General features: G+C 53.0%; 56 protein-coding genes, 6 tRNA genes and 3 pseudogenes (1 of these 65 only partly in view). 49 read left to right on the forward strand and 16 right to left on the reverse strand.

Translation table 11 applies throughout. The annotated features are described in order from the left end of the window. Positions 1–259 precede the first annotated feature (259 nt). Both ACLJZ5_RS20295 and ACLJZ5_RS20300 read left to right on the forward strand, forming a co-directional pair. Positions 260–336, forward strand: a tRNA-Asp gene (locus ACLJZ5_RS20295). 8 nt (positions 337–344) lie between these two features. Beyond that, positions 345–420, forward strand: a tRNA-Trp gene (locus tag ACLJZ5_RS20300). 101 nt (positions 421–521) lie between these two features. Here the strand turns inward: ACLJZ5_RS20300 and hdfR are convergent. Continuing rightward, the gene (hdfR, locus tag ACLJZ5_RS20305; RefSeq protein WP_001541181.1) at positions 522–1,370 is read right to left on the reverse strand and encodes an HTH-type transcriptional regulator HdfR; all 849 of its coding nucleotides are present in this window, start codon (positions 1,368–1,370) and stop codon (positions 522–524) included. A gap of 106 nt (positions 1,371–1,476) precedes the next feature. On the opposite strand from hdfR, the gene maoP reads away from it, so the two are divergent. Further along, positions 1,477–1,815: a macrodomain Ori organization protein MaoP gene (gene maoP, locus ACLJZ5_RS20310; protein WP_000840996.1), complete on the forward strand. Its 339-nt coding sequence runs from the start codon at positions 1,477–1,479 to the stop codon at positions 1,813–1,815. Positions 1,816–1,839: 24 nt separating this feature from the next. On the opposite strand, the gene ACLJZ5_RS20315 is transcribed toward maoP, so the two are convergent. Continuing rightward, entirely contained in the window at positions 1,840–3,360 is a 1,521-nt protein-coding gene (locus ACLJZ5_RS20315) for a YifB family Mg chelatase-like AAA ATPase (protein ID WP_000050210.1), read from the reverse strand. Positions 3,361–3,711: 351 nt separating this feature from the next. Between ACLJZ5_RS20315 and ilvL the strand changes: the two genes are divergently transcribed. From ilvL to ACLJZ5_RS20360, 9 genes are all read left to right on the forward strand, one after another. Beyond that, the gene (gene ilvL, locus ACLJZ5_RS20320) at positions 3,712–3,810 is read left to right on the forward strand and encodes an ilv operon leader peptide (protein ID WP_001311244.1); all 99 of its coding nucleotides are present in this window, start codon (positions 3,712–3,714) and stop codon (positions 3,808–3,810) included. Positions 3,811–3,896: 86 nt separating this feature from the next. After that, positions 3,897–3,947 (forward strand): peptide IlvX, encoded by a 51-nt coding sequence (ilvX, locus tag ACLJZ5_RS20325; RefSeq protein ID WP_192930503.1) that lies wholly within the window; start codon positions 3,897–3,899, stop codon positions 3,945–3,947. A 2-nt stretch (positions 3,948–3,949) separates the two neighbouring features. Further along, positions 3,950–5,596 carry an acetolactate synthase 2 catalytic subunit gene (gene ilvG, locus ACLJZ5_RS20330; protein WP_023206357.1) on the forward strand — a complete coding sequence of 549 codons (1,647 nt, stop codon included), beginning with the start codon at positions 3,950–3,952 and terminating at the stop codon, positions 5,594–5,596. Beyond that, complete coding sequence (ilvM, locus tag ACLJZ5_RS20335; RefSeq protein WP_000983260.1) at positions 5,593–5,856, forward strand: acetolactate synthase 2 small subunit; 264 nt, start codon at positions 5,593–5,595, stop codon at positions 5,854–5,856. The genes ilvG and ilvM overlap by 4 nt, the downstream gene beginning before the upstream one ends. 17 nt (positions 5,857–5,873) lie before the next feature. Further along, positions 5,874–6,803, forward strand: coding sequence for a branched-chain-amino-acid transaminase (gene ilvE, locus ACLJZ5_RS20340; RefSeq protein ID WP_000208528.1), 930 nt, complete (start codon positions 5,874–5,876; stop codon positions 6,801–6,803). Between the two features lie 159 nt (positions 6,804–6,962). After that, positions 6,963–8,813, forward strand: a complete 1,851-nt coding sequence (gene ilvD, locus ACLJZ5_RS20345) for a dihydroxy-acid dehydratase (protein WP_024797612.1) — start codon at positions 6,963–6,965, stop codon at positions 8,811–8,813. Positions 8,814–8,815: 2 nt separating this feature from the next. Then, a complete protein-coding gene (gene ilvA / locus ACLJZ5_RS20350) occupies positions 8,816–10,360 on the forward strand; it encodes a threonine ammonia-lyase, biosynthetic (protein WP_023232432.1) in 1,545 nt (514 codons plus the stop codon). A gap of 282 nt (positions 10,361–10,642) precedes the next feature. After that, positions 10,643–10,960, forward strand: coding sequence for a type II toxin-antitoxin system RelE/ParE family toxin (locus tag ACLJZ5_RS20355; RefSeq protein ID WP_023218504.1), 318 nt, complete (start codon positions 10,643–10,645; stop codon positions 10,958–10,960). Further along, positions 10,957–11,298, forward strand: coding sequence for a helix-turn-helix domain-containing protein (locus tag ACLJZ5_RS20360; RefSeq protein WP_000560826.1), 342 nt, complete (start codon positions 10,957–10,959; stop codon positions 11,296–11,298). The genes ACLJZ5_RS20355 and ACLJZ5_RS20360 overlap by 4 nt, the downstream gene beginning before the upstream one ends. Before the next feature lie 2 nt (positions 11,299–11,300). Here ACLJZ5_RS20360 and ilvY read toward each other — a convergent pair whose 3' ends face one another. Beyond that, a complete protein-coding gene (gene ilvY, locus ACLJZ5_RS20365) occupies positions 11,301–12,188 on the reverse strand; it encodes an HTH-type transcriptional activator IlvY (RefSeq protein WP_000365798.1) in 888 nt (295 codons plus the stop codon). 164 nt (positions 12,189–12,352) lie between these two features. Between ilvY and ilvC the strand changes: the two genes are divergently transcribed. Continuing rightward, entirely contained in the window at positions 12,353–13,828 is a 1,476-nt protein-coding gene (ilvC, locus tag ACLJZ5_RS20370) for a ketol-acid reductoisomerase (RefSeq protein WP_000024943.1), read from the forward strand. A 93-nt stretch (positions 13,829–13,921) separates the two neighbouring features. Here the strand turns inward: ilvC and ppiC are convergent, their stop codons facing one another. Beyond that, positions 13,922–14,203, reverse strand: coding sequence for a peptidylprolyl isomerase PpiC (ppiC, locus tag ACLJZ5_RS20375; RefSeq protein ID WP_001096806.1), 282 nt, complete (start codon positions 14,201–14,203; stop codon positions 13,922–13,924). A gap of 193 nt (positions 14,204–14,396) precedes the next feature. On the opposite strand from ppiC, the pseudogene ACLJZ5_RS20380 reads away from it, so the two are divergent. The 3 genes and pseudogenes from ACLJZ5_RS20380 to rep form a co-directional block, all read left to right on the forward strand. Continuing rightward, positions 14,397–14,552: pseudogene (locus ACLJZ5_RS20380) on the forward strand (Crp/Fnr family transcriptional regulator); the annotation flags it as partial. Continuing rightward, positions 14,504–14,628, forward strand: a pseudogene (locus ACLJZ5_RS20385) (nicotinamide riboside transporter PnuC); the annotation flags it as partial. The pseudogenes ACLJZ5_RS20380 and ACLJZ5_RS20385, both read left to right, overlap by 49 nt. 99 nt (positions 14,629–14,727) lie before the next feature. After that, a complete protein-coding gene (gene rep, locus ACLJZ5_RS20390) occupies positions 14,728–16,752 on the forward strand; it encodes a DNA helicase Rep (RefSeq protein ID WP_024798225.1) in 2,025 nt (674 codons plus the stop codon). A gap of 39 nt (positions 16,753–16,791) precedes the next feature. Here the strand turns inward: rep and gppA are convergent, their stop codons facing one another. Together gppA and rhlB are read right to left on the reverse strand one after the other, a co-directional pair. Next, entirely contained in the window at positions 16,792–18,273 is a 1,482-nt protein-coding gene (gene gppA, locus ACLJZ5_RS20395) for a guanosine-5'-triphosphate,3'-diphosphate diphosphatase (protein ID WP_001089447.1), read from the reverse strand. 118 nt (positions 18,274–18,391) lie between these two features. Next, on the reverse strand, positions 18,392–19,657 hold the full coding sequence (gene rhlB / locus ACLJZ5_RS20400) for an ATP-dependent RNA helicase RhlB (RefSeq protein WP_000047525.1): 1,266 nt from the start codon (positions 19,655–19,657) through the stop codon (positions 18,392–18,394). A gap of 143 nt (positions 19,658–19,800) precedes the next feature. Between rhlB and trxA the strand changes: the two genes are divergently transcribed. From trxA to ACLJZ5_RS20500, 20 genes are all read left to right on the forward strand, one after another. Next, a complete protein-coding gene (gene trxA / locus ACLJZ5_RS20405) occupies positions 19,801–20,130 on the forward strand; it encodes a thioredoxin TrxA (RefSeq protein ID WP_001280776.1) in 330 nt (109 codons plus the stop codon). A gap of 247 nt (positions 20,131–20,377) precedes the next feature. Beyond that, positions 20,378–20,461 (forward strand): rho operon leader peptide, encoded by an 84-nt coding sequence (locus ACLJZ5_RS20410; RefSeq protein WP_134820045.1) that lies wholly within the window; start codon positions 20,378–20,380, stop codon positions 20,459–20,461. Positions 20,462–20,548: 87 nt separating this feature from the next. Next, on the forward strand, positions 20,549–21,808 hold the full coding sequence (rho, locus tag ACLJZ5_RS20415; RefSeq protein WP_001054532.1) for a transcription termination factor Rho: 1,260 nt from the start codon (positions 20,549–20,551) through the stop codon (positions 21,806–21,808). A 229-nt stretch (positions 21,809–22,037) separates the two neighbouring features. Then, a complete protein-coding gene (wecA, locus tag ACLJZ5_RS20420) occupies positions 22,038–23,141 on the forward strand; it encodes a UDP-N-acetylglucosamine--undecaprenyl-phosphate N-acetylglucosaminephosphotransferase (protein WP_000771937.1) in 1,104 nt (367 codons plus the stop codon). Positions 23,142–23,152: 11 nt separating this feature from the next. Beyond that, positions 23,153–24,199: an ECA polysaccharide chain length modulation protein gene (wzzE, locus tag ACLJZ5_RS20425; protein WP_000193417.1), complete on the forward strand. Its 1,047-nt coding sequence runs from the start codon at positions 23,153–23,155 to the stop codon at positions 24,197–24,199. Between the two features lie 55 nt (positions 24,200–24,254). Continuing rightward, the gene (gene wecB / locus ACLJZ5_RS20430) at positions 24,255–25,385 is read left to right on the forward strand and encodes a non-hydrolyzing UDP-N-acetylglucosamine 2-epimerase (RefSeq protein ID WP_024798226.1); all 1,131 of its coding nucleotides are present in this window, start codon (positions 24,255–24,257) and stop codon (positions 25,383–25,385) included. Further along, positions 25,382–26,644, forward strand: a complete 1,263-nt coding sequence (gene wecC / locus ACLJZ5_RS20435; protein ID WP_000011236.1) for a UDP-N-acetyl-D-mannosamine dehydrogenase — start codon at positions 25,382–25,384, stop codon at positions 26,642–26,644. Before wecB ends, wecC begins: the two co-directional genes overlap by 4 nt. Beyond that, complete coding sequence (rffG, locus tag ACLJZ5_RS20440; RefSeq protein ID WP_000822143.1) at positions 26,644–27,711, forward strand: dTDP-glucose 4,6-dehydratase; 1,068 nt, start codon at positions 26,644–26,646, stop codon at positions 27,709–27,711. Before wecC ends, rffG begins: the two co-directional genes overlap by 1 nt. Positions 27,712–27,743: 32 nt before the next feature. Then, positions 27,744–28,625, forward strand: a complete 882-nt coding sequence (rfbA, locus tag ACLJZ5_RS20445) for a glucose-1-phosphate thymidylyltransferase RfbA (protein ID WP_023185210.1) — start codon at positions 27,744–27,746, stop codon at positions 28,623–28,625. Beyond that, positions 28,603–29,280, forward strand: a complete 678-nt coding sequence (gene rffC / locus ACLJZ5_RS20450; RefSeq protein ID WP_001145156.1) for a dTDP-4-amino-4,6-dideoxy-D-galactose acyltransferase — start codon at positions 28,603–28,605, stop codon at positions 29,278–29,280. Before rfbA ends, rffC begins: the two co-directional genes overlap by 23 nt. 4 nt (positions 29,281–29,284) lie before the next feature. After that, positions 29,285–30,415, forward strand: coding sequence for a dTDP-4-amino-4,6-dideoxygalactose transaminase (gene rffA, locus ACLJZ5_RS20455; RefSeq protein ID WP_024798227.1), 1,131 nt, complete (start codon positions 29,285–29,287; stop codon positions 30,413–30,415). Position 30,416: 1 nt separating this feature from the next. Next, on the forward strand, positions 30,417–31,667 hold the full coding sequence (gene wzxE, locus ACLJZ5_RS20460) for a lipid III flippase WzxE (protein WP_000050285.1): 1,251 nt from the start codon (positions 30,417–30,419) through the stop codon (positions 31,665–31,667). Next, positions 31,664–32,743 carry a TDP-N-acetylfucosamine:lipid II N-acetylfucosaminyltransferase gene (locus ACLJZ5_RS20465; protein ID WP_000217189.1) on the forward strand — a complete coding sequence of 360 codons (1,080 nt, stop codon included), beginning with the start codon at positions 31,664–31,666 and terminating at the stop codon, positions 32,741–32,743. The genes wzxE and ACLJZ5_RS20465 overlap by 4 nt, the downstream gene beginning before the upstream one ends. After that, on the forward strand, positions 32,740–34,098 hold the full coding sequence (wzyE, locus tag ACLJZ5_RS20470) for an ECA oligosaccharide polymerase (RefSeq protein ID WP_000055605.1): 1,359 nt from the start codon (positions 32,740–32,742) through the stop codon (positions 34,096–34,098). Before ACLJZ5_RS20465 ends, wzyE begins: the two co-directional genes overlap by 4 nt. Continuing rightward, positions 34,095–34,835 (forward strand): lipopolysaccharide N-acetylmannosaminouronosyltransferase, encoded by a 741-nt coding sequence (gene wecG / locus ACLJZ5_RS20475; RefSeq protein ID WP_000183617.1) that lies wholly within the window; start codon positions 34,095–34,097, stop codon positions 34,833–34,835. The genes wzyE and wecG overlap by 4 nt, the downstream gene beginning before the upstream one ends. A 206-nt stretch (positions 34,836–35,041) precedes the next feature. Beyond that, entirely contained in the window at positions 35,042–36,427 is a 1,386-nt protein-coding gene (thrP, locus tag ACLJZ5_RS20480) for a bifunctional threonine/serine APC transporter ThrP (RefSeq protein WP_000818378.1), read from the forward strand. A 102-nt stretch (positions 36,428–36,529) separates the two neighbouring features. Continuing rightward, positions 36,530–36,606, forward strand: a tRNA-Arg gene (locus tag ACLJZ5_RS20485). Between the two features lie 54 nt (positions 36,607–36,660). After that, positions 36,661–36,736 (forward strand) — tRNA-His (locus ACLJZ5_RS20490). Positions 36,737–36,756: 20 nt separating this feature from the next. Beyond that, positions 36,757–36,843, forward strand: a tRNA-Leu gene (locus ACLJZ5_RS20495). 42 nt (positions 36,844–36,885) lie between these two features. Next, a tRNA-Pro gene (locus ACLJZ5_RS20500) sits at positions 36,886–36,962 on the forward strand. Between the two features lie 581 nt (positions 36,963–37,543). Here the strand turns inward: ACLJZ5_RS20500 and hemY are convergent. From hemY to hemC, 4 genes are read right to left on the reverse strand one after another with little or no spacing between them, the layout of a single operon-like run. After that, positions 37,544–38,740, reverse strand: a complete 1,197-nt coding sequence (gene hemY, locus ACLJZ5_RS20505; RefSeq protein ID WP_031617806.1) for a protoheme IX biogenesis protein HemY — start codon at positions 38,738–38,740, stop codon at positions 37,544–37,546. A 2-nt stretch (positions 38,741–38,742) separates the two neighbouring features. Further along, on the reverse strand, positions 38,743–39,912 hold the full coding sequence (hemX, locus tag ACLJZ5_RS20510) for a uroporphyrinogen-III C-methyltransferase (RefSeq protein ID WP_024798252.1): 1,170 nt from the start codon (positions 39,910–39,912) through the stop codon (positions 38,743–38,745). A 21-nt stretch (positions 39,913–39,933) separates the two neighbouring features. Then, positions 39,934–40,674 carry a uroporphyrinogen-III synthase gene (hemD, locus tag ACLJZ5_RS20515; RefSeq protein ID WP_000025495.1) on the reverse strand — a complete coding sequence of 247 codons (741 nt, stop codon included), beginning with the start codon at positions 40,672–40,674 and terminating at the stop codon, positions 39,934–39,936. Next, positions 40,671–41,612 (reverse strand): hydroxymethylbilane synthase, encoded by a 942-nt coding sequence (gene hemC, locus ACLJZ5_RS20520; protein ID WP_001521319.1) that lies wholly within the window; start codon positions 41,610–41,612, stop codon positions 40,671–40,673. The genes hemD and hemC overlap by 4 nt, the downstream gene beginning before the upstream one ends. A 376-nt stretch (positions 41,613–41,988) precedes the next feature. Between hemC and cyaA the strand changes: the two genes are divergently transcribed. From cyaA to ACLJZ5_RS20540, 4 genes are all read left to right on the forward strand, one after another. Continuing rightward, positions 41,989–44,535, forward strand: a complete 2,547-nt coding sequence (gene cyaA, locus ACLJZ5_RS20525) for a class I adenylate cyclase (protein WP_023215727.1) — start codon at positions 41,989–41,991, stop codon at positions 44,533–44,535. 107 nt (positions 44,536–44,642) lie between these two features. Further along, positions 44,643–44,999 carry a hypothetical protein gene (locus ACLJZ5_RS20530; protein ID WP_000752580.1) on the forward strand — a complete coding sequence of 119 codons (357 nt, stop codon included), beginning with the start codon at positions 44,643–44,645 and terminating at the stop codon, positions 44,997–44,999. A gap of 185 nt (positions 45,000–45,184) precedes the next feature. Next, the gene (locus ACLJZ5_RS20535) at positions 45,185–45,685 is read left to right on the forward strand and encodes an STM3941 family protein (RefSeq protein WP_049826051.1); all 501 of its coding nucleotides are present in this window, start codon (positions 45,185–45,187) and stop codon (positions 45,683–45,685) included. 53 nt (positions 45,686–45,738) lie between these two features. After that, entirely contained in the window at positions 45,739–46,101 is a 363-nt protein-coding gene (locus ACLJZ5_RS20540) for a hypothetical protein (RefSeq protein ID WP_031617805.1), read from the forward strand. A 70-nt stretch (positions 46,102–46,171) separates the two neighbouring features. Here the strand turns inward: ACLJZ5_RS20540 and cyaY are convergent, their stop codons facing one another. From cyaY to ACLJZ5_RS20560, 4 genes and pseudogenes are all read right to left on the reverse strand, one after another. Beyond that, complete coding sequence (cyaY, locus tag ACLJZ5_RS20545; RefSeq protein ID WP_024798253.1) at positions 46,172–46,492, reverse strand: iron donor protein CyaY; 321 nt, start codon at positions 46,490–46,492, stop codon at positions 46,172–46,174. Positions 46,493–46,561: 69 nt separating this feature from the next. After that, positions 46,562–46,951 (reverse strand): DUF3021 family protein, encoded by a 390-nt coding sequence (locus ACLJZ5_RS20550; protein WP_001125565.1) that lies wholly within the window; start codon positions 46,949–46,951, stop codon positions 46,562–46,564. Next, positions 46,939–47,241 (reverse strand): annotated as a pseudogene (locus ACLJZ5_RS20555) (hypothetical protein); the annotation flags it as partial. The pseudogene ACLJZ5_RS20555 and the gene ACLJZ5_RS20550, both read right to left, overlap by 13 nt. Then, positions 47,211–47,462: a hypothetical protein gene (locus tag ACLJZ5_RS20560; protein ID WP_001621231.1), complete on the reverse strand. Its 252-nt coding sequence runs from the start codon at positions 47,460–47,462 to the stop codon at positions 47,211–47,213. The pseudogene ACLJZ5_RS20555 and the gene ACLJZ5_RS20560, both read right to left, overlap by 31 nt. A 185-nt stretch (positions 47,463–47,647) precedes the next feature. On the opposite strand from ACLJZ5_RS20560, the gene lptM reads away from it, so the two are divergent. The 8 genes from lptM (at position 47,648) to corA (ending at position 54,751) form a co-directional block, all read left to right on the forward strand. Then, positions 47,648–47,851, forward strand: a complete 204-nt coding sequence (gene lptM, locus ACLJZ5_RS20565; RefSeq protein ID WP_000799903.1) for an LPS translocon maturation chaperone LptM — start codon at positions 47,648–47,650, stop codon at positions 47,849–47,851. Between the two features lie 36 nt (positions 47,852–47,887). After that, a complete protein-coding gene (gene dapF, locus ACLJZ5_RS20570) occupies positions 47,888–48,712 on the forward strand; it encodes a diaminopimelate epimerase (RefSeq protein WP_001160671.1) in 825 nt (274 codons plus the stop codon). Then, positions 48,709–49,416, forward strand: coding sequence for a DUF484 domain-containing protein (locus ACLJZ5_RS20575; RefSeq protein WP_024798254.1), 708 nt, complete (start codon positions 48,709–48,711; stop codon positions 49,414–49,416). The genes dapF and ACLJZ5_RS20575 overlap by 4 nt, the downstream gene beginning before the upstream one ends. Beyond that, complete coding sequence (xerC, locus tag ACLJZ5_RS20580; RefSeq protein ID WP_000132874.1) at positions 49,413–50,315, forward strand: tyrosine recombinase XerC; 903 nt, start codon at positions 49,413–49,415, stop codon at positions 50,313–50,315. The genes ACLJZ5_RS20575 and xerC overlap by 4 nt, the downstream gene beginning before the upstream one ends. Next, the gene (gene yigB, locus ACLJZ5_RS20585) at positions 50,315–51,031 is read left to right on the forward strand and encodes a 5-amino-6-(5-phospho-D-ribitylamino)uracil phosphatase YigB (protein ID WP_001213560.1); all 717 of its coding nucleotides are present in this window, start codon (positions 50,315–50,317) and stop codon (positions 51,029–51,031) included. Before xerC ends, yigB begins: the two co-directional genes overlap by 1 nt. Before the next feature lie 135 nt (positions 51,032–51,166). Next, positions 51,167–53,329 carry a DNA helicase II gene (gene uvrD, locus ACLJZ5_RS20590; protein WP_000383436.1) on the forward strand — a complete coding sequence of 721 codons (2,163 nt, stop codon included), beginning with the start codon at positions 51,167–51,169 and terminating at the stop codon, positions 53,327–53,329. A gap of 259 nt (positions 53,330–53,588) precedes the next feature. After that, complete coding sequence (ysgD, locus tag ACLJZ5_RS20595) at positions 53,589–53,645, forward strand: YsgD/CorL family protein (RefSeq protein ID WP_212723238.1); 57 nt, start codon at positions 53,589–53,591, stop codon at positions 53,643–53,645. Positions 53,646–53,800: 155 nt separating this feature from the next. Next, positions 53,801–54,751, forward strand: coding sequence for a magnesium/cobalt transporter CorA (gene corA / locus ACLJZ5_RS20600; RefSeq protein WP_000947139.1), 951 nt, complete (start codon positions 53,801–53,803; stop codon positions 54,749–54,751). A 47-nt stretch (positions 54,752–54,798) separates the two neighbouring features. Here the strand turns inward: corA and ACLJZ5_RS20605 are convergent, their stop codons facing one another. Then, positions 54,799–55,179, reverse strand: coding sequence for a hypothetical protein (locus ACLJZ5_RS20605; protein ID WP_023139942.1), 381 nt, complete (start codon positions 55,177–55,179; stop codon positions 54,799–54,801). 174 nt (positions 55,180–55,353) lie between these two features. Between ACLJZ5_RS20605 and ACLJZ5_RS20610 the strand changes: the two genes are divergently transcribed. After that, positions 55,354–55,650: a hypothetical protein gene (locus ACLJZ5_RS20610; RefSeq protein ID WP_001156607.1), complete on the forward strand. Its 297-nt coding sequence runs from the start codon at positions 55,354–55,356 to the stop codon at positions 55,648–55,650. 39 nt (positions 55,651–55,689) lie between these two features. Here ACLJZ5_RS20610 and rarD read toward each other — a convergent pair whose 3' ends face one another. Further along, positions 55,690–56,508 carry the 3' portion of an EamA family transporter RarD gene (rarD, locus tag ACLJZ5_RS20615; protein WP_000339081.1) on the reverse strand. 69 nt of this gene lie beyond the right edge of the window, so the window shows 819 of its 888 coding nt (coding positions 70–888); the start codon falls outside the window, past its right edge; the stop codon is at positions 55,690–55,692.

The raw sequence follows: 56,508 nt of genomic DNA on the forward strand, positions 1-56,508 counted from the left end.
GAAGTGAAACGCCGTAGCGCCGATGGTAGTGTGGGGTCTCCCCATGCGAGAGTAGGGAACTGCCAGGCATCAAATTAGAAGTATGGCATTAACTTTCGGGGCAGTTCACTACTCGACAGAGAGTAGGACAAAAGCGAAAGCTTTTGAACGTTGCGAAGCAACGGCCCGAAGGGTGAATCACGAAGTGATTCATAAACTGCCAGGCATCAAATTAAGCAGTAAACTGATGTAAAAATCAGTGGTTGTAAAAGAATTCGGTGGAGCGGTAGTTCAGTTGGTTAGAATACCTGCCTGTCACGCAGGGGGTCGCGGGTTCGAGTCCCGTCCGTTCCGCCACCCTAATTAGGGGCGTAGTTCAATTGGTAGAGCACCGGTCTCCAAAACCGGGTGTTGGGAGTTCGAGTCTCTCCGCCCCTGCCAGAAATAATCCTTAGCATCTGCTAAGGATTTTTTTTTGCCTGAAATTACCTGATTACCTGGTCAGGTAATCGTAAGTTCCCTTCTTTTTCTTTTCATCATTTTCATTGTTCATCCAGCACATCCGTTTTTAACAGATCGCAGATCAGCGAGTATTTATCGCTGTTTTGCAGCCAAATGGCGTATAGCGGCCGTGAAAGCGTTGCGCTGTCGGCAACGGTATGTAATCCGCCCTTTTCATTTGCCCAGTTTACAGGAAGCCAGCTACAGCCATTTAATGCGCTAAGCTGCTGTCGGGCGAGTTCGGCTGAGCTGGTTGTTAATACCGGCACTTCATCTGCTGCGATCAGCCCTGTTTCATGCTGTTGGAAGTCTGGTCCCCACTCCAGCCGCAGATAATTGAGTTCTGATTTCTTACGGGCAGGGCTGCTGCAATATAACGCCAAAGTGAAGTGCCCTAACAGCTGACTGCTGAACTCATCCATTTTGGGCGCTTCGGTAGTAATGAGGAGATCAAGCTGGCGTTCATGAAGTTGCTTCACAAGCGATTGCCGTTGAGCGATTCTGGCTTCGAACTGCAGGCCGCTTTGCGGCTCCTGTAGTTGGTACAGTCGCCCCAGCCAGGCGTTAAGCATACACTCCCATAAAGACGCGCTGGCGCCGATGGAAAACTCGTTATGTCGTGAGGTATGCGCCACCTCTTTACGTGCCGCCTGCCACGTATTCATCAGCGTTTCCGCATACGGTAAAAGTTTTTCGCCAGCCGTGGTTAAACGGATATTGTTTCTGTGCCGCGTAAAAAGGTTTACGCCCAGTTGATTCTCCAGTTGCCTGATACGAAAGCTCACCGCGGATTGCGTCAGGTAAAGTGCTTCTGCGGCCCGCCCGAAATGGCGTGTCCGGCTAACTTCCAGGAAAGTTTTTAACAATTCCGTATCCACTGTGCTCTCCACAAAATTATTTGTCGTTATGATTTAAATGTTTTGTTTTACACTCTGTCAAGCGTAACTAATACTCCGCGCCATAAATAGCTCAGACAAAGAATTAGGAGCGTGCAGGATGGCGGAAAGCTTTACGACGACTAATCGATATTTTGACAATAAACATTATCCACGTGGATTCTCTCGTCACGGTGATTTCACGATTAAAGAGGCACAACTGCTTGAGCGTCATGGTCATGCCTTTAATGATCTGGATCTTGGCAAGCGTGAGCCTGTGACTGAAGAAGAGAAGCTGTTTGTAGCGGTATGTCGCGGTGAACGCGAGCCGGTAACGGATGCAGAACGCGTCTGGTCCAAGTATATGACGCGTATCAAGCGTCCAAAACGCTTCCACACCTTGTCTGGCGGCAAGCCGCAAGTTGAAGGCGCAGAAGACTACACCGAAGCTGATGATTAATAAAAAGGGCGTAATGCCCTTTTTTTACGCCAGCAGCTTTTGCAAATGAATTAACAACCTGTCTATCGCCCGATAGCTTACCGCCTCCTGCAAATGCTGGCGCGAGATCTGGTCAGCCAGTTCTATGTCGGCAATGGTTCTGGCCACTTTTAGTAAACGCTGCCAGGCGCGAATGGATAATCCAAGATGCACCAGCGTGTCTTCAAGCCAGCGAGCGTCATCGTGATGCAAAACACAATATTTTTGGATTTCGCGACCCTCCAGACGCGCGTTTAACTTCTTCTGGCGTCGGTACTGCCGTTCATGGGCGGCGATGACCCGCTTTTTTACCGTAGCGCTGCTCTCACCCTTTGAGGCGTGTTGGCTAAGAATCCCGGGCGGTGGAAGCGGTATCTCAAGCGAAAGGTCAAAACGATCAAGAAACGGGCCTGACAACCGATTAAGGTAACGTAGTGTCTGTTCTGGCGTGCAGCGATTATGGTTTCCCTGATAATGTCCGGTCGGGCTGGGATTCATTGCGGCGATTAACTGGAACCTGGCAGGATACGTTATTTTCGCTCTGGTACGGGATAAATGAATTTGACCGGATTCTATAGGTTCACGTAGCGCATCCAGTGTGCGTCGTTCAAATTCAGGCAATTCATCAAGGAACAAAATTCCGTTGTGCGCCAGCGATATCTCTCCCGGTGCGGGTATTGCGCCGCCGCCGACCATAGCAGTAAGTGAGGCGCTATGATGAGGTGAGCGAAAGGGACGTTGCTGCCATCGTTTTTGTACCGTATCGGCATTAACCAGACTGAGGATCGCGGCGCTTTCCAACGCCTCTTCATTGCTTAATGGTGGAAGAATCCCGCTTAGTCGACTGGCCAGCATGGTTTTACCCGTACCCGGCGGGCCGATCAATAGCAGATTATGTCCCCCTGCCGCTGTAATCTCCAGGCCGCGTTTACCCTGCTCCTGACCGATCACATCGCGAAGATCGGCAGTTGCGGTAGGCGATGCCATATCCTGAGCTAAAGGTCTTTCCAGGGCGTGTTTCCCTTCCAGAAAGGCGCAGACGGTTTGTAGATGATCGGCGATAAAACATCCTTCTTTGCTGATAAGCCCAACCTCCGCCGCGTTCTCTGTTGCGACGATAATATTTCTGCCGGCCTTGATGGCTTCCGTTGCACTTGATATTGCGCCAGGAACGCCACGTAATGCGCCTGTAAGCGCTAACTCACCCACCAGCTCATATGCCTCAAGATTCGACGCTGTAAGCTGCTCAGACGCGGCCAGAAGCGCAACAGCAATAGGCAGGTCATACCTTCCGCCCTCTTTCGGTAGATCGGCTGGAGCAAGGTTAATGGTTATTTTTTTAGCCGGAAATTCATATCCGCTATTAATAATCGCACTACGTACCCGGTCACGCGCCTCTTTTACCGTGGTTTCCGGTAGGCCAACCATGGTTAATCCCGGTAATCCATTACTGATATGCACCTCTATAGTGATAGGCGGCGCATTGACGCCAAGTGCGGCGCGGGTATGAACAATCGCCAGTGACATAATCCCTCCTGTTACGTGGATTATGCGGAATAAAAGAGAAAATCGAATTACTGATTTTTGGTTTTTTAGCGGCTGATTCCTGAATTTTGGCGTCATTTTCAGGTAAGAAACATCAAACTGGAAGAACGCTCGCAGAAGCGAAAAGAAGGAAAACAGGGTGTAAAGCGCACCAAAAGGGGGAGGAAAACGTGAAAATTTTTCAGTTGCTAATTTTTCTTATAAAAAACAAAGCCCTTTTAGGCATTCACCTGCATTATCTGAAACGTGGTTAAAAAAATATCTTGTGCTATTGGCAAAACCTATGGTAACTCTTTAGGTATTCCTTCGAACAAGATGCAAGAATAGACAAAAATGACAGCCCTTCTACGAGTGATTAGCCTGGTCGTGATTAGCGTGGTGGTGATTATTATCCCACCGTGCGGGGCTGCACTTGGACGAGGAAAGGCTTAGAAATCAAGCCTTAACGAACTAAGACCCCCGCACCGAAAGGTCCGGGGGTTTTTTTTGGCCTGAAAAACTTAAGCGAGGAGCAGAGCGTGAATAACAGCATAAAATTCTGTTTCTCAAGATTTACGACGGGGATGTAACTATGAACGGGGCACAGTGGGTGGTACATGCTTTGCGAGCGCAGGGGGTGAAAACCGTATTTGGTTATCCTGGCGGCGCAATTATGCCGGTTTACGACGCGTTGTATGACGGTGGTGTGGAGCATTTGTTGTGCCGACACGAGCAGGGTGCCGCAATGGCGGCAATCGGTTATGCCCGTTCTACCGGCAAAACCGGTGTTTGTATCGCTACTTCCGGCCCTGGCGCCACTAACCTGATCACTGGCCTGGCGGATGCGTTGTTAGATTCGGTCCCCGTCGTCGCGATCACGGGTCAGGTTTCCGCCCCGTTCATCGGCACTGATGCGTTCCAGGAGGTGGATGTGTTAGGCCTGTCGCTGGCTTGTACCAAACACAGCTTCCTGGTGCAGTCGCTGGAAGAGTTGCCGCGCATCATGGCGGAGGCTTTTGAAGTCGCCAACGCTGGTCGTCCTGGCCCGGTTCTGGTGGATATCCCGAAAGATATCCAGTTAGCCAGCGGAGCGCTGGAGCCCTGGTTCACTACCGTTGCTAACGAAGCGACATTCCCGCAGGCTGATGTGGAACAGGCGCGCCAGATGCTGGAACAGGCGAAAAAACCCATGCTGTACGTCGGCGGTGGAGTTGGTATGGCGCAGGCGGTTCCGGCGCTGCGTAAATTTATCGCGGTAACGCAAATGCCAGTTACCTGCACGCTGAAAGGGCTGGGGGCTGTTGAAGCTGATTATCCGTACTATCTGGGCATGCTGGGAATGCACGGTACTAAAGCGGCTAATTTCGCGGTGCAAGAGTGTGATTTACTGATCGCCGTTGGTGCACGTTTTGATGACCGGGTGACCGGTAAGCTGAATACGTTTGCGCCGAACGCCAGCGTAATCCATATGGATATCGACCCGGCGGAAATGAACAAACTGCGTCAGGCACACGTCGCGTTGCAGGGCGATTTAAATTCGCTGTTGCCGGCATTACAGCAACCGCTGAAGATCGACGCATGGCGTCAGTCCTGTGCAGAGCTGCGCGCAGAACACGCCTGGCGCTATGACCATCCTGGCGAGACTATCTATGCGCCGTTGTTGTTGAAGCAATTGTCGGAACGCAAACCCGCAGACAGCGTGGTGACGACGGATGTGGGGCAGCATCAGATGTGGTCAGCCCAGCATATGACTTACACCCGCCCGGAGAACTTCATCACTTCCAGCGGTCTGGGGACGATGGGATTCGGCTTACCGGCGGCCGTTGGCGCACAGGTAGCGCGACCGAATGATACCGTTATCTGTATCTCCGGTGACGGCTCTTTCATGATGAATGTTCAGGAGTTGGGCACCGTAAAACGCAAGCAGTTACCGTTGAAGATAGTCTTACTCGACAACCAGCGGTTAGGGATGGTTCGACAATGGCAGCAACTGTTTTTCCAGGAGCGATATAGCGAAACCACCCTGACCGATAACCCCGATTTCCTCATGCTGGCCAGCGCCTTCGGCATTCCAGGCCAGCACATTACTCGTAAAGACCAGGTTGAAGCGGCACTCGACACGATGTTGGCAAGCGAAGGGCCGTACCTGCTTCACGTCTCAATCGACGAACTTGAAAATGTCTGGCCGTTGGTGCCGCCTGGCGCCAGTAACTCTGAAATGCTGGAGAAATTATCATGATGCAACATCAGGTCAATGTATCGGCACGCTTTAATCCAGAAACCTTAGAACGTGTTTTACGCGTGGTACGCCATCGTGGTTTTCAGGTGTGCTCCATGAATATGGAAGCCGCGACCGATGCGCAGAATATAAATATTGAATTGACCGTTGCCAGTCCCCGGTCGGTCGACTTACTGTTTAGTCAGTTAAGTAAACTGGTAGATGTTGCGCATGTCGCAATCTGCCAGAGCGCTGCCACATCACAACAAATCCGCGCCTGAGCGCAAAAGGAAGAAAAATGACGACGAAAAAAGCTGATTACATTTGGTTCAATGGCGAGATGGTGCGCTGGGAAGACGCGAAGGTTCACGTAATGTCTCACGCGCTGCACTACGGTACGTCGGTATTTGAAGGGATTCGGTGCTACGACTCTCACAAAGGCCCGGTAGTGTTTCGTCATCGTGAACATATGCAGCGCCTGCGCGACTCAGCAAAAATTTATCGTTTTCCGGTTTCCCAGAGCATTGATGAGCTGATGGAAGCCTGCCGCGACGTAATTCGTAAAAATAATCTGACCAGCGCCTATATCCGTCCGTTGGTATTTGTCGGCGATGTCGGTATGGGCGTTAACCCGCCCCCGGGATACACCACTGACGTCATCATCGCCGCGTTCCCGTGGGGGGCATACCTGGGCGCCGAAGCGCTGGATCAGGGGATCGATGCGATGGTTTCTTCCTGGAATCGCGCTGCGCCGAACACCATTCCAACCGCCGCGAAAGCGGGCGGTAACTATCTTTCCTCACTGCTGGTGGGTAGCGAAGCGCGCCGCCACGGCTATCAGGAAGGCATCGCCCTGGATGTAAACGGCTATATCTCCGAAGGCGCAGGCGAAAACCTGTTTGAGGTAAAAGATGGCGTGCTGTTTACTCCGCCGTTTACCTCTTCCGCGCTGCCAGGCATTACTCGCGATGCGATCATCAAACTGGCGAAAGAGCTGGGTATTGAAGTGCGCGAGCAGGTGCTGTCCCGTGAATCGCTGTATCTGGCCGACGAAGTGTTTATGTCCGGAACCGCGGCAGAAATTACTCCGGTACGCAGCGTTGATGGTATCCAGGTAGGTGAAGGCCGTTGCGGCCCTGTTACCAAGCGTATTCAACAAGCCTTCTTTGGTCTCTTTACTGGAGAAACCGAGGATAAATGGGGCTGGTTGGATCCGGTAAATTCATAATAAATAAAATTAATATTTTCCCAAAATAATTTGCGTCACAGGAAGGCGGCAACGCAGCGAATCCCCAGGACTTACTGTAGTAAGTGACTGGGGTGAGTGAGGCAGCCAACGCACCTGTGGCGTGAAGTATGAAGGGAAAAGATGGGGAGTAAATAAAGCATGCCTAAGTACCGTTCCGCCACCACCACCCATGGTCGTAATATGGCGGGTGCCCGCGCGTTGTGGCGCGCCACCGGAATGACCGACAGTGATTTTGGCAAACCGATTATCGCCGTGGTGAACTCATTCACTCAATTTGTGCCGGGTCACGTTCATCTGCGCGATCTCGGTAAGCTGGTCGCCGAACAGATTGAAGCTTCCGGCGGTGTGGCGAAAGAGTTCAACACTATTGCCGTGGATGACGGGATCGCCATGGGGCACGGGGGTATGCTCTATTCACTGCCGTCGCGCGAGCTGATCGCCGACTCCGTGGAGTACATGGTGAACGCTCACTGCGCTGACGCGATGGTGTGTATCTCTAACTGCGACAAAATCACCCCAGGGATGCTCATGGCCTCGCTGCGCCTGAATATTCCGGTGATCTTTGTTTCCGGCGGACCGATGGAAGCCGGGAAAACCAAACTGTCCGATCAGATCATCAAGCTCGATCTGGTTGATGCCATGATTCAGGGAGCGGACCCGAAAGTCTCTGACGATCAAAGTAACCAGGTGGAGCGCTCCGCCTGTCCAACCTGCGGCTCCTGCTCCGGCATGTTTACCGCTAACTCCATGAATTGCCTGACCGAAGCGCTGGGCCTGTCGCAGCCGGGCAACGGTTCGCTGCTGGCGACCCATGCTGACCGGAAGCAGTTGTTCCTCAATGCCGGTAAGCGGATTGTTGAACTGACTAAACGCTATTACGAGCAGGATGACGAAAGCGCACTGCCACGAAGCATTGCCAACAAGGCGGCGTTTGAGAATGCGATGACGCTGGATATTGCGATGGGCGGTTCGACCAATACCGTTCTGCATCTACTGGCGGCGGCGCAGGAAGCGGAAATCGACTTCACCATGAGTGATATCGACAAGCTGTCCCGCAAGGTGCCGCAGTTGTGTAAAGTGGCGCCAAGTACCCAGAAATACCATATGGAAGACGTTCACCGTGCCGGCGGTGTGCTGGGCATTTTAGGCGAGCTGGATCGCGCCGGGCTGCTGAACCGCAACGTGAAAAACGTATTAGGCCTGACGCTGCCACAAACGCTGGAACAGTACGACATCACGATTACGCAGGACGAAGCGGTTAAAAAAATGTTCCGTGCTGGCCCTGCCGGTATCCGTACTACCCAGGCGTTCTCGCAGGATTGTCGCTGGGATTCGCTAGATGACGACCGCGCAGCGGGTTGCATCCGCTCGCTGGAATATGCCTATAGCAAAGACGGCGGTCTGGCGGTGCTGTATGGCAACTTCGCCGAAAACGGCTGCATTGTGAAAACCGCAGGCGTGGATGACAGCATCCTTAAATTTACCGGCCCGGCTAAAGTGTATGAAAGCCAGGACGACGCGGTAGAGGCGATTCTCGGCGGCAAAGTAGTGGAAGGCGATGTAGTCGTTATCCGCTACGAAGGGCCGAAAGGCGGGCCGGGAATGCAGGAAATGCTCTATCCGACCAGTTTCCTGAAGTCGATGGGGCTGGGCAAAGCCTGCGCGCTCATCACTGATGGGCGTTTTTCCGGCGGTACTTCGGGTCTTTCCATCGGCCACGTCTCGCCGGAAGCGGCCAGCGGCGGCACTATTGCGCTGATTGAAGATGGCGACACCATTGCGATTGATATCCCGAACCGCAGCATTCAGTTGCAGTTGAGTGAGGCTGAAATCGCCGCACGCCGCGAGGCGCAGGAGGCTCGTGGCGACAAAGCCTGGACGCCGAAAAATCGTCAGCGTCAGGTTTCGTTTGCCCTGCGTGCCTACGCCAGCCTGGCGACCAGCGCCGATAAAGGCGCGGTGCGCGATAAATCGAAACTGGGAGGTTGATGATGGCGGAATCTCAACCACTGTCAGTCGCGCCGGAAGGGGCGGAGTATCTGCGCGCGGTGCTACGCGCGCCAGTATACGAAGCGGCGCAGGTGACGCCGCTGCAAAAAATGGAAAAGCTCTCGTCACGTCTGGATAACGTTATTCTCGTCAAACGCGAAGACCGGCAGCCGGTACATAGCTTTAAGCTGCGCGGCGCTTACGCGATGATGGCCGGATTGACCGAAGAACAAAAAGCCCACGGCGTGATTACCGCGTCGGCGGGGAACCATGCACAGGGCGTGGCGTTCTCCTCCGCGCGGCTTGGCGTGAAGTCGCTGATCGTCATGCCAAAAGCAACGGCGGATATTAAAGTCGATGCGGTACGCGGTTTTGGCGGCGAAGTGCTGTTGCACGGCGCTAATTTTGATGAAGCGAAAGCGAAAGCTATTGAGCTGGCGCAGCAGCAGGGTTTTACCTGGGTGCCGCCGTTTGATCACCCAATGGTGATCGCCGGGCAGGGCACGCTGGCGCTGGAACTGCTTCAGCAGGATTCGCATCTCGATCGTGTCTTTGTGCCGGTTGGCGGCGGCGGCCTGGCGGCGGGCGTAGCGGTACTGATCAAACAATTGATGCCGCAAATCAAAGTGATTGCCGTCGAAGCGGAGGATTCCGCCTGCCTGAAAGCGGCGTTGGAAGCCGGTCATCCAGTAGATCTCCCGCGCGTTGGGTTATTTGCTGAAGGCGTAGCGGTAAAACGCATCGGCGACGAAACGTTCCGGCTGTGTCAGGAATACCTTGATGATATTGTCACCGTGGATAGCGACGCTATCTGCGCGGCGATGAAAGATCTGTTTGAAGATGTGCGTGCGGTGGCGGAACCGTCCGGCGCGCTGGCGCTGGCGGGGATGAAAAAATATATCGCCCAGCACAATATTCGCGGCGAACGCCTGGCGCACGTCCTTTCCGGCGCCAACGTCAACTTCCACGGCTTGCGCTATGTGTCTGAACGCTGCGAGCTGGGGGAACAGCGCGAAGCGTTACTGGCGGTGACCATTCCGGAAGAAAAGGGGAGCTTCCTCAAATTCTGCCAGTTGCTTGGCGGGCGTATGGTCACCGAATTTAACTACCGTTTTGCCGACGCGAAAAATGCCTGTATTTTTGTCGGCGTACGCGTCAGTCAGGGGCTAGAGGAGCGAAAAGAGATTATCACCCAACTGTGCGACGGCGGTTATAGCGTAGTGGATCTCTCCGACGATGAAATGGCGAAGCTGCATGTGCGCTATATGGTCGGTGGGCGTCCATCCCATCCGCTACAGGAACGCCTCTACAGCTTTGAATTTCCAGAGTCGCCCGGCGCGTTGCTCAAATTCCTGCATACGCTTGGCACGCACTGGAATATTTCGCTATTCCATTACCGCAGCCACGGTACCGATTATGGTCGCGTGCTGGCGGCGTTCGAGTTAGGCGATCATGAGCCGGATTTCGAAACCCGGCTGCATGAGCTGGGCTATGAATGCCATGATGAGAGCAATAACCCGGCGTTCCGGTTCTTTCTGGCGGGTTAATTCAGCGTTTAGTTTTTCAGGCCCACAAAGTAAAGTGGGCCTGATATCCAGATATGATCTTCCCTCAGTTATTGGGCTTTTCTGCCAGCCCGGAGCATCCACTCATTTAATTTTGCGAGACGTTTTCCAGAAGGCGCCCAATCTGCTTGTGGTGAAACTCGGCTCACCATATCGTTAGCACCGCTATCACTTGCACCTGTTAAAAACAATGTATAAAATTTTATACACAAGGATGTTATGTTACTCACCCGAGCTCTCTCCAATGAAAAAGAAATTCGATGAGTGGGATCTTCTCTGGAGGATCTCCTGGCTTTTCCCATAACGGTACGTAAAGCAGTCGGTTATCAGCTTCATAAAATTCAATATGGAATTGAACCGGATGACTGGAAACTGTTTTCAGAAATTGGGACTGGGGTAAATGAAATTCGGATTCGTGACAACAATGGTATCTATCGCGTTATGTATGTCGCTAAGTTTGAAGAAGCACTCTACGTTTTGCATAGTTTCCAAAAACAGACGCAACAAACCAGTCAGCACGATAAAAACATCGCCAGAACGCGTTATAACCGGCTGGTGCAACAACGGAGAAACAGCTTGTGATTGCCAAAACTGATAGTGATATTCGCCATGTGACGCCATCTGGCGGTAATGTTTTTGCTGATTTGGGGTTTCATAAGCAGGACGCAGAAAAGTTTTACGCTGATTCCCTGAGTGAAATCGAAAACACGTTAGCCATTAAAGAACAGCTCATGGAAGAAATTACCCTCTGGATTACGCGAAACCAGATGAAGCAAGCCGAGGTTGCTACAGTTTTGCATATATCCCGACCGCGCGTTTCTGATGTCGTCAACAAGAAATGCAGCAAATTCACCATTGATGCTCTGGTGAATATGCTTAGCCGTATTGGGAAGCCTGTTCGGGTAATGGTAGGGCCGTAAAACTAATTCGGTAAAATCTTCCAGAACGCATCAATTAGCGGCTCATGCAGCCGCTTTTTTTGCGCGCAGACGCCCAGTTCAAACGGCGTTTTTTCGTCGCTGCGCTCTAAAATCATCACCCGATTGCGCACTGGTTCCGGGCTGTTTTCCAGCACCACTTCCGGCAGCAGCGCCACGCCGCAGCCCAGCGCCACCATTGAGACCATCGCTTCATGACCGCCGACGGTGGCGTAAATCTGCGGATTGCTGATTTTATGGCGGCGAAACCACAGCTCAATGCGGCGGCGTACCGGCCCCTGATCGGCCATGATAAACGGCACCGTCGACCAGTCGGGCTTATCAACCGAAACCTGATTACGCACCGGGCAGGGCAGCGCCGGGGCGATCAGCACCACCGCCAGATTTTCCAGCATCGAAAACGCCACCGCGCCGGGCAGCGTTTCTGGTTTGCCGGCGATTGCCAGGTCCGCTTCTCCCGTTACCACCTTTTCCATCGCATCGGCAGCGTCTCCGGTCGTCAATTTGATTTCAACAGAAGGGTGTTCGGCGCGAAAACGGTCGAGGATCGGCGGCAGATGACTGTATGCTGCGGTCACTGAACAGAAGATATGGAGTTCGCCGGAAAGGGACGGCCCCTGCTGATCGAGGGTATGGCGCAACTGCTGATATTGCAAAAGCGTCTGTTGGGCAAACACTCGCAGCTCTTCGCCGGCTTCGGTCAGCGTGACCGTGCGGTTATCACGCACAAACAGCGGCTGGCCGAGATCTTCTTCCAGCCGCTGGATCTGCCGGGAGAGCGTGGAGGGGCTGACGTGCATCGCCCGCGCGCTGCGGCCAAAGTGGCGGCTTTCCGCCAGATGCAGGAAGGTTTTTAGATCGCGTAAATCCACAGACAGACCTCCGGTTTTTGACGTTGCATAAACCGCAACATAACGTTGTGAATATATCAATTTCCGCAATAAATTTCCTGTTGTAATGTGGGTTCATTCACACAGATAGCAATCTGTAAACCGAACAATAAGCGCGACAACACAACATCACGGAGTACACCATCATGGCTAACTACTTTAATACACTGAATCTGCGCCAGCAGCTGGCGCAGCTGGGTAAATGTCGCTTTATGGGCCGCGACGAATTCGCCGACGGCGCGAGCTACCTGCAGGGTAAAAAAGTGGTCATCGTCGGCTGTGGCGCTCAGGGTCTGAACCAGGGCCTGAACATGCGTGACTCCGGTCTGGATATTTCCTACGCCCTGCGTAAAGAAGCGATTGCTGAGAAGCGTGCTTCCTGGCGTAAAGCGACCGAAAACGGCTTCAAAGTAGGCACCTACGAAGAGCTGATCCCGCAGGCGGATCTGGTGGTTAACCTGACGCCGGACAAACAGCACTCCGACGTGGTGCGCTCCGTACAGCCGCTGATGAAAGACGGCGCGGCGCTGGGCTACTCCCACGGCTTCAACATCGTGGAAGTGGGAGAGCAGATCCGTAAAGACATCACCGTGGTGATGGTAGCGCCGAAATGCCCGGGCACCGAAGTGCGTGAAGAGTACAAACGTGGTTTCGGCGTGCCGACGCTGATCGCCGTTCACCCGGAAAACGACCCGAAAGGCGAAGGTATGGCGATTGCGAAAGCCTGGGCGGCGGCCACCGGCGGTCACCGTGCGGGCGTACTGGAATCTTCTTTCGTTGCAGAAGTGAAATCCGACCTGATGGGCGAGCAGACTATTCTGTGCGGTATGCTGCAGGCCGGCTCCCTGCTGTGCTTCGACAAGCTGGTGGCAGAAGGCACCGACCCGGCATACGCGGAAAAACTGATTCAGTTCGGCTGGGAAACCATCACCGAAGCGCTGAAGCAGGGTGGTATCACTCTGATGATGGACCGTCTGTCTAACCCGGCGAAACTGCGTGCTTACGCGCTGTCCGAACAATTGAAAGAGATCATGGCGCCGCTGTTCCAGAAACACATGGATGACATCATCTCCGGCGAATTCTCTTCCGGCATGATGGCTGACTGGGCTAACGACGATAAGAAACTGCTGACCTGGCGTGAAGAGACCGGTAAAACCGCGTTCGAAACCGCGCCGCAGTTTGAAGGTAAAATCGGCGAGCAGGAGTACTTCGATAAAGGCGTGCTGATGATTGCGATGGTGAAAGCGGGCGTTGAGCTGGCGTTCGAAACCATGGTCGATTCCGGCATCATCGAAGAATCCGCTTACTACGAATCACTGCACGAGCTGCCGCTGATCGCGAACACCATCGCCCGTAAGCGTCTGTACGAAATGAACGTGGTTATCTCCGATACCGCAGAATACGGTAACTATCTGTTCTCTTACGCTTGCGTACCGCTGCTGAAACCGTTTATGGCGGAATTGCAACCGGGCGATCTGGGTAGTGCTATCCCGGAAGGCGCGGTAGACAACGCACAGCTTCGCGACGTGAACGACGCGATTCGTAGTCATGCGATTGAGCAGGTAGGTAAGAAACTGCGCGGCTATATGACGGATATGAAGCGTATTGCGGTAGCGGGTTAATGTAGGCAGTGTCGGGTGGCGCTAGCGCTTACCCGACCTACAAAATCAAGCAGACGATGTAGGCCGGGTAAGGCGTAGCCGCCACCCGGCTTTTTATTTGCGATACAATACTTTAATGATGTGGTAACCGAACTGAGTATGCAGCGGGCCGGTTGGCTCCAGTACCGGGCAGGAAAAGACTACTTTATCGAATGCCGGAACCATCTGGCCCTGACGAAATTCGCCTAAATGACCGCCTTTTTTACCGGATGGGCAGATAGAATGCTTCTTCGCCAGCTTCTCAAAATCGCCGCCGTTTTTAATTTGCTCCAGAAGATCTAAAGCCAGTTTCTCTTCTTTTACAAGAATATGCAGTGCTGCTGCCATTTTTGCCATTATTGTGTTCTCACGTCGCAAAGATTGGCCGTCACTTTATCACTCCTTAGGCCGTCAGACATATACTCTTCGCCATTACAGGACAGATGTCCCGCCTGATTTAATGAACCGGGAGATAAGCGGCATTTTTAGCGGGCGTATTTCGGATGCGCGGGACGGCGGTCCTGTCCTTTCTGACAAGGGGCGAGATACCATGAACATAATGAAAAACGCAGAATTTCCAGACGACTGGCTTTTAGGGCTACGCCAGGTCGTACGCGACCCAGTGCTCTATGAATTACTCAAATACTGCCCGTTGGAAATCATGCAGTACAGGGCGTTTATGCGATGTCGCTTGAGTATGTTCTGCTGACGGGGATTCTTACAGTTGGATCAAGAGCGCACAGCGTAATGGCTATACGCCGCTTGCCGCCAGAGCCTGCTGATTGACCTTTTCCAGGCTGCCTGAAAAAGCAGCCTGGTCTTCTCTGGGCCTCGCTTTCTGCTACAATCCCTCCCCCGTTCGAAGATTGAGCACTATTCCCATGCGTTTAAATCCCGGCCAACAACACGCTGTCGAATTCGTCACCGGACCCTGCCTGGTGCTGGCAGGAGCGGGTTCTGGTAAAACTCGCGTAATTACCAATAAAATCGCCCACCTGATCCGCGGATGCGGCTATCAGGCCCGGCATATTGCGGCGGTGACGTTTACCAACAAGGCAGCGCGTGAGATGAAAGAACGCGTCGGGCAGACGCTCGGCCGTAAGGAAGCGCGCGGTTTGATGATCTCCACCTTTCATACGCTAGGGCTGGATATTATTAAGCGCGAGTACGCTGCGCTGGGGATGAAATCGAACTTTTCATTGTTTGACGATACCGACCAGGTCGCCTTGCTCAAAGAGCTGACCGAAGGCCTGATCGAAGACGACAAGGTTCTGTTGCAACAGCTGATCTCCACGATCTCCAACTGGAAAAACGATCTCAAAACGCCTGCACAGGCAGCGGCGGGGGCGAAAGGTGAACGCGATCGTATTTTTGCCCACTGCTACGGGCTTTACGACGCCCATATGAAGGCATGTAACGTTCTCGATTTTGATGATTTGATTTTGCTGCCGACGCTGCTGCTGCAACGCAATGACGAGGTGCGCGAGCGCTGGCAGAATAAAATTCGTTATCTGTTGGTGGATGAATATCAGGATACTAACACCAGCCAGTATGAGTTGGTTAAGCTGCTGGTCGGGCAACGCGCGCGCTTTACGGTCGTAGGCGATGACGATCAGTCTATCTACTCCTGGCGCGGGGCGCGTCCGCAAAACCTGGTGTTACTGAGCCAGGACTTTCCGGCGCTGCAGGTGATTAAGCTGGAGCAAAACTATCGTTCTTCGGGCCGCATCCTGAAAGCGGCGAATATTCTCATCGCCAACAATCCGCACGTCTTTGAAAAGCGCCTCTTTTCCGAACTCGGTTACGGCGCAGAACTCAAAGTGTTAAGCGCAAACAATGAAGAGCATGAAGCTGAGCGCGTTACCGGCGAACTGATTGCCCATCACTTTGTGAACAAGACCCAGTACAAGGATTACGCCATTCTGTATCGCGGGAATCATCAGTCGCGGGTATTTGAAAAATTCCTCATGCAGAACCGCATTCCGTACAAAATTTCCGGCGGCACCTCATTCTTCTCCCGTCCGGAGATTAAAGACCTGCTGGCCTACCTGCGGGTGTTGACCAACCCGGATGATGACAGCGCTTTCCTGCGCATCGTGAATACGCCAAAACGCGAAATCGGTCCGGCTACTCTGCAAAAGCTGGGTGAATGGGCAATGACGCGTAATAAGAGCCTGTTTACCGCCAGCTTTGATATGGGACTTAGCCAAAAGCTGACCGGACGTGGTTACGATTCATTGACGCGTTTTACCCACTGGCTGGGGGAAATCCAGCGTCTGGCCGAACGCGAGCCTGTCGCCGCCGTGCGCGATCTCATCCACGGTATTGACTATGAATCCTGGTTGTACGAAACCTCGCCGAGCCCCAAAGCGGCGGAAATGCGTATGAAAAACGTTAATCAGCTCTTTAGCTGGATGACTGAGATGCTGGAAGGCAACGAACTCGATGAGCCGATGACGCTCACCCAGGTGGTTACACGCTTTACGCTGCGCGATATGATGGAGCGCGGCGAGAGCGAAGAAGAGCTGGATCACGTACAGTTGATGACGCTTCATGCGTCGAAAGGACTGGAATTCCCGTATGTCTATATGGTGGGAATGGAAGAAGGATTTTTGCCGCATCAAAGCAGCATTGACGAAGACAATATTGAGGAAGAGCGTCGGCTGGCCTATGTCGGGATCACTCGTGCGCAGAAAGAGCTCACCTTTACATTATGTAAAGAGCGCCGTCAGTATGGGGAACTGGTGCGCCCGGAACCCAGTCGCTTCCTGTTAGAACTGCCGCAGGATGATTTAATCTGGGAGCAGGAGCGCAAAGTGGTAAGCGCTGAGGAGCGAATGCAAAAAGGGCAAAGTCACCTGGCTAATCTGAAAGCCATGATGGCGGCAAAGCGAGCGAAATCGTAGGCCGGATAAGCGAAGCGTCATCCGGCAATCAGACTACGGTTAGCGAACGTCCAGCGGCCAGTGTACATAGCTTTGCCACTGGCTTTCCTGATCAATCAACTCTTTACCCAGCGGGTGATGCGCCAGCCAGTCGCCAGGCAAGGTTAACGTCAGATTTTCATTTAGCGCCTGTAGCGTAATTTCTGGTACCAGATCGTCACGACGGCGACCGGCAAAGAGAATCGCCAGGCGCAGCAAACGGCATAGCTGTTCCGCAACACGGGGCGGTACCGCGTTTTGCTGATGAAGCGAAGAGAGATCGACCGGATTGGTCTGATTCAGTAAGAGGGTGGCGAGCAACTTTTTCTGCGCGGGCGTATAGCCAGGCAGATCCAAATGGCGTACTAAATAGGCGGCATGATAGGGCGCCTGTTTAAAATCAACGCTCAGACCGATCTCATGCAACTGGCAAGCGCTAAGCAACAGTTCACGACTGATAGGCTCAATATGCCAGGCATTTTCTACCTGTTTGAGGAAGTTATCTGCCAGCTTCGCCACGCGATTTGCCTGATCGGTATCGACGATAAACCGACGCTGAATGTTTCGCAGCGTGCGGCTGCGGATATCCTGATCTACCGCCAGATGCAACATCCCATACACCAGCCCTTCGCGTAACGCGCCGCCTGCCAGCGTCATGCTCTGGATGTTCAGTTCGGTAAATATCGCGATCAGAATAGCCAGCCCGCTTGGGAAAACCAGCGCGCGCTCCAGCGTCAGGCCTTCGATTTCCAGCTCTTCCAGACGCCCGCACTGTATCGCGCGTTGTTTTAGCTGCTGCAGTTTGGCGAGCGTAATGCGCTCGTCCATCCCCTGCGCCATCATGATTTCCTGCAATGCCTGTACGGTGCCGGAGGCACCCACGCAGACCTTCCAGCCATGAAAACGCAGTTCATCGGCGACCGGACGCAGTACATCGCGCGCGGCTTTCTCCGCGTCATCAAAATTTTCTTGCGCCAGATTACGATCGCTAAAATAGCGTTCAAGCCACGTTACGCAGCCCATCGACAGGCTAAACAGCGACGTGGTTTGCGCGCCAGTGCCGGTAACCAGTTCAGTGCTGGCGCCGCCGATATCCACCACCAGTCGCTGATCTGCGCCGCCGGTGGTATGAGCGACTCCCTGATAAATCAGCCGCGCCTCTTCTTCGCCGCTGATAACCTGCACCGGACAACCAAGGATAGTCTGCGCTTTCGCGATAAATTCACCCGCATTGACGGCGAGACGCAATGTTGCGGTGGCAACCACGCGGATTTGTGGCTGCGGGATATCCTGCAAACGTTCAGCAAATAGACGCAGGCATTGCCAGCCGCGTTCCATCGCTTCGGCTGAAAGGTGGTTGTCGTTGTTCAGACCCGCGGCCAGACGCACCTTGCGTTTTATTCGGGTCAGCGTCTGGATGCTTCCCGCCGCCTCGCGCACGACCAGCATATGAAAACTATTGGAACCGAGATCAATGGCGGCATACAACGAGGTGGAATTCATACACTTCATCCTTCAACCTGTATCCGTGTTGGCTGCGTACTCTTCCTAAGCTCATCGGGATTTGTTTTCTTGCCGCCTTGATACAGGCTAAATGATTTTGTGTATGGCATAACTTTTCTTAACCTGAACGACGACGATTACGCGGAGCGCCAGCGCGGCGCGGACCATTGCCAGGACGCGAACGCGTCAGACGCAACGGCTTGGGCAGATCGTTCATGAGCGCTTCCGGATTGTATTTGCTGACCGGAATCGAGTGGCCGATATAGCTCTCAATAGCGGGCAGATTCAGCGCATACTCTTCGCAAGCCAGGCTGATGGAATGCCCGCTGGCGCCAGCGCGACCGGTACGACCGATACGGTGAACATAGTCTTCACAATCGTCTGGCAGATCGTAGTTAAAGACGTGCGTTACGGCGGGGATATGCAACCCGCGCGCCGCGACATCGGTCGCCACAAGAATATCCAGATCGCCGCGGGTGAACTCATCCAGAATCCGCAGGCGCTTTTTCTGCGCGACGTCGCCGGTCAGCAGACCAACACGATGGCCATCTGCCGCCAGATGTCCCCAGATATCTTCGCAACGATGCTTGGTGTTGGCGAAAATAATGGCGCGATCCGGCCACTCTTCTTCGATCAGCGTTTGCAGTAAACGCATTTTCTCTTCATTAGAGGGGTAGAAAAGCTCTTCTTTAATGCGGTGGCCGGTCTTTTGCTCCGGTTCCACTTCAACATATTCGGCGTTGTTCATCTGTTCAAACGCCAGCTCGCGAACCCGATAAGACAGGGTGGCGGAGAACAACATGTTCAGACGCTGCGCAGCCGGCGGCATACGACGGAACAGCCAGCGGATATCTTTAATAAAGCCCAAATCGTACATGCGATCGGCTTCATCGAGTACGACGACCTGAATGGCGCCGAGGTTAATGTGATTTTGTTTGGCGTAGTCGATCAGTCGGCCCGTCGTACCAATAAGAATATCAACGCCGCTTTCCAGCACTTTAAGCTGCTTGTCGTAACCATCGCCGCCGTAAGCCAGGCCTAATTTTAAGCCTGTCGCTTGCGCCAACGGCTCCGCGTCTGCGTGAATTTGTACGGCTAATTCACGCGTCGGCGCCATGATCAGCGCGCGCGGCTGGTTCACCTTGCGATCGTCGATCGCGGGATGAGAAAGTAAATAATGAAACGTTGACGTCAGAAACGCCATCGTTTTCCCGGTACCGGTTTGCGCCTGCCCTGCAACGTCACGACCCGCCAGCGTTAGCGGAAGGGCCAGTGCCTGAATGGGCGTACAATTATAAAACCCTTTTTTTTCAAGGGCTTCAACCACCTGTGGGTGCAGGGCGAAGTCGGAAAACTTCTGTTCTGTTAAATGTGTTTTGCTCATAGTGTGGTAGAATATCAGCTTACTATTGCTTTACGAAAGCGTATCCGGTGAAATAAAGTCAACCTTTGTTGGCGAAGTTAACATCAGCACCTCGTTGGTTAATGCTACACCAACACGCCAGGCTTATTCCTGTGGAGTTATATATGAGCGATAAAATTATTCACCTGACTGACGACAGTTTTGACACGGATGTACTCAAAGCGGACGGGGCTATCCTCGTTGATTTCTGGGCAGAGTGGTGCGGGCCGTGTAAAATGATCGCTCCGATTCTGGATGAAATCGCTGACGAATATCAGGGCAAATTGACCGTTGCCAAACTGAACATTGACCAGAACCCAGGTACTGCGCCTAAATATGGCATCCGCGGTATTCCGACTCTGCTGCTGTTTAAAAACGGCGAAGTGGCGGCAACCAAAGTAGGCGCACTGTCTAAAGGTCAGTTGAAAGAGTTTCTCGACGCCAATCTGGCGTAATACCTTTTATACGTCGAATGACAAAGGCGCTGTATGGTCAGGCGTCTGTCATTCGACGAATGATTAAGGTATCAGGCAGTTTCGTGGCGTCTGTTGTCCTTACGTTATTCTTAAATTGTCAGGATCTCTGGACGCCCGGTCTGAGTCGTGCTAAGTTAGTATTGACTTCGAATTAAACATACCTTATTAAGTTTGAATCTGGTTTTATCCGTCACTTCCCGTTTTTTCTCGCACGAGAAGTGGAAAGATTCCTGGCTCTTCGCTCATTCCGTCTTGTCGTTTCAGTTCTGCGTACTTTCCTGTGACCAGACAGCGAACAGACATGAGTTGATAGCCGTAAACAGGCATGGATGACCCTGCCATACCATTCACAACATTAAGTTCGAGATTTACCCCAAGTTTAAGAACTCACACCATTATGAATCTTACCGAATTAAAGAATACGCCGGTTTCTGAGCTGATCACTCTCGGCGAAAGTATGGGGCTGGAAAACCTGGCCCGTATGCGCAAGCAGGACATTATTTTTGCCATCCTGAAGCAGCACGCAAAGAGTGGCGAAGATATCTTTGGCGACGGTGTGCTGGAGATATTGCAGGATGGATTTGGTTTCCTCCGTTCTGCAGACAGCTCCTACCTCGCCGGTCCTGATGATATCTACGTTTCCCCCAGCCAAATCCGCCGTTTCAACCTCCGCACTGGTGATACCATTTCTGGTAAGATTCGCCCGCCGAAAGAAGGTGAACGCTATTTTGCGCTGTTGAAAGTTAACGAAGTTAACTACGACAAACCGGAAAACGCCCGTAACAAAATCCTCTTTGAGAACTTAACCCCGCTGCACGCAAACTCTCGTCTGCGTATGGAGCGTGGTAACGGTTCTACCGAAGACTTAACGGCACGCGTTCTGGATCTGGCTTCGCCGATCGGTCGCGGCCAGCGCGGTCTGATTGTCGCGCCGCCGAAGGCGGGTAAAACCATGCTGCTGCAGAACATCGCGCAGAGCATCGCGTATAACCACCCGGACTGCGTGCTGATGGTGCTGCTGATTGACGAACGTCCGGAAGAAGTGACCGAGATGCAGCGTCTGGTGAAAGGCGAAGTGGTTGCGTCTACCTTTGACGAACCGGCATCCCGCCACGTTCAGGTTGCCGAAATGGTTATCGAGAAGGCGAAACGTCTGGTTGAACACAAGAAAGACGTTATCATCCTGCTCGACTCCATCACCCGTCTGGCGCGTGCCTATAACACCGTGGTGCCGGCTTCCGGTAAAGTATTGACCGGTGGTGTGGACGCTAACGCCCTGCATCGTCCGAAGCGTTTCTTCGGCGCGGCGCGTAACGTGGAAGAGGGCGGTAGCCTGACTATCATCGCGACGGCGCTAATCGATACCGGTTCCAAGATGGACGAAGTTATCTACGAAGAGTTTAAAGGCACCGGTAACATGGAGCTGCACCTCTCGCGTAAGATCGCTGAAAAACGTGTCTTCCCGGCTATCGACTACAACCGTTCCGGTACCCGTAAAGAAGAGCTGCTCACCACTCAGGAAGAGCTGCAGAAAATGTGGATCCTGCGTAAAATCATCCATCCGATGGGTGAAATTGACGCGATGGAATTCCTCATTAACAAACTGGCGATGACCAAAACTAATGACGACTTTTTCGAGATGATGAAGCGCTCATAACCTGGTCTTTACCTGAAAACGCCACGTTTTTACGTGGCGTTTTTGTTTTGCGATTCATCTTAGCATCATGTCATATAAACTGGTCATCGGGATATGCGCTACAGAGTAACACCATGCACAATACACATTGTTTGCGGTAAAAAGTGTAATGTTCTAACAGGTCTCTTCTAGGAGCTGGCGTAACGCATTATACTTTAAGGAAATGATATATGCTGAGAGCACATACACTGTGAAGTTACTCACCGCTTTATCTGAGCTAATCAGTATTTTTTTATTCACGACCATTTTTATTTTTCTTGCGCGAAAAGTAGCCATAAAAATTGGTTTAGTGGATAAACCAAACTTTCGTAAACGACATCAGGGTGTTATCCCATTAGTCGGCGGGATTTCTGTGTTTGCAGGAATCTGCTTTATGTTTGGCCTCTCGGATTACTACATACCGCACTTATCGCTATATCTTATTTGCGCTGGTGTATTGGTTTTTGTTGGTGCGATGGATGACCGTTTTGATATCAGTGTAAAAATTCGTGCTGTGGTTCAGGCTGTTATTGCGGTTGTAATGATGGTTATCGCAAAACTTCACTTAGGTAGCCTTGGTTACATCTTTGGGCCTTGGGAGTTAGTGCTTGGCCCCTTTGGCTATTTCCTTACCCTGTTTGCGGTATGGGCGGCGATCAACGCTTTCAATATGGTGGACGGTATTGACGGCCTGCTGGGTGGGTTATCCAGCGTCTCATTTGCGGCGATGGGGCTGATTTTATGGTTTGATGGTCAGACTAGTCTGGCAATGTGGTGCTTTGCCATGATCGCCGCGATTCTGCCTTACATTATGCTTAATCTCGGTATTTTGGGGCGGCGTTATAAAGTCTTTATGGGCGATGCCGGTAGTACACTGATTGGCTTTACCGTCATCTGGCTTTTACTGGAAACGACGCAGGGGAAAACTCACTCTATCAGCCCGGTTACCGCGCTATGGATTATCGCTATTCCATTGATGGATATGGTGGCGATTATGTATCGCCGTCTGCGTAAAGGGATGAGCCCCTTTTCCCCTGATCGCCAACATATTCATCATTTGGTTATGCGAGCAGGGTTTACTTCCCGCCAGGCATTTGTTCTTATTACGCTCGCAGCGGCGATTCTGGCGGGAGTAGGCGTAACGGCAGAATACTCTCATTTTGTTCCTGAATGGGTTATGTTGGTGCTCTTTTTGCTAGCATTCTTCCTCTATGGCTACTGCATTAAGCGGGCCTGGAAGGTGGCGAGATTTATTAAGCGTGTGAAGCGTCGCCTGCGCAGGCAACGTGAGAACCGGCCAAACTTAACCAAGTAAATGAGGATACGATGACACAACCATTACCGGGGGCACGCGCGGTGAGCGCTGAAAATGAACTGGATATTCGCGGGTTGTTTCGTACTTTATGGGCTGGCAAATTCTGGATTATCGGCATTGGCCTGCTATTTGCCCTTATCGCGTTAGCCTATACCTTTTTTGCTCGTCAGGAGTGGAGTGCGACGGCGATCACCGATCGCCCAACCGTAAATATGTTGGGCGGTTATTACTCCCAGCAGCAGTTTCTGCGCAACCTGGATATTAAGACCGATCCCTCTTCTTCCGATAAGCCCTCGGTGATGGATGAAGCGTATAAAGAGTTCATCATGCAACTTGCCTCCTGGGATACGCGTCGCGATTTCTGGTTACAGACGGACTATTACAAGCAGCGAATGGTCGGGAATAGCAAAGCTGATGCGGCGATGCTTGATGAACTGATCAATAACATACAGTTTACGCCCGGCGATTTTACACGCGCCATCAACGACAATGTGAAGCTGATTGCTGAAACTGCGCCGGACGCCAATAATTTGCTGCGTCAGTATGTTGCATTCGCCAGCCAGCGGGCGGCGAGCCATCTGAATGATGAATTAAAAGGTGCCTGGGCTGCGCGTACCGTGCAGATGAAAGCCCAGGTCAAACGGCAGGAGGAGGTTGCGAAAGCGATCTATTCACGTCGTGTAAACAGTATTGAGCAGGCGCTCAAAATTGCGGAACAACATAATATTTCTCGTAGCGCGACGGATGTCCCGGCGGATGAATTACCGGACTCAGAGCTTTTTTTACTCGGTCGCCCTATGTTGCAGGCGCGTCTTGAAAATCTGCAAGCGGTTGGCCCTGCGTTCGATTTGGACTACTTTCAAAATCGGGCAATGTTGAATACGCTTAATGTGGGGCCGACCCTGGACCCTCGTTTTCAGACCTATCGTTATTTGCGTACGCCGGAAGAACCGGTAAAACGTGATAGCCCACGCCGAGCCTTCCTGATGATTATGTGGGGTATCGTTGGGGCGCTAATCGGTGCGGGCGTTGCCTTAACCCGTCGCCGCACGATTTAGCAACACCTCTGCAGTAGGGGGCTGGGCCCCTACTGTCTATTCGAAGAGAATCGATGTGAAAGTACTGACTGTATTTGGTACACGACCGGAGGCCATTAAGATGGCGCCTCTGGTCCATGCGCTGGAAAAAGATCCTCATTTCGAGGCCAAAGTATGCGTTACTGCGCAGCATCGGGAGATGCTTGATCAGGTATTAACTCTTTTTTCTATTGTGCCTGATTACGATCTCAACATTATGCAGCCGGGACAGGGGTTGACGGAAATTACCTGCCGAATTCTGGAGGGATTAAAGCCGATCCTGGCAGATTTTAAACCTGATGTGGTGCTGGTTCATGGCGATACCACCACTACGATTGCTACCAGCCTGGCGGCTTTCTATCAACGAATTCCGGTAGGGCACGTAGAAGCCGGGTTGCGAACCGGCGATCTCTATTCCCCCTGGCCGGAAGAGGCAAACCGCACGCTGACCGGACATCTGGCGATGTACCACTTTGCGCCGACGGAAAACTCGCGGCAGAATCTGTTGCGGGAGAACATTCCGGATGAGCGCATTTTTGTCACTGGCAATACCGTTATCGACGCGCTGATCTGGGTACGCGATCGCGTTCTGACGAACGATACATTACAGGCTGAACTGGCCGAGCAGTATCCTTTCCTCAACGCGAATAAGAAGATGATTTTGGTGACCGGTCATCGGCGTGAAAGCTTTGGTCAGGGCTTTGAGCATATCTGCCAGGCGCTGGCGGAAATCGCCGCCGCGAACCAGAATGTGCAAATTGTCTATCCGGTGCATCTCAATCCCAACGTCAGCGAACCTGTCAACCGTATCCTCGGCCATGTTGAAAACGTGGTACTGATTGAGCCGCAGGACTACTTACCTTTTGTCTGGCTGATGAATCACGCCTGGCTCATTCTGACCGATTCCGGCGGTATTCAGGAAGAAGCGCCGTCATTAGGTAAGCCGGTATTGGTCATGCGTGAAACCACAGAGCGTCCGGAAGCCATTACCGCTGGTACGGTAAGACTGATCGGCACGGACTCCCGGCGCATTGTGGCGGAAGTTATGCGTCTGCTGCACGACGAAAATGAATATCAAACCATGAGCCGCGCCCATAATCCTTATGGTGACGGGCAATCATGCGCGCGCATTTTACAGGCGTTAAAAAGTTATCGGGTATCGTTATGAGTTTTACGACCATTTCTGTTATTGGGCTGGGGTATATCGGATTACCGACTGCGGCCGCTTTTGCTTCCCGCCAGAAGCAGGTTATCGGCGTGGATATCAACCAACATGCGGTAGACACCATAAATCGCGGTGAAATTCACATCGTGGAGCCGGCGTTGGGCAATGTGGTGAAGATGGCGGTGGAAGGCGGCTTTCTGCGTGCGACGACGACACCTGTCGAGGCCGATGCGTACCTGATTGCCGTGCCTACGCCATTCAAAGGCGATCACGACCCTGACATGGCCTATGTGGAAGCCGCGGCGAAATCCATTGCGCCGGTATTAAAAAAAGGGGCACTGGTGATTCTGGAATCAACATCGCCGGTCGGCGCAACGGAGCAAATGGCTGGCTGGCTGGCCGGGATGCGTCCGGATCTGACCTTTCCCCAGCAGGCGGGCGAGCAGGCCGACGTGAATATCGCCTATTGTCCAGAGCGCGTGCTGCCGGGTCAGGTGATGGTGGAACTCATTAAAAATGACCGCGTGATTGGCGGTATGACGCCAGTATGTTCGGCTCGCGCCAGCGCGCTGTACAAAATTTTCCTTGAGGGCGAATGCGTTGTCACCAACTCGCGCACCGCAGAGATGTGCAAGCTGACGGAAAATAGCTTCCGTGATGTGAATATCGCCTTTGCGAATGAATTGTCGCTGATTTGCGCCGAACAGGGGATTAACGTCTGGGAATTGATCCGCCTGGCGAACCGCCATCCGCGCGTCAATATTTTGCAGCCGGGTCCAGGCGTTGGCGGGCACTGCATTGCGGTCGATCCGTGGTTTATTGTGGCGCAAAATCCGCAACAGGCGAGACTGATTCGCACCGCGCGTGAAGTGAACGACGGCAAACCGCACTGGGTGGTCGATCAGGTAAAAGCCGCGGTCGCAGATTGCCTGGCGGCCACCGATAAACGCGCCAGCGAAGTGAAAATCGCCTGTTTTGGGCTGGCCTTTAAGCCGAATATCGACGATCTGCGCGAAAGCCCGGCGATGGGGATCGCGCAAAGTATCGCCCGCTGGCACAGCGGCGAAACCCTGGTCGTCGAACCGAATATCCGTCAGTTGCCGAAAAAATTGGACGGACTTTGCACGCTGGCGAAACTGGACGCGGCGCTGGCCGCCGCCGATGTGCTGGTGATGCTGGTCGATCACGACGAATTTAAAGCGATTCCCGGCGATGCGGTTCATCAACGTTATGTGGTTGATACCAAAGGAGTCTGGCGCTGATGAAACGGATTCTGGTGACCGGCGGCGCAGGCTTTATCGGATCTGCGGTGGTGCGGCATATCATCCATGAAACGGCAGACGCGGTGGTGGTGGTGGATAAACTCACCTATGCGGGCAACCTGATGTCTCTGGCATCGGTGGCGCAAAGCGACCGTTTCGCCTTTGAGAAGGTGGATATCTGCGATCGGGCATCACTGGAGCGAGTTTTCCAGCAGTATCAGCCCGATAGCGTGATGCACCTGGCGGCGGAAAGCCATGTAGACCGTTCCATCGACGGCCCCGCGGCGTTTATTGAAACGAATATCGTTGGTACTTACACCTTGCTGGAAGCCGCTCGCGCTTACTGGTCCGCGCTTGACGCGGACGCTAAAGCGGCGTTCCGCTTCCACCATATCTCCACCGATGAAGTGTATGGCGATCTGCATACTGCAGACGATTTCTTCACCGAAACCACGCCATATGCGCCAAGCAGCCCTTATTCCGCCTCCAAAGCCAGCAGCGACCATCTGGTACGCGCCTGGTTACGTACCTACGGTTTGCCTACGCTTGTCACCAACTGCTCTAATAACTACGGGCCCTACCATTTCCCGGAAAAACTGATCCCGCTGATGATTCTGAACGCGCTGGCGGGTAAACCATTGCCGGTCTATGGCAACGGCCAGCAAATTCGCGACTGGCTGTATGTGGAAGATCATGCCCGTGCGTTGTATCACGTGGTGACGAACGGAGCGGTGGGCGAAACGTATAATATCGGCGGTCATAACGAACGTAAAAATCTGGATGTGGTCAGGACGATCTGCGCTCTGCTGGAGGAACTGGCCCCGCAAAAACCGCAGGGTGTGGCGAATTATCACGATCTGATTACCTTCGTCGACGATCGACCCGGCCATGACTTACGTTATGCCATCGACGCGTCGAAAATCGCCCGCGAGCTGGGCTGGACGCCGCAGGAAACCTTCGAAAGCGGGATGCGAAAAACCGTTCAGTGGTATCTCGCCAATGAGGCCTGGTGGAAACCCGTGCAGGATGGCAGTTATCAGGGCGAACGCTTAGGTCTGAAACGCTAAACGGCAGGTTCTTACTCCTGGAGGAGAAACGAATGAAAGGCATCATTCTGGCGGGAGGTTCCGGTACCCGGTTGCATCCCATTACGCGCGGCGTATCAAAGCAGCTTCTGCCCGTCTACGATAAACCGATGATTTACTATCCGTTATCGGTGCTAATGCTGGCGGGCATTCGTGAGATCTTGATCATCACCACGCCGGAGGATAAACGCGACTTTCAGCGTTTGCTGGGTGACGGCGCAGCATTCGGTATCGATTTACATTATGCCGAGCAGCCCAGTCCGGACGGGCTGGCGCAGGCCTTTATCATTGGCGAAGCGTTCCTCAACGGTGAACCCTCATGCCTGGTATTGGGCGACAATATCTTTTTTGGTCAGGGCTTTAGCCCCAAACTCCGTCAGGTCGCGGCGCGTACCGAAGGCGCTACAGTATTTGGCTATCAGGTCATGGACCCGGAACGCTTTGGCGTCGTGGAGTTTGACGATGATTTTCGCGCGCTCTCGCTGGAAGAAAAGCCGAAACAGCCTAAATCTAACTGGGCGGTCACCGGCCTCTATTTCTATGACAGCAAGGTCGTTGAGTATGCGAAGCGCGTGAAACCGTCCGGACGTGGCGAGCTGGAGATCACTTCTATCAACCAGATGTATCTGGAGGAAGGTAAGCTGACCGTTGAACTGCTGGGCCGCGGCTTCGCCTGGCTGGATACGGGCACCCACGACAGTCTGATTGAGGCGAGCACTTTTGTGCAGACGGTGGAAAAGCGCCAGGGCTTCAAAATTGCCTGTCTGGAGGAGATTGCCTGGCGCAACGGCTGGCTGGATGATGATGGTTTGAAACGCGCCGCCAGTCAGCTTGAAAAAACCGGCTATGGCCAATATTTACTGGAGTTGCTCCGTGCCCGTCCGCGCCAGTATTGAACCGTTACTCTGGGAAAATACGTTCTTTGGCGTGAATAGCGGCATTGTGCGTATCGATGCCTCAGCGCCCGAATTAACGCCAGAAGCGCTGCAGGCGTGGCAACGCGTGCAGGTAAAAGTGCCGGCTGAAAACATCGCCTGGCTGTCGGCGTTGCAATCGCTGGGATTCTCTTTGGTTGAAGGCGAAGTGGATTTTGCGTTGCCGGTAAAAGGGCATCGCGACCAGCATGGCGCGGAAATTGCACACCTTACGGACATTCCTGCTTTGCGTCAGTTGGCCGGAGAGGCGTTTACGCAGAGTCGTTTTCGCGCGCCGTGGTATGCGCCCGACGCCAGCGCCCGTTTTTACGCCCAGTGGATTGAGAATGCGGTACGCGGCACGTTTGATCACCAATGCTTGGTGCTTCGCACAGAGACAGGCGCTATCCGCGGTTACGTCTCGCTGCGGGAATTGAATGATACCGACGCGCGCATTGGCCTGTTGGCCGGACGCGGCGCGGGAGCGGAACTTATGCAGGCGGCGATCTGTTGGGCGCAGAGTCGCGGCAAAGCAACATTGCGGGTGGCGACCCAGTTGGGCAACACCGCCGCGCTTAAACGTTACATACAAAGCGGTGCCAACATCGAAAGCACTGCGTACTGGTTATACAGGTGACAACATGATTCCTTTTAATGCGCCGCCGGTGGTGGGAACCGAACTCGAATACATGCAGTCTGCAATGAGCAGCGGCAAACTGTGCGGCGACGGCGGCTTTACGCGTCGTTGCCAGCAGTGGCTGGAGCAACATTTCGGCAGCGCGAAGGTGTTGCTAACGCCTTCCTGTACCGCATCGCTGGAGATGGCGGCTCTGTTGTTGGATATTCAGCCCGGCGATGAAGTGATCATGCCGAGCTTTACGTTTGTCTCCACCGCTAACGCTTTTGTCCTGCGCGGCGCGAAAATTGTGTTTGTCGATATTCGTCCGGATACGATGAATATTGACGAAACGCTGATTGAGGCGGCAATTACTGATAAAACCCGCGCTATCGTGCCGGTACACTACGCTGGCGTCGCTTGTGAAATGGATGTCATCATGGCGCTGGCGGATAAGTATAATCTGTTCGTTGTCGAGGATGCCGCCCAGGGCGTGATGTCCACGTACAAAGGGCGCGCGTTAGGAACGATCGGTCACATCGGCTGTTTTAGCTTCCATGAAACCAAAAATTACACCGCTGGCGGCGAAGGCGGCGCGACGCTGATCAACGATCGTACGCTGATTGAACGCGCGGAGATCATCCGCGAAAAAGGCACCAACCGCAGCCAGTTCTTCCGTGGTCAGGTGGACAAATACACCTGGCGGGATATCGGCTCCAGTTATTTGATGTCCGATCTGCAGGCTGCCTACCTGTGGGCGCAACTGGAGGCCGCCGATCGTATCAATCAACAGCGTCTGTCGCTGTGGCAGACTTACTACGATGCGTTAACGCCGCTGGCGCGCTCCGGGCGTATCGAGCTGCCTTCTATTCCGGAAAACTGCGGGCATAATGCCCACATGTTTTACATCAAACTGCGGGATATCGCCGATCGCAGCGCGCTGATTAATTTCCTGAAAGAGGCGGAAATCATGGCGGTATTCCATTACATTCCGCTGCATGATTGTCCGGCGGGCGATAAATTCGGCGAGTTTATCGGGGACGATGTCTACACCACAAAAGAGAGCGAACGTTTGTTGCGTCTGCCGCTGTTTTATAACCTTGCGCCCGTCGATCAACGAACGGTGATTACTACCTTGCTAAATTATTTCTCCTGATATGTCGCTTGCTAAAGCCTCCCTGTGGACGGCGGTCAGTACGCTGGTAAAAATTGGCGCCGGACTGCTGGTGGTGAAACTACTGGCCGTCTCTTTTGGTCCGGCGGGCGTCGGACAAGCGGGTAACTTCCGCCAGATGATCACCGTGCTGGGCGTATTGGCTGGCGCCGGGATATTTAACGGCGTTACCAAACTCGTCGCACAACATCATGATGACCCGGCGCAGTTACGTACCGTGGTGGGAACCTCCTCCGCGATGGTATTGGGGTTCTCTACGCTGCTGGCGCTGGTCTTCCTGCTGGCGGCGGCGCCGATTAGCCAGGGATTGTTCGGTCATACGGACTATCAAGGGCTGGTGCGTCTGGTTGCGCTGGTACAAATGGGGATCGCCTGGGCGAACCTGCTGCTGGCGCTAATGAAGGGCTTTCGTGACGCGTCGGGTAATGCCTTATCGTTAATTGTCGGCAGCTTTTTGGGCGTCGCCGCCTGGTATCTCTGCTACCGTGTCGGCGGCTATGAAGGCGCTCTGCTTGGCCTGGCGCTGGTGCCGGCGCTGGTGGTAGTGCCAGCCGGTATAATACTGATTAAGCGCGGCACCGTCCCGCTACGCTATCTCAAGCCCTCCTGGGACAATGGTCTGGCAGGGCAGCTCAGTAAATTTACCCTGATGGCGCTGATTACCTCCGTTACGATGCCGGTCGCCTATGTGATGATGCGAAACCAACTGGCCGCGCACTATAGCTGGAGCGATGTCGGGATCTGGCAGGGCGTAAGCAGTATTTCTGACGCCTATCTGCAATTTATCACCGCCTCCTTCAGCGTTTACCTGTTACCCACGCTCTCACGCCTGACGGAAAAACAGGACATTACGCGTGAAGTGGTAAAAGCGCTGAAATTTGTTTTACCGGCGGTTGCGGCGGCGAGTTTTACCGTCTGGCTACTGCGCGATTTTGCTATCTGGCTGCTTTTTTCCGCCAAATTCACCGCGATGCGCGATCTGTTCGCCTGGCAGTTAGTGGGCGACGTGCTGAAAGTCGGCGCCTATGTTTTCGGTTATCTGGTGATTGCCAAAGCGTCGTTGCGATTTTACATTCTGGCCGAAATTAGTCAGTTCATTCTGTTAACGGCGTTCGCTCACTGGCTGATTCCCGCTCACGGCGCGCTGGGTGCGGCACAGGCTTATATGGCCACCTATATTGTCTATTTTTCACTTTGTTGCGGCGTATTTTTACTCTGGCGTAGGCGAGCATGACTGTACTGATTCACGTCCTGGGATCGGATATCCCTCACCATAACCACACCGTGCTGCGGTTTTTCAATGATACGCTGGCCGCCACAAGCGAGCACGCGCGCGAATTTATGGTTGCCGGCGAGGATAACGGCTTCACGGAAAGCTGTCCGGCGCTCTCGCTTCGTTTTTATGGCAGTAAGAAAGCGCTGGCGCAGGCGGTCATCGCCAAAGCGAAAGCAAATCGTCGACAAAGATTCTTCTTTCACGGTCAGTTCAACACCAGCCTGTGGCTGGCGCTGTTAAGCGGCGGTATTAAGCCTGCTCAGTTTTACTGGCATATCTGGGGCGCGGATCTCTACGAAGTGTCCCACGGGCTGAAATTCCGCCTTTTCTACCCGCTTCGTCGTATCGCGCAGGGACGAGTAGGGGGCGTATTCGCGACGCGCGGCGATCTCAGCTATTTTGCGCGCCAGCACCCGGGCGTACGCGGCGAGTTGCTCTATTTCCCGACGCGCATGGACCCTTCCCTGAATGCTATGGCAAAAGAGCGCCAACGTGCGGGGAAATTGACCATTTTGGTAGGGAACTCCGGCGATCGCAGTAACCAACATATTGCGGCGTTACGGGCGGTGTATCAGCAGTTTGGCGACACGGTAAACGTGGTGGTGCCGATGGGCTATCCGGCCAATAACCAGGACTATATTGATGAGGTTCGTCAGGCCGGTCTGGCGCTATTTAGCGCCGAAAATTTACAAATTCTTAGCGAAAAAATGGAATTTGATGCCTATCTTGCGCTGTTGCGCCAGTGCGACCTCGGTTATTTTATTTTTGCCCGCCAACAGGGGATCGGGACGTTATGTCTGCTAATTCAGGCCGATATCCCGTGCGTACTGAATCGCGACAATCCTTTCTGGCAGGATATGGCGGAACAGCATCTGCCCGTCCTGTTTACCACGGACGATCTTAATGAGCAGGTCGTGCGCGAGGCGCAGCGTCAGCTCGCATCGGTAGATAAAAGCGGCATCACCTTCTTTAGCCCCAACTACCTGCAACCGTGGCATAATGCGTTGAGAATCGCCGCAGGAGAAGCCGAATGAGTTTAATGCAATTCAGCGGGCTGCTGGTGGTCTGGCTGCTCTCTACGCTGTTTATCGCCACGCTGACCTGGTTTGAATTCCGCCGCGTGCGTTTTAACTTCAACGTTTTCTTTTCGTTGCTGTTTTTGTTGACCTTCTTTTTTGGTTTTCCGCTAACCAGCGTGCTGGTATTTCGTTTCGACGTTGGCGTCGCGCCGCCGGAAATCTTATTGCAGGCTCTATTATCCGCCGCCTGTTTCTACGGCGTGTATTACGTGACCTATAAAACGCGTTTACGCAAACGCGTTGTGGATGTACCACGCAAGCCGCTATTTACCATGAACCGGGTGGAAACCCACCTTACCTGGGTGATCCTGATGGGCATCGCGCTGGTGAGCGTGGCGATTTTCTTTATGCATAACGGCTTTTTGCTGTTCCGGCTGCACTCCTACAGCCAGATATTTTCCAGCGAAGTCTCCGGCGTGGCGTTAAAACGGTTCTTCTATTTCTTCATTCCGGCGATGCTGGTGGTCTATTTCCTGCGCCAGGACAGCAAAGCGTGGCTGTTTTTTCTGGTGAGCACCGTCGCGTTTGGCCTGTTGACCTACATGATTGTCGGCGGCACGCGCGCCAACATCATTATTGCGTTTGCTATCTTCCTGTTTATCGGCATTATTCGGGGCTGGATCAGCCTGTGGATGCTGGCAGCGGCGGGCGTGCTGGGGATTGTCGGTATGTTCTGGCTGGCGCTCAAACGCTACGGATTAAATGTGAGCGGCGATGAGGCGTTTTATACGTTTCTTTATCTGACGCGCGATACCTTTTCGCCGTGGGAGAATCTGGCGCTGCTGTTGCAAAATTACCACAATATCGATTTTCAGGGGCTGGCCCCTATCGTGCGTGATTTCTACGTCTTTATTCCCACCTGGTTATGGCCGGGACGACCCAGTATCGTGCTGAACTCTGCGAATTACTTCACCTGGGAAGTCCTGAACAACCATTCTGGCCTGGCGATATCGCCAACGCTTATTGGATCGCTGGTGGTCATGGGCGGGGCGCTGTTTATTCCGCTCGGCGCGATCGTCGTCGGGCTGATTATCAAATGGTTCGACTGGCTGTATGAACTGGGTAACCGGGAGCCCAATCGCTATAAGGCGGCGATTCTGCACAGTTTCTGCTTTGGCGCCATCTTTAATATGATTGTGCTGGCGCGAGAAGGGCTGGATTCGTTTGTTTCGCGCGTGGTTTTCTTCCTGGTGGTTTTTGGCGCCAGCCTGCTGGTCGCTAAGCTTCTGTTCTGGTTATTTGATAGCGCCGGACTGATTCATAAACGTACAACTTCGCTCCCTCAGGCACAGGTGGAAGGAAAACTATGACCAATAATGCCGCTGCGCCCCTTTACTCGCTGCGTGGATTACCTCTGATTGGCTGGCGCGACATGTCACACGCGCTGAATTATCTGTTTGCCGATGGTCAACTGAAGCAAGGCACGTTGGTGGCGATCAACGCCGAAAAGCTGCTGACGGCGGAAGATAATCCGGAAGTCCGCGCGTTGATAGCGGCGGCGGAATTTAAATATGCCGATGGCATCAGCGTGGTGCGTTCAATACGTAAAAAATTTCCGCAGGCGCAGGTTTCTCGCGTGGCTGGCGCCGACCTTTGGGAAGCGTTAATGGCGCGCGCGGGGAAAGAAGGCACGCCGGTATTTCTTGTCGGCGGCAAGCCTGAGGTGCTGGCGCAGACGGAAGCAAAACTGCGGACGCAGTGGAACGTCAATATTGTGGGTAGCCAGGATGGTTACTTTACGCCGGAGCAGCGTCAGGCGCTATTTGCGCGTATCCATGCCAGCGGCGCGAAAATTGTCACCGTCGCGATGGGATCGCCAAAACAGGAATTACTCATGCGCGATTGTCGGGAAGTGCATCCCCATGCGCTATATATGGGGGTGGGCGGGACCTATGATGTGTTTACCGGTCACGTCAAACGCGCCCCAAAAATATGGCAGAACCTGGGGCTGGAGTGGTTGTATCGTCTGCTTTCGCAACCGAAGCGTATTACCCGCCAGATGCGTCTGCTGCGCTACCTTCGCTGGCACTATACTGGCGATCTCTAATTCTCCCTTCTGATGACTTGAGCAGCGGATTGTGCTTATGGCGCTGCTCATTTACAACATAATCGATGATTTCTTACACAATAAGTGCATTTTTTTAATGCTCCATTTGCCATTTGTCCAAATTTAAGAAAATATTCGCAACAATCGATGTACCCATAACAATAACCGGTACTACCGGAACCGTTGCAAACACGACATGAGGATTTATGGCAGAGAAAAAACCGGAGCTACAGCGTGGGCTGGAAGCTCGTCATATTGAATTGATTGCCCTCGGGGGCACCATCGGCGTCGGACTCTTTATGGGCGCCGCCAGTACGCTGAAATGGGCGGGCCCGTCAGTGCTGCTGGCGTATATCATCGCCGGATTGTTCGTCTTTTTCATCATGCGTTCGATGGGGGAGATGCTCTTTCTGGAACCTGTTACCGGCTCCTTTGCCGTGTACGCCCACCGGTATATGAGTCCTTTTTTTGGCTATCTTACCGCCTGGTCATACTGGTTTATGTGGATGGCGGTCGGGATCTCGGAAATTACCGCCATTGGGGTCTACGTCCAGTTCTGGTTTCCGGAGATGGCGCAGTGGATACCGGCGCTGATTGCCGTCGGACTGGTCGCGTTGGCGAATCTGGCTGCGGTGCGCCTGTATGGTGAAATCGAATTCTGGTTTGCGATGATCAAAGTCACCACGATTATTGTGATGATCATCATCGGCCTGGGGGTGATTTTCTTCGGCTTTGGTAACGGCGGCCAGGCGATTGGCTTTGGTAATCTGACCGAGCATGGCGGCTTTTTTGCCGGCGGCTGGAAAGGCTTTCTGACCGCATTATGTATCGTGGTGGCCTCTTATCAGGGGGTTGAGTTGATCGGTATTACCGCCGGTGAAGCGAAGAATCCGCAGGTGACGTTGCGTAGCGCGGTGGGTAAAGTGCTGTGGCGTATCCTGATTTTTTATGTTGGCGCGATTTTCGTGATCGTCACCATTTTCCCGTGGAATGAGATTGGCAGCAACGGCAGTCCCTTTGTGCTCACCTTCGCGAAAATCGGCATCACCGCCGCGGCAGGCATTATCAACTTTGTCGTGCTGACGGCGGCGCTCTCCGGCTGTAACAGCGGAATGTATAGCTGTGGGCGTATGCTTTACGCGCTGGCGAAAAACCGTCAACTGCCGGCGGCAGTCGCGAAAGTCTCTCGCCACGGCGTGCCGGTCGCGGGCGTGGCGCTCTCTATTTTGATTTTGCTGGTAGGCTCTTGCCTGAACTACATCATCCCCAATCCGCAGCGCGTCTTTGTTTACGTTTATAGCGCCAGCGTACTGCCGGGGATGGTGCCGTGGTTTGTCATTCTGATTAGCCAACTGCGCTTTCGTCGGGCGCATAAAGAAGCGATTGCGGATCATCCTTTTCGTTCCATTATGTTTCCGTGGGCGAACTATTTGACGATGGCGTTTCTGGTTTGCGTTTTAATCGGCATGTACTTTAATGAAGATACGCGCATGTCGCTGTTTGTCGGCGTCATCTTCCTGCTGGCCGTCACGCTGGTCTACAAAGTTTTCGGTCTGAATCGTCACGGAACCGCCCACAAGGTGGGGGAATAAGCGCCAAAATGCGCAAAGCATAACCAAACGCGCATTTTATTTAAAAAGGCACTGGACAGCGGGGTGTGAAGTCCGTATTATCCACCCCCGCAACGGCGCTAAGCGCCCGTAGCTCAGCTGGATAGAGCGCTGCCCTCCGGAGGCAGAGGTCTCAGGTTCGAATCCTGTCGGGCGTACCATTTATTTAGGTGCTTGAGCTGCGGTGGTTTAATACCGCGTAAAAAGTTTCAGTGGTGGCTATAGCTCAGTTGGTAGAGCCCTGGATTGTGATTCCAGTTGTCGTGGGTTCGAATCCCATTAGCCACCCCATTAATATAGAGTTGTGAAACGCGAAGGTGGCGGAATTGGTAGACGCGCTAGCTTCAGGTGTTAGTGTCCTTACGGACGTGGGGGTTCAAGTCCCCCCCCTCGCACCACGACTCAATGAATTGAACTAAAAATTCAAAAAAGCAGTATATCGGCGAGTAGCGCAGCTTGGTAGCGCAACTGGTTTGGGACCAGTGGGTCGGAGGTTCGAATCCTCTCTCGCCGACCAATTTTGAACCCCGCTTCGGCGGGGTTTTTTGTTTTCTGTTCATTTTCAACTACTTATCCCGCACGTGTTGCCATTATGGTTTATTGGCGATATCCCAGACTTTATTTGTCGCTATTCGGTGACGAATAATCTATTGATTTATAATCACTTTATAAAAAGCATCCTGTTCTGTCTCCGCCGGGCGACATGCTAAAACCTCGCCAGCGGCGGGGGGATGACAATCGCGTGAATTCTCTACGTTTTTTTAATGCCTGCGCCTGTTTTTTAGCGGTGCAAAGATGGCACGTTATGTGCAATAATGTACGGGTAGATGCTCATTCCATCTCTTATGTTCGCCTTCTGGCCTCATAAACTCAGGAATGATGCAGAGCCGTTTACGGTGCTTATCGTCCACTGACAGATGTCGCTTACGCCTCATCAAACACCCTGGACACAACGTTGAGTGAAGCACCCCTTTATGTTGTCATACAGACCTGTTTTGACGCCTGCCCCTTAACCGGGCAGGCGTTTTTTTATGCATCCCGAATGATTTTGTGTAGGTGGTAGGCCCGGTAAGCGAAGCGCCACCGGGCAAGAGGGAATTACTGCGGGGGATTGTTCTGTAATGTCAGCATCAGGCCGTCGCGCCGCATGGCGGCGGCCTCTTCCGGTTGATGCAGTCGATCAAGCGCATCGGCAAGCCAGGCATAATCATACGCGTCCGGGCGTTGTTTCAGCGCGGCGCGGAAAGCCAGAGTCGCCTCCTGCCATTCACCGTGTTTCATTAGCGACTGGCCGAGCGTGCTCCATAACAGCGGGCGATCGCCTACCGTCTTGATTTGCTGACGCAGCACTTTCTCCAGTTGTTCCGGATTATTGGTTCTGAGGCGAGGAATGGGCAGCACCAGCCGATCGTCATACTGGCGTTTCAGACCGTCGATGATAATCTGCTGCGCCATATCATGATCGTCACACTCGATTAGATGCTCGGCCATCGCGACCTGCAGCGCCACCTGATGGCGGGTTTTACGGCTTTGGTTTTTCCACCAGGTGCGTAATCCTTCGCTGCCCTGCTCGGCGCGCGCCTGATCCATGAGTCCTATCCACGCCTGTTGTTCGAGCATGGCGCGATGCGCTTCATCGCCGACGTGCGCTTTCGCCATGGATGGGATGATATCCAGTAAAGAACTCCATGCGCTGGTACGAATATAGGCCTGCTCCGCCAGACGCAGAACTTCCGGGTGACGCGGCGTGACCTCCAGCAGTTTGTCCACGCCGTGACGCGCCGCGTGATTTTCATTGCGCGCCAGCTGTAAGCGCACGCGCGTGATCTCGACCGGGATGGTGTCGTTCCCCGCCAGTTCTGCCGCACGTTCAAGGTGTTGATTAGCGCGCGCTTCATCGCCGCGCTGCTGCGCCGCTTCTGCCGCCAGCAGATAATTTACCACCGGTTGTTCAGCATGGTCGGCGTTTTTTGACATCAGCTTTTCAACCTGCTGATAGTCGCCCTCCGCCAGCTTCAGCAGCGCCTGTTCGGTCTGCTTGCGGGCGCGACGGCGTTTACGGCCGGCAAACCAACCGCGGGTGTGCGCGCCGGTACGAAACAGACGGCGTAGTAACCCCTCAATGGCGAATAGCACCACCATAGCGACGATGAGAATGATCGCCAGGCCGGTGACGCTGGTTTCAATGTTGTAGTTATCGGTCTGGATTAACACATAGCCCTGGTGACCGGCTATCATCGGGCCGACCACGATACCCGCGAGCAACAACACAAAGAGCAATAATACTTTTAGCATCATTATTCTCCTTGCGGCGCGGCTGCCGGAGCGTCTGTCTGCGTGGCAGGCGCTGCCGTAGAGACTGTCGGTTGCGCCAGCAGATTACGCACGCGGGTTTGCATCAGTTTTTCAAGAATCGCCTGGCTTCCCAGGGTTTCCGGCAGATCCATCGTGATATTTTGCTGGCTTAATTTATCGACCTCCTCCAGGAAGGCTTTTGTCGCGGCGTCGTCAGTATCGTAATAAGCGCGAACCCAGGTCGAAACGTTATCCAGCGCCTGACGGTATGTTTCTTCCTGATGGCGTGGCACGGCCTGCGCGGCGACTAACAGGCGGGAGCGAATATTTTCGCGTAAATAGACGTCCTGGTTGGGCGCCAACAGCGGTACGGCGGTATCATCGCGGCGACGAATGGTAATAAAGCTGTCCATAAAGTTCTGCCAGCTTTTTTGCAGGTTAACGCGCCATTCGCTTAGCGAGCTGGACAGCTCGCTGCTGTCTGAATCCATCGGCGAACCATCGGTATCGTTATCCGCCAGACGCAGGTTATCGATTTGGTTAGAGAGCTGATTGAGCTTGAGAATAATGCCGTCGTAGTCGATCTGCGCAACGGATGACAGGCTGGCGATATCGTCAGTAATCGCGCGTCGTGCGGTAATCAGGCTGGGGTCATTCATGTCCGCCAGACTGGCGTCAGCGCTTTTGAGCAGCGCAGCGGCGGTAGTGACGTCCTGATCGCTCCACAGCTTACGTCCGGCGAGTTTCACCAGGAAATCAGCCTGCGCCAGCAGCCAGGTTTTGGCATCGCTGCCGGAAATGGTGGCGACTTTTTGTTGTACTTCATCAAGCTGTTTCGCCAGCGCCGCCTGTTGGCGATTCGCGTCATCTAACTGCGCCGCTTGTTTTTTGATAATCCCTTCCAGCTCCGCTTTTTGGCTCTCCTGCGCCTTTTGCAAGGCGGTCAGTTGCGTCGCCAGCGCATCGCTGGTTTCCGTTTGCACGGTTGCTTGCTGTTTCCCCCAGCCATAAAGCCCAATACCTGCCGCCAGGGCAATCGCAATCGCCACCGCGCTTAATACCAGCGCGGCGCCGTTCTTACTTTTTTTCTCGGTATTAACTGGCTGTGGCGTGGTTTCCACGCTCTCCCGGGTCTCATCAACCACGGCGGAGGATTTTTCTTGTTCCGTCATTATGGCATCCCATTATGAGAGTTATTGTAATGCGCGCAACAGCGCATCGTTGTCGGCGTTATCAGCGACCTTAATATCTTGCCAGCCCAGTTCCCGGGCGAGGTGCGCCAGACGCTCACTGACGACCAATAGCCGACAGCGTAGTAACCAGTGCTCACGATACCACTGGGGAGTCAGCGACCAGAGCCGTTGCAACATCTCGCCGCTGGTAACAACAAGCGTTGTTACGCCGCGAGTATGCCAGCGCATCGCTTCTTCCGCGCCATCGTAATGTTTCGCACATCGTTGATAACATTCACAAAAACTGACTTCGGCTCCGCGCGCTGTCAGGGTTTCGCCCAGCAGTTCGCGGCCGCCATTGCCACGCAAAATCAGCGCGCGTTTGCCCGCAATATTTTGTAATTCAGGTAATTGTAGCAAGGCTTCGCTGATTTCCCGATCCAATGGATAACGAATATCGAACCCGCTAACGGTATGAAGGGCGAGCGCCGTGGTGCGGCCAATCGCGAAATAGCGCGGCGACGCAGGCCAGTTTCGGCCATCCCGCTGGAGCTGGGCGTGAGCAAAGGCGACGGCGTGCTGTGAAAGGGCAAAAACCAGATCGTTTTCCGTCAGCGTCGCCAGGCGGTCGGCCAGGGTGGGTAGCTCCCGGCCGGCGACAAATTCAATCAGTGGAAAACTCCAGGCCACCTGCCCCAGTGCGCGCAGACGGCTCACTAATGCTTCCCCTGCAGGAGAGGGGCGGGTGATCAGAATACTCATGCGGGCGTCTCGCCGTTATAAACTTCCGTCAGAATCGCGCGCGCGCCGTTTTCCAGCAGTTCCTCTGCAAGCGAGATGCCCATTTGCTCCGCCTGCTCGGGAGAACCACGACGTTCGCCGCGCACCATCACCGAACCGTCCGGCGCGCCAACCAGCGCGCGTAGCCAAATTTCACCGTTGATGATTTCTGCATAGCTGCCAATCGGCACCTGACACCCGCCTTCCAGGCGGGTGTTCATAGCGCGTTCCGCCGTTACGCGCAGCGCGGTTTGCGAGTGATTCAACGGTGCGAGCAGCGCCTGCGTTCGCGCGTCGTCAAGACGACACTCAATCCCGACAGCGCCCTGGCCTACGGCAGGAAGCGAAACGTCGGGCGGCAAGGCTGTGCGAATGCGCGACTCCAGACCTAAGCGTTTCAGACCGGCCACGGCCAGGATAATGGCGTCATAGTCGCCGTTGTCCAGCTTGCCGAGACGTGTGCCGACGTTGCCGCGCAACGAACGGATAATGAGGTCCGGACGGCGTTCCGCTAGTTGACACTGACGACGCAAACTGGACGTCCCGACGATACTACCCGCGGGCAGATCGTCCAGACTGTGATATTTATTCGAGACAAACGCGTCGCGCGGATCTTCGCGCTCGCAAATGGTCACCAGACCGAGACCGTCCGGGAAGGCCACCGGAACGTCTTTCATAGAGTGCACGGCGATATCAGCGCGCTTTTCCAGCAGCGCGATTTCAAGCTCTTTAACAAACAGTCCCTTACCGCCCACTTTCGCCAGGGGAGTATCAAGGATCACGTCGCCGCGTGTGACCATCGGCACCAGTTCTACCGTCAGTCCCGGATGGGTTGCCATCAATGCGTCTTTGACATAATGTGCCTGCCAAAGCGCAAGGGGACTTTGGCGTGTGGCAATTCTTAAAACATTGTCTAACATGCTTGTTACCGTCATTATCAATCATTGACCATCCTAACATCCTTATAGAGAGTATGTTAGTTTTCCGGTCACCGTGAGTGAGAGGATAAGGCGCAGTGTCGTCAATGACAGTGAATAATGACGAGAAACCGCCAGCCCGTATTTAAGAATTTACACGCAGCGAACGGTGCTACACTTGTATGTAGCGCATCTTTCTTTACGGTCAATGAGCAAGGTGTTAAATTGATCACGTTTTAGACCATTTTTTCGTCGGTATTAGATAAAAATATGCAGACGAGAAAGGGTAACGGTTATTTTTGACATACGGTTTATCCCGAATGGCGACGGTCAAGTACTGACCTGCACCATGACGGGTAGCAACATCAGGCGATACGTCTTGTACCTCTATATTGAGACTCTGAAACAGAGACTGGATGCCATAAATCAACTGCGTGTGGATCGCGCGCTTGCTGCCATGGGACCCGCTTTTCAGCAGGTTTACAGTCTTCTGCCGACATTATTGCACTATCACCATCCACTGATGCCGGGTTACCTTGATGGTAACGTTCCCAGCGGTATTTGCTTCTACACGCCTGATGAAACCCAACGCCACTATCTGAACGAACTTGAGCTGTACCGCGGTATGACGCCGCAGGACCCGCCGAAGGGCGAGCTGCCGATTACCGGTGTTTACACCATGGGCAGCACCTCCTCGGTCGGGCAGAGCTGCTCGTCCGACCTGGATATCTGGGTGTGCCATCAGTCCTGGCTCGACGGCGAAGAGCGTCAGTTGCTGCAACGTAAGTGTAGCCTGCTGGAAAGCTGGGCCGCCTCGCTTGGCGTTGAGGTGAGCTTCTTCCTGATCGACGAGAACCGTTTCCGCCATAACGAAAGCGGCAGTCTGGGCGGGGAAGACTGTGGTTCTACGCAGCATATCCTGTTGCTTGATGAGTTTTATCGTACCGCTGTGCGCCTGGCCGGGAAGCGTATCCTGTGGAGTATGGTGCCGTGCGACGAAGAAGAGCATTACGACGACTATGTCATGACGCTCTACGCGCAGGGCGTATTAACGCCAAACGAATGGCTGGATCTGGGGGGCTTAAGCTCGCTCTCCGCCGAAGAGTACTTTGGCGCCAGCCTGTGGCAGCTATACAAGAGTATTGACTCGCCGTACAAAGCGGTGCTGAAAACGCTGCTGCTGGAAGCCTACTCATGGGAATATCCCAACCCACGTCTGCTGGCGAAAGATATTAAACAACGTCTGCATGACGGTGAAATCGTATCGTTTGGACTCGATCCCTACTGCATGATGCTGGAACGGGTCACTGAATACCTGATGGCGATTGAAGATCCGACGCGGCTGGATTTAGTCCGCCGCTGCTTTTACCTGAAAGTGTGCGAGAAATTAAGTCGCGAGCGCGCCTGCGTAGGCTGGCGTCGGGAAGTATTAAGCCAGTTAGTCAGCGAGTGGGGATGGGACGACGCGCGTCTGACCATGCTCGATAATCGCGCAAACTGGAAAATCGATCAGGTGCGCGAAGCCCACAACGAATTGCTCGACGCCATGATGCAGAGCTATCGTAATCTGATTCGCTTTGCGCGGCGCAACAACCTCAGCGTGAGTGCCAGCCCGCAAGATATCGGCGTACTGACGCGTAAGCTGTACGCGGCGTTTGAAGCGTTGCCGGGTAAAGTCACGCTGGTGAACCCGCAGATATCGCCGGATCTGTCCGAGCCGAATTTAACCTTTATCCATGTGCCGCCGGGACGCGCCAACCGTTCAGGTTGGTATCTCTACAACCGCGCGCCGAACATGGATTCCATCATCAGCCATCAGCCGCTGGAATATAACCGTTATCTTAATAAGCTGGTCGCGTGGGCGTGGTTCAACGGCCTGCTGACGTCGCGAACGCATCTGTTTATTAAGGGCAACGGTATTGTCGACCTGCCTAAGTTGCAGGAGATGGTCGCCGATGTTTCGCACCATTTCCCGCTGCGCTTGCCTGCTCCGACGCCGAAAGCGCTCTACAGCCCCTGTGAAATTCGCCATCTGGCGATTATCGTTAACCTCGAATATGACCCGACGGCGGCGTTTCGCAATAAAGTGGTCCATTTTGACTTCCGTAAGCTGGACGTTTTCAGCTTTGGCGAAGAGCAAAACTGTCTGATAGGCAGTATCGACTTGTTATATCGCAACTCGTGGAACGAAGTGCGTACTCTGCACTTTAACGGCGAGCAGGCGATGATCGAAGCGCTGAAAACGATTCTGGGGAAAATGCACCAGGATGCCGCGCCGCCGGATAGCGTGGAGGTGTTCTGCTACAGTCAGCATCTTCGCGGTCTGATTCGCACCCGTGTGCAGCAACTGGTCTCCGAATGTATCGAGTTACGTCTTTCCAGCACCCGTCAGGAGACCGGTCGCTTCAAGGCGCTGCGGGTTTCCGGGCAGACGTGGGGACTATTCTTCGAACGCTTGAATGTCTCGGTGCAGAAGCTGGAGAACGCTATCGAATTTTACGGCGCGATTTCGCATAACAAGCTGCACGGGCTGTCGGTACAGGTGGAAACCAACCAGGTGAAATTGCCGTCAGTGGTGGATGGCTTCGCCAGCGAAGGGATTATCCAGTTCTTCTTTGAAGAAACGGGCGATGAGAAAGGCTTTAATATTTATATTCTGGATGAAAGTAACCGGGCGGAAGTGTATCACCACTGCGAAGGTAGCAAGGAAGAACTGGTGCGCGACGTCAGTCGCTTCTATTCGTCATCGCACGATCGCTTCACGTATGGCTCCAGCTTTATCAACTTCAACCTGCCGCAGTTCTACCAGATAGTGAAAACCGATGGCCGCGCGCAGGTGATCCCATTCCGTACGCAGCCTATCAACACCGTGCCGCCAGCAAACCAGGATCATGACGCGCCGCTATTGCAGCAGTATTTTTCGTAAGTGCTGCGCCGGGCAAAGCTGCCCGGCCGGCGTTCACCGCTTCACATTAACTTCACCCAACTTCGTTACCGTGACCTCCGCATTTGGTTTACAGGAGGAGGTTTGAGGTGGCAGATGCGTTCATTTTGTTAGGGATAGTCATGGCGATGGTCAGCCTCGGCTTCATTCTTATAAATAAGTTATTCTGTTTTATATCTGCTGGGTGCCTGCTCTCGCTATGCGCCAGCATGGCCAGTTTTCAACTCTGGGATGCGTCTTACTGGGGGCGATGGGGAAAAGTATGTCCCGGTCTGGAGGATGTGATCATCTCCTGCGACAATTACCATTTTCTCTATGACTTGGGATGGGAATTGTACGGTATCGCCTTTTTGTTCTTTACCGCGTTAATGCTCACATGTGCGGCCATTATTCTTATCAATATGATTATGGCTTTAGAACGATACTGTGCCGGATGGCGGCGCTAACACGCCTTATCCAGCCTACATTCGAAGAATGCTCATTGAGCGGAACAAGGTTTAGACAATATTTTTTCTTATACAATTTATGTAGTAATATCCAGACCGTTCAAAACGCTATCGCGTCTTTCATTGTTTTCGTAAATATGTTTTGAAAAACCATATTAGAAACAAAAGCTCTTTAATGGTTTCTTATGGATGTTTTTATAAAAGGATATTATATGTCAATAAACAACCCTATTCTTATTTACGTGAATAAGAAACGACAAATAAAATTAGCTCTGTTTTATTCAGTGGTAGCTATAGCTCTTATGATGAGCCTCTTTCTAAATTATAGTATTATGCTAAAGATGGTGTGTGTTTTTTTAATACTCCTCATGATAGCAGGCGCAAGTGCTTACTGGTACTCCGCCTTTTCAGGAAAGCCACAGCTAACGTTGAACCAGGAGGGAGTAACATTACACACAACCAGGCTACCAATAGTTTACTGGCATGAAATCGACTATGTTGGTGAGCGTGTTAGCGATAATACGCCTGTGCTGGCCGTTTTTGTCAAAGATGTTGAGCTTTATTGTCAGCGAATTACTAATGAGAAAATGCGTAATAATTTTCTGTCATTATTAAATAAGCATGAAAGTAATCGCGTGATGAATATCTCTCTAAACGATCTCGATTATGATTCAGATGAGTTATAGGATATTTTTAAAATGGCTGTTGCCAGAAACCTGGAACAATAGGGTAGAGATATATGTTTTTTGTTATTACTCACCATATTGATGTGCTGCCTCTGGCAACCCTACCCACACATGAAACATGCCCTTATTGTAATAATCAGGATGTATGGTTGATTATTCGCCAAAAAAGGACCCGTACATGTGGTCTGTCTCAAGCGAGAAAAAGAGATAAGTTTGGTTTAGCGATATGCAATCATTGCAGCAATGAAATCAAGGGAAAACGTTGGTCACCAGCGTTACGTCAACTTTTTACCGAGCAGAAGCCACTATTTAACCTAACCTTTTGGCAACGCTACGGTTTTTGGGTTGGTTGGTTGAGTGTATGGCCCGCGCTGTTTCTGGCAACCTGGCTGTATTTCACATTTCGGGGTTGGTAATACGACCGCATATCTCGTTAAATATACGCAGGAAAGCGCTATTCTTCTGGCTCTCCTGCGGAATTAAAACTTAGCGAAAACTCACCTTTTCACCCGCCTGCTGCGTTGCCGCCTGCTCCAGCAGATCCCAGAAGGTTTCGCCGCTGCGATCGCAAATCCACTCGTCGCCTTTCAGATCAAAATGATAGCCGCCCTGTTTGGTCGCCAGCCACACCTGGTGCAACGGCTCCTGACGGTTAATAATGATCTTACTGCCGTTTTCAAAGCTGATGGTCAACACGCCGCCGTTGATTTCACAGTCGATATCGCTGTCGCCATCCCAGTCGTCCAGACGTTCTTCAATGGCTAACCACAGAGTGTCGGCAAGGCGATGAAATTCACTGTCGTTCATTGTTTTATCCCGCTATTGAGTGATAGCGCCAGTATAAGGGGAAGCGTCAGCTTCTGGAACCGATACGAATTACCGTTGTGAGCGGTAAAGGATAAAACCCAGCGGTAGATAAATGACGATAAATAGCGCACTGGTGATAAGTATAACGGACGCGTTAACCGGGAAATGGTTCAGCGCCGACAGCATTGCCACCATCAGCGCGACACAGCCGCCGCAGAGGAGAAAATGCAACAGGATTAAGGGGGCGCGCGGCTTTGCTTTGATATCCAAAAGAGCGCTAAGCAGACCGAGTACCGCGCTTATCGTCAGAACCCCGGCAGCTTCAACACCGTTTATCGTGCCGTGCATAACGCTTTCAACAATGACGTAAATGCATGAACCGATCCCCACGCCCCGAAGGGCGTTTTTCAGATGTTTATTCAAACGCGCAAAACGGTTTAGCGGCGTCATTTTTGGCATTCCGGTGCCTGCGTTATGATGATGATGTCTTTATTGTTGGTGTACATGACGTTCCTATTCAGAGTATGCGTCTTATCCGGGCAGGGGGATGCTGTTCGGTAAAGCTGGCTGCCAATCCACGTATAAACATAGCGGTTGTCATACGCAAAACGCTCGGTGACTTTTAGCGGCCCATTGATGCTAAAGACATGAATACCCTGACCTTGCTGGCTATCACGCATAAAATAGCCATGCTCTTTTCCGGCGTTAATTTCCCGGTTCAGGAAGGGGGCTGGGCTATCCAGTTCCAGCCCTGAGTTGCCGGGTTAATCAATGAATTGGGTAACCGACGCAGGCGTTTGAAATTCACCTCCGGCAACGAAAGATTGTTCTCCTCTTCTGGCTGAAGATAAACCACGCCGCTGCCTTGCCGTTGATAAACATTGTGCGGAGATTCACTCAGCCGGCATCCCCAGGCGGGAGGCAGCAGAAGTGAAAGCGAAAAAAGGCAAAACAAATTACGATATTGCATAAGGTCATCCGGACGTGGTACGTAAACCTAAAGTGATTAGCAAAGCATGTTCCCTGATGTAAATGCGCAATAATCATGGCAACGCGCCGCTTTTCTGATTTTATAAAGAGCCCCTAAACGCTTGCTTTTACGCCTTCTCCTGCGATGATAGAAAATAGAAAGCATGAACTTACAGGCAATCCATAATGAAAAACGTGTTTAAGACACTCGCTGTACTTCTGACTCTGTTCAGCCTGACGGGCTGCGGTTTGAAAGGGCCGCTTTATTTCCCGCCAGCCGATAAAAATGCGCCGCCGCCGACGAAAAAAGTCGATTCGCAAACGCAGTCCACGATGCCCGATAAGAACGATCGCGCAACGGGAGATGGCCCGTCCCAGGTCAATTACTGAGGATAGTTTTCTGTCCCCGCGTGAACGGAGTGAATGATGCAATTCTCTAAAATGCATGGCCTTGGCAACGATTTTATGGTCGTCGACGCGGTAACGCAGAATGTCTTTTTTTCGCCGGAACTGATTCGTCGGCTATCCGACAGACACCTGGGCGTAGGGTTCGATCAGCTGCTGGTGGTTGAGCCGCCCTATGATCCTGAGTTGGACTTTCATTACCGCATCTTCAACGCCGACGGCAGTGAAGTCTCGCAGTGCGGCAATGGCGCGCGCTGTTTCGCGCGATTTGTTCGCCTGAAAGGGCTAACCAATAAACGCGATATTCGGGTCAGTACCGCGAATGGCCGGATGGTACTGAGCGTCACGGAAGATGAACTGGTGCGGGTGAACATGGGGGAACCAAACTTTGAACCCGCGCAGGTGCCTTTTCGCGCCAACAAAGCGGAAAAGACGTATATTATGCGAGCGGCGGAACAGACCATATTGTGCGGCGTGGTTTCAATGGGCAATCCGCACTGTGTCATTCAGGTTGATAACGTCGACACGGCGGCCGTTGAAACACTGGGGCCGGTTCTGGAAAGCCATGAGCGTTTTCCGGAACGCGCCAACATTGGTTTTATGCAGGTTGTAAGACGTGAGCATATCCGGCTGCGAGTCTATGAACGCGGCGCAGGGGAGACCCGCGCGTGCGGCAGCGGCGCGTGCGCTGCCGTTGCCGTGGGGATTCAGCAGGGGCTGCTGGCTGAAGAAGTACGCGTGGAATTACCGGGCGGTCGGCTGGATATCGCCTGGAAAGGTCCGGGTCATCCGTTATACATGACTGGTCCGGCGGCACATATCTACGACGGATTTATCCATTTATGAAGCAACCAGAGGAAGAACTACAGGAAACGCTCACGGAACTGGACGATCGAGCGGTCGTCAATTACCTGCGCCACCACCCTGAGTTTTTTATCCGTAACGCCCATGCCGTGGAAGCGATGCGTGTTCCACATCCCGTGCGGGGAACGGTTTCGCTCGTTGAGTGGCATATGGCCCGCGCGCGTAATCATATCAATGTGCTTGAAGAAAATATGACGCTGCTGATGGAACAGGCTCATGCCAATGAAAGCCTGTTTTATCGCTTGCTGCATCTGCAAAGCCGTCTGGTCGCCGCGGATAGTCTGGATGAGATGCTGATGCGGTTTCACCGCTGGGCGCGCGATTTGGGGCTTGCCGGCGCGACGCTGCGTTTGTTCCCGGATCGGTGGCGTCTTGGCGCGCCATCGCGCTATACGCATCTGGCTTTAAACCGTCAGGCCTTCGAGCCGCTGCGTATTCAACGACTGGGACAGTCGCAGCATTATCTTGGCCCGCTAAACGGTCCGGAACTGCTGGTGGTCTTGCCGGAGGCGAAGGCTGTAGGCTCGGTAGCCATGTCGATGATGGGCAGCGATGGCGACCTCGGGGTGATTCTCTTCAGCAGCCGTGACCCGCACCACTATCAGCCGGGGCAGGGGACGCAGCTTTTACAGGAGATCGCGCTGATGCTGCCGGAACTGCTGGAACGCTGGATTAAACGCGTATGACGGATGTCGCGCTTTCTCAGGATGTCTCGCGTTTCCTGCGCTATTTAGGCGTGGAGCGCCAGCTTAGCCCCATTACCCTGCTGAACTACCAGCGTCAGCTTGATGCCATTATCGCTTTAGCCGGAGAAACCGGGCTGAAAAGCTGGCAACAATGTGACGCTGCGATTGTGCGCAGTTTTGCGGTGCGCAGTCGGCGCAAAGGGCTTGGCCCTGCCAGTCTGGCGCTACGTCTCTCGGCATTGCGAAGCTTTTTTGACTGGTTAGTCAGTCAGGGCGAATTGAAAGCTAACCCGGCGAAGGGCGTCTCCGCACCGAAAGCGCCGCGTCATCTGCCGAAAAATATTGATGTCGACGACGTTAACCGCCTGCTGGACATCGATCTTAACGATCCGCTCGCCGTACGTGACCGGGCGATGCTGGAGGTCATGTACGGCGCGGGACTGCGTTTATCCGAACTGGTTGGCCTGGATATAAAGCACCTCGATCTTGATACCGGCGAAGTGTGGGTAATGGGTAAAGGCAGCAAAGAGCGACGCCTGCCGATTGGCCGTAACGCGGTGACGTGGATTGAGCACTGGCTGGATCTGCGCGGCCTGTTCGCCAGCGACGAAGAGGCGTTATTCCTGTCGAAGCTCGGCAAGCGTATCTCCGCGCGCAATGTCCAAAAACGGTTCGCCGAATGGGGCATAAAGCAGGGGCTAAACAGCCACGTGCATCCACATAAGCTGCGCCATTCGTTCGCGACCCATATGCTGGAATCGAGCGGCGATCTGCGCGGCGTGCAAGAGCTGCTGGGTCATGCCAACCTTTCCACCACCCAAATTTATACTCATCTTGATTTTCAACACCTTGCTTCAGTGTACGACGCGGCGCATCCGCGCGCTAAACGGGGGAAATAATGCGTTTTTACCGGCCTTTGGGGCGTATTGCCGCGCTCACCTTTGACCTGGATGATACCCTTTATGATAACCGTCCGGTGATTTTGCGTACTGAGCAGGAAGCGCTCGCTTTTATGCAAAATTATCACCCGTCGCTACGTTCGTTTCAAAACGTCGATTTACAGCGGATACGGCAGGCGGTGCGTGAAGCGGAGCCGGAAATCTATCATGACGTTACCCGCTGGCGCCATCGCGCGATAGAGCAGGCCATGCGGGATGCGGGATTATCGGCGCAGGAGGCCATTGCCGGCGCGAATGCGGCGATGATGCATTTTGCCAAATGGCGCAGCCAGATTGAGGTTCCGCAGGCTACCCATGAGACGTTACAGCAGCTTGCGAAAAAATGGCCGCTGGTGGCGATCACTAACGGCAACGCCCAGCCGGAACTGTTTGGCCTCGGCGATTACTTTAAGTTTGTACTGCGCGCCGGCCCGGATGGACGTTCCAAGCCGTTTAGCGACATGTATTTCCTGGCGGCGGAAAAGCTGCATGTGCCGATCGGCGAGATCCTGCATGTCGGCGACGATCTGACTACCGATGTGGCTGGCGCTATTCGCTGTGGGATGCAGGCCTGCTGGATCAAGCCGGAAAATGCCGACCTGATGCGGACGCAGGACAGCCGTTTACTGCCGCATATCGAAATTTCGCGGTTGGCATCTCTCACCTCGCTGATATAATCACCAGTAGTTCTGTATAAATTCCCAGTTATTCTGGCGGATGGCGCTATGCTTATCCGCCCTACGATAAGTAGCCCCGGTAAGCGAAGCGCCACCGGGCGTTTTTAGTTTTCATGTTTTTACGCGGCGGTGCCAATGGACGTTTCTTACCTGCTCGACAGCCTTAATGATAAACAGCGCGAAGCGGTGGCCGCGCCACGTAGCAACATGCTGGTGTTGGCGGGCGCGGGAAGCGGGAAAACCCGCGTGCTGGTGCACCGTATCGCCTGGTTACTGAGCGTAGAAAACAACTCGCCATATTCCATCATGGCGGTGACCTTTACCAATAAAGCGGCGGCGGAAATGCGCCATCGTATTGGCCAGTTGATGGGGACCAGCCAGGGCGGAATGTGGGTAGGGACGTTCCACGGTCTGGCGCACCGCCTGCTGCGCGCGCATCATATGGACGCTAATTTGCCGCAGGATTTCCAGATTCTCGACAGCGAAGATCAGATGCGTTTGCTTAAACGCCTGATTAAGGCGATGAATCTTGATGAGAAGCAGTGGCCGCCGCGTCAGGCGATGTGGTACATCAATAGCCAGAAAGACGAAGGGCTACGCCCGCACCATATCCAAAGCTATGGCAACCCGGTGGAGCAGACCTGGCAGAAGGTGTATCAGGCCTATCAGGAAGCGTGCGATCGCGCTGGTCTGGTGGATTTTGCCGAGCTACTGCTGCGCGCTCATGAACTATGGCTGAACAAGCCGCACATCCTGCAACACTATCGCGAGCGGTTTACTAACATCCTGGTGGACGAATTCCAGGATACCAACAACATTCAGTACGCCTGGGTTCGTCTGCTGGCGGGCGATACCGGTAAAGTGATGATTGTCGGCGACGATGACCAGTCGATCTACGGCTGGCGCGGGGCCCAGGTAGAGAACATCCAGCGCTTCCTCAATGATTTCCCCGGCGCGCAGACCATTCGTCTGGAGCAGAATTACCGCTCGACCAGCAACATCCTTAGCGCGGCGAACGCTCTGATTGAGAATAACAATGGGCGTTTGGGTAAAAAGCTGTGGACTGACGGCGTTGACGGCGAACCGATATCGCTGTACTGCGCTTTCAACGAACTGGATGAAGCGCGCTTTGTGGTTAACCGTATCAAAACCTGGCAGGACAACGGCGGCGCGCTTGCGCAATGCGCCATTCTTTATCGCAGCAACGCCCAGTCGCGCGTGCTGGAAGAAGCGTTATTACAGGCCAGTATGCCGTACCGCATTTACGGCGGTATGCGCTTCTTCGAACGCCAGGAGATCAAAGATGCGCTCTCTTATCTGCGTTTGATTGCCAATCGCAACGATGATGCCGCCTTTGAACGCGTGGTGAATACCCCAACGCGCGGCATCGGCGACCGCACGCTGGACGTGGTGCGCCAGACCTCGCGCGATCGCCAGCTAACATTGTGGCAGGCGTGCCGTGAATTGTTACAGGAAAAAGCCCTGGCCGGGCGTGCGGCCAGCGCGCTACAACGCTTTATGGAACTGATCGACGCTCTGGCGCAGGAAACCGCCGACATGCCGCTGCATGTGCAGACTGACCGGGTGATCAAAGATTCCGGCCTGCGCACCATGTATGAGCAAGAAAAAGGCGAGAAAGGCCAGACGCGCATCGAAAACTTAGAGGAACTGGTGACGGCGACGCGGCAGTTCAGCTACAACGACGAAGATGAAGATTTGATGCCGTTGCAGGCTTTCCTCTCTCACGCCGCGCTGGAAGCGGGCGAGGGGCAGGCGGATACCTGGCAGGATGCGGTGCAGCTGATGACGCTGCACTCGGCCAAAGGGCTGGAGTTTCCGCAGGTGTTTATCGTCGGCATGGAAGAGGGCATGTTCCCCAGCCAGATGTCGCTGGATGAGGGCGGGCGTTTGGAAGAGGAGCGTCGTCTGGCCTACGTCGGCGTTACCCGTGCCATGCAGAAACTGACGCTAACCTATGCGGAAACGCGTCGTCTGTACGGTAAAGAGGTCTACCATCGCCCGTCGCGTTTCATCGGCGAGTTGCCGGAGGAGTGCGTGGAAGAGGTCCGTCTGCGCGCCACCGTCAGTCGTCCGGTGAGCCATCAACGAATGGGAACGCCGCTGGCGGAAAACGACACAGGCTACAAACTCGGCCAACGCGTGCGCCATGCGAAGTTCGGCGAGGGAACTATTGTCAACCTGGAGGGCAGCGGCGAACATAGCCGGTTGCAGGTGGCTTTTCAGGGGCAAGGGATCAAATGGCTGGTTGCCGCATATGCGAAGCTGGAAACGGTTTGACCGACTCTCATATTGCCGGATGACGCCTCTTATCCGGCCTACGCGCTGGCTAACATTTTGATTTGTAGGCCGGATAAGGCGAAGCCGCCATCCGGCGATATATTGATGTTAATATTCTGAAATCATAGATAAATACTCTCACTCTGCTAACCTTTCTGCATAAGGGGAAATTATTGCTTTTTCGCGTTTCGTTGCGTGTTGACGGCAAATTTTTGCTGGCGTAACATGCGCCCACGATTACGCTAAGAGGACATTCGCCTTGGACACACCCAGTAGATACTGGCTCATTATCCTGTCATCCAGGATCAACTCCTAAGGCTATCCCTTTTTGCTGATAGCCTTAGCGGTTGTCAGCGACCTTTCATTTTTTCCCGTCGCGTTGAGTCAGGCTGTTTAATGGTCTGAAACCCAATTTGTTTCTGTGTGCCCATCTGAACTGTCCGATATTTTTACGCATTGGGAGTCCCGGTCATGCTGAGCGCATTTCAACTGGAAAAAAACCGACTAACCCGGCTGGAAGTCGAGGAGTCACAAAGCCTGATTGATGCCGTATGGGTCGATTTGGTCGAACCGGACGACGACGAGCGATTGCGCGTACAATCTGAGCTGGGCCAGAGTCTGGCGACGCGTCCTGAACTGGAAGATATCGAAGCATCCGCGCGCTTCTTTGAAGACGAAGACGGACTGCATATCCACTCCTTCTTCTTCTTCGAAGATGCGGAAGATCATGCCGGTAACTCTACGGTGGCATTCACTATTCGCGATGGCCGTCTGTTTACGCTGCGTGAACGCGAACTGCCCGCCTTCCGTTTGTATCGTATGCGCGCCCGCAGCCAGGCGATGGTCGACGGTAATGCTTATGAATTACTGCTCGATCTGTTCGAAACTAAAATTGAACAGTTGGCGGATGAGATCGAAAACATCTACAGCGATCTGGAAAAACTGAGCCGCGTCATTATGGAAGGGCATCAGGGCGATGAATACGACGAAGCGCTCTCCACGCTGGCGGAACTGGAAGATATCGGCTGGAAGGTACGCCTGTGTCTGATGGATACCCAACGCGCGCTGAACTTCCTGGTGCGCAAGGCGCGCTTACCGGGCGGACAGCTGGAGCAGGCGCGTGAGATCCTGCGCGATATCGAATCTCTGCTGCCGCACAATGAATCGCTGTTCCAGAAGGTGAACTTCCTGATGCAGGCGGCGATGGGTTTCATCAACATTGAGCAGAACCGCATTATCAAAATCTTCTCGGTGGTTTCCGTGGTGTTCCTGCCGCCGACGCTGGTCGCTTCCAGCTATGGGATGAACTTCGAGTTTATGCCGGAACTGAAGTGGAGCTTTGGTTATCCAGGCGCGATTATCTTTATGATTCTGGCGGGGCTTGCGCCGTATCTGTACTTTAAGCGCAAGAACTGGTTGTAAAATCAACGGACTGGCGATTTAACCGCCAGTCCGTTGGAAGTTCTTCATCATGAGGAAAGTTCTTGTTTTGAAGAAGCGATGAAAGATAGCAGTAGTGTTGTGAGTATTACCCAGGCAATATTGAGTTGTATACCAATATTATCGCAATCAGCCCCATTGAGTGCGACACTGACTGTACAGAAGACATTTACACCTATAGACAATGCGATGAAATAAAGTGCCCTGCAACCTGAATCTCTGATTCTCTTCGCGCCAATATTAATATGGATATAGGTATTGACAATAATAAATATTAAATCAAGATATTGGTTTTTAGGCATTATAGTAAATAATATTATCCATGATGATAATGTATAAATAACAAACTTTGCTCGCTTCAATGTATCCTTGGGGGAAGGGTGAAAAATATCTTTAATAATCCTAATCATATTATTTTTTCCATATTGATAACCAACTTCAGGTCTCACATGTAAATATATCACACTGAATTTTCTAATGACAGTAATGGTAAATAATGGCATGATAATTACGTTGCACAGCAATAGATAATAATTAAATATATTATCTGGTAATTAACAATTTCAATGAATGGATTTCATAAAATGCAAGAGAAAAATTTCTGGCAAGTTTATTTTGGTAAAGACCCTTTTTCTAAAGCCGAATTCATTAAAGCCTGGATTGGATGGTGGGTGATTGCTATTGTCCTGCTCGTTGTACTGTCGATTTGTACTTCATTAAATTTGAGGGGGATTGGAATAGCGTTGGGATTCGGCTTTTGCCAGATCCATGCCCGTTATTTAACGTTTGTTGGTTGGAATAAGTTTATTGGTGTGTTGGGCGTGTTTCCAGTAACAAATATTATATTATTTATTGTATTGCTATTTACTAAAAAGAAATAACATAAAATGGCAGCCAGATAATAGCTGCCATTTTATTATTTAATGCTTACGCCGTTGCGTATAAATCGCATCCATCACGAAAATCGCCAGCGCGACCCAGATAAACGCAAATGTCACCATCTTATCCGCGCCCGGCACTTCGCCATAAAACGTCACCGCCAGTAAAAACATCAGCGTTGGGCCGATATACTGGAAAAAGCCCAGTGTAGAAAGACGCAGACGCGTAGCCGCTCCGGTGAAGCACAGCAGCGGAATCGTAGTGACCACACCCGCCGCCATTAACAGCAAGTTCAACGATAGTGCGTTTTGCCCCATATGGCTGGTAGGGCTATCGGCGATGCCAAACAGATAAATCGCGGCGACCGGCAACAGCCATAGCGTTTCGACCAGCATACCCGTCTGCGCTTCAACGGCGATCTTCTTACGCACCAGGCCGTAAAACGCAAAACTAAACGCCAGCCCCAGCGCGATAATCGGCAGTGAACCAAACGTCCAGAGTTGCACCAGCACGCCGCACACCGCCAGAATCACCGCCAGCCACTGCATTCGACGGAAGCGTTCGCCAAGAAAAATCATCCCCAGCAAGATGTTAACCAGTGGATTAATGAAATAACCCAGGCTGGCCTCCAGCATATGGTGATTATTTACCGCCCAAATGAATAATAGCCAGTTACCGCCGACCAGTACGGCGGACAGGGCCAGCAGGAAAATCTTCTTTGGCGTTTTCAGTAAGCGCTTAACCTGTCGCCACTGCCGGCTGACGCTAAGCAGCGCCACCATAAAGAAAAATGACCAAATCACGCGGTGCGTCAGGATCTCATCTGCGGGAACGTAATAGATCAGCTTGAAATACGCGGG

Origin of the sequence: Salmonella sp. 5800 (genome assembly GCF_046558195.1) — a bacterium.
In the GTDB taxonomy this organism is placed as follows: domain Bacteria; phylum Pseudomonadota; class Gammaproteobacteria; order Enterobacterales; family Enterobacteriaceae; genus Salmonella; species Salmonella enterica.

What these genes read in the sequence shown, in the direction of transcription:
- maoP (WP_000840996.1), top strand. Translation starts at nt 1,477, where the DNA reads ATGGCGGAAAGCTTTACGACGACTAATCGATATTTTGACAATAAACAT.
- ACLJZ5_RS20315 (WP_000050210.1), bottom strand. Translation starts at nt 3,360, where the DNA reads ATGTCACTGGCGATTGTTCATACCCGCGCCGCACTTGGCGTCAATGCG.
- ilvL (WP_001311244.1), top strand. Translation starts at nt 3,712, where the DNA reads ATGACAGCCCTTCTACGAGTGATTAGCCTGGTCGTGATTAGCGTGGTG.
- ilvG (WP_023206357.1), top strand. Translation starts at nt 3,950, where the DNA reads ATGAACGGGGCACAGTGGGTGGTACATGCTTTGCGAGCGCAGGGGGTG.
- ilvM (WP_000983260.1), top strand. Translation starts at nt 5,593, where the DNA reads ATGATGCAACATCAGGTCAATGTATCGGCACGCTTTAATCCAGAAACC.
- ilvE (WP_000208528.1), top strand. Translation starts at nt 5,874, where the DNA reads ATGACGACGAAAAAAGCTGATTACATTTGGTTCAATGGCGAGATGGTG.
- ilvD (WP_024797612.1), top strand. Translation starts at nt 6,963, where the DNA reads ATGCCTAAGTACCGTTCCGCCACCACCACCCATGGTCGTAATATGGCG.
- ilvA (WP_023232432.1), top strand. Translation starts at nt 8,816, where the DNA reads ATGGCGGAATCTCAACCACTGTCAGTCGCGCCGGAAGGGGCGGAGTAT.
- ilvC (WP_000024943.1), top strand. Translation starts at nt 12,353, where the DNA reads ATGGCTAACTACTTTAATACACTGAATCTGCGCCAGCAGCTGGCGCAG.
- ppiC (WP_001096806.1), bottom strand. Translation starts at nt 14,203, where the DNA reads ATGGCAAAAATGGCAGCAGCACTGCATATTCTTGTAAAAGAAGAGAAA.
- rep (WP_024798225.1), top strand. Translation starts at nt 14,728, where the DNA reads ATGCGTTTAAATCCCGGCCAACAACACGCTGTCGAATTCGTCACCGGA.
- gppA (WP_001089447.1), bottom strand. Translation starts at nt 18,273, where the DNA reads ATGAATTCCACCTCGTTGTATGCCGCCATTGATCTCGGTTCCAATAGT.
- rhlB (WP_000047525.1), bottom strand. Translation starts at nt 19,657, where the DNA reads ATGAGCAAAACACATTTAACAGAACAGAAGTTTTCCGACTTCGCCCTG.
- trxA (WP_001280776.1), top strand. Translation starts at nt 19,801, where the DNA reads ATGAGCGATAAAATTATTCACCTGACTGACGACAGTTTTGACACGGAT.
- rho (WP_001054532.1), top strand. Translation starts at nt 20,549, where the DNA reads ATGAATCTTACCGAATTAAAGAATACGCCGGTTTCTGAGCTGATCACT.
- wzzE (WP_000193417.1), top strand. Translation starts at nt 23,153, where the DNA reads ATGACACAACCATTACCGGGGGCACGCGCGGTGAGCGCTGAAAATGAA.
- wecC (WP_000011236.1), top strand. Translation starts at nt 25,382, where the DNA reads ATGAGTTTTACGACCATTTCTGTTATTGGGCTGGGGTATATCGGATTA.
- rffG (WP_000822143.1), top strand. Translation starts at nt 26,644, where the DNA reads ATGAAACGGATTCTGGTGACCGGCGGCGCAGGCTTTATCGGATCTGCG.
- rfbA (WP_023185210.1), top strand. Translation starts at nt 27,744, where the DNA reads ATGAAAGGCATCATTCTGGCGGGAGGTTCCGGTACCCGGTTGCATCCC.
- rffA (WP_024798227.1), top strand. Translation starts at nt 29,285, where the DNA reads ATGATTCCTTTTAATGCGCCGCCGGTGGTGGGAACCGAACTCGAATAC.
- wzxE (WP_000050285.1), top strand. Translation starts at nt 30,417, where the DNA reads ATGTCGCTTGCTAAAGCCTCCCTGTGGACGGCGGTCAGTACGCTGGTA.
- ACLJZ5_RS20465 (WP_000217189.1), top strand. Translation starts at nt 31,664, where the DNA reads ATGACTGTACTGATTCACGTCCTGGGATCGGATATCCCTCACCATAAC.
- wzyE (WP_000055605.1), top strand. Translation starts at nt 32,740, where the DNA reads ATGAGTTTAATGCAATTCAGCGGGCTGCTGGTGGTCTGGCTGCTCTCT.
- wecG (WP_000183617.1), top strand. Translation starts at nt 34,095, where the DNA reads ATGACCAATAATGCCGCTGCGCCCCTTTACTCGCTGCGTGGATTACCT.
- thrP (WP_000818378.1), top strand. Translation starts at nt 35,042, where the DNA reads ATGGCAGAGAAAAAACCGGAGCTACAGCGTGGGCTGGAAGCTCGTCAT.
- hemY (WP_031617806.1), bottom strand. Translation starts at nt 38,740, where the DNA reads ATGCTAAAAGTATTATTGCTCTTTGTGTTGTTGCTCGCGGGTATCGTG.
- hemX (WP_024798252.1), bottom strand. Translation starts at nt 39,912, where the DNA reads ATGACGGAACAAGAAAAATCCTCCGCCGTGGTTGATGAGACCCGGGAG.
- hemD (WP_000025495.1), bottom strand. Translation starts at nt 40,674, where the DNA reads ATGAGTATTCTGATCACCCGCCCCTCTCCTGCAGGGGAAGCATTAGTG.
- hemC (WP_001521319.1), bottom strand. Translation starts at nt 41,612, where the DNA reads ATGTTAGACAATGTTTTAAGAATTGCCACACGCCAAAGTCCCCTTGCG.
- ACLJZ5_RS20535 (WP_049826051.1), top strand. Translation starts at nt 45,185, where the DNA reads ATGGATGTTTTTATAAAAGGATATTATATGTCAATAAACAACCCTATT.
- ACLJZ5_RS20540 (WP_031617805.1), top strand. Translation starts at nt 45,739, where the DNA reads ATGTTTTTTGTTATTACTCACCATATTGATGTGCTGCCTCTGGCAACC.
- cyaY (WP_024798253.1), bottom strand. Translation starts at nt 46,492, where the DNA reads ATGAACGACAGTGAATTTCATCGCCTTGCCGACACTCTGTGGTTAGCC.
- ACLJZ5_RS20550 (WP_001125565.1), bottom strand. Translation starts at nt 46,951, where the DNA reads ATGCCAAAAATGACGCCGCTAAACCGTTTTGCGCGTTTGAATAAACAT.
- ACLJZ5_RS20560 (WP_001621231.1), bottom strand. Translation starts at nt 47,462, where the DNA reads ATGCAATATCGTAATTTGTTTTGCCTTTTTTCGCTTTCACTTCTGCTG.
- lptM (WP_000799903.1), top strand. Translation starts at nt 47,648, where the DNA reads ATGAAAAACGTGTTTAAGACACTCGCTGTACTTCTGACTCTGTTCAGC.
- dapF (WP_001160671.1), top strand. Translation starts at nt 47,888, where the DNA reads ATGCAATTCTCTAAAATGCATGGCCTTGGCAACGATTTTATGGTCGTC.
- ACLJZ5_RS20575 (WP_024798254.1), top strand. Translation starts at nt 48,709, where the DNA reads ATGAAGCAACCAGAGGAAGAACTACAGGAAACGCTCACGGAACTGGAC.
- xerC (WP_000132874.1), top strand. Translation starts at nt 49,413, where the DNA reads ATGACGGATGTCGCGCTTTCTCAGGATGTCTCGCGTTTCCTGCGCTAT.
- yigB (WP_001213560.1), top strand. Translation starts at nt 50,315, where the DNA reads ATGCGTTTTTACCGGCCTTTGGGGCGTATTGCCGCGCTCACCTTTGAC.
- uvrD (WP_000383436.1), top strand. Translation starts at nt 51,167, where the DNA reads ATGGACGTTTCTTACCTGCTCGACAGCCTTAATGATAAACAGCGCGAA.
- corA (WP_000947139.1), top strand. Translation starts at nt 53,801, where the DNA reads ATGCTGAGCGCATTTCAACTGGAAAAAAACCGACTAACCCGGCTGGAA.
- ACLJZ5_RS20605 (WP_023139942.1), bottom strand. Translation starts at nt 55,179, where the DNA reads ATGATTAGGATTATTAAAGATATTTTTCACCCTTCCCCCAAGGATACA.
- ACLJZ5_RS20610 (WP_001156607.1), top strand. Translation starts at nt 55,354, where the DNA reads ATGCAAGAGAAAAATTTCTGGCAAGTTTATTTTGGTAAAGACCCTTTT.